General features: G+C 66.7%; 56 protein-coding genes (2 of these 56 cut by a window edge). 34 read left to right on the top strand and 22 right to left on the bottom strand.

Features of this window, described 5'->3' with window-relative positions; genetic code table 11:
* The 11 genes from AC0QC4_RS10090 to AC0QC4_RS10040 form a co-directional block, all read left to right on the top strand.
* Positions 1-1,240, top strand: the 3' portion of a protein-coding gene (locus tag AC0QC4_RS10090) for a pyridoxal-dependent decarboxylase, exosortase A system-associated (protein WP_483659766.1). It extends 8 nt beyond the left edge of the window; 1,240 of the gene's 1,248 nt are visible here — the last part of the coding sequence; the start codon falls outside the window, past its left edge; its stop codon occupies positions 1,238-1,240.
* 380 nt (positions 1,241-1,620) lie between these two features.
* On the top strand, positions 1,621-2,271 hold the full coding sequence (locus tag AC0QC4_RS10085) for an XrtA/PEP-CTERM system exopolysaccharide export protein (protein ID WP_483659765.1): 651 nt from the start codon (positions 1,621-1,623) through the stop codon (positions 2,269-2,271).
* Positions 2,272-2,274: 3 nt separating this feature from the next.
* On the top strand, positions 2,275-3,774 hold the full coding sequence (locus tag AC0QC4_RS10080; RefSeq protein ID WP_483659764.1) for a Wzz/FepE/Etk N-terminal domain-containing protein: 1,500 nt from the start codon (positions 2,275-2,277) through the stop codon (positions 3,772-3,774).
* A 7-nt stretch (positions 3,775-3,781) separates the two neighbouring features.
* On the top strand, positions 3,782-4,876 hold the full coding sequence (locus tag AC0QC4_RS10075) for a P-loop NTPase family protein (RefSeq protein ID WP_483659763.1): 1,095 nt from the start codon (positions 3,782-3,784) through the stop codon (positions 4,874-4,876).
* Between the two features lies 1 nt (position 4,877).
* Positions 4,878-6,608, top strand: a complete 1,731-nt coding sequence (locus AC0QC4_RS10070; RefSeq protein WP_483659762.1) for a hypothetical protein — start codon at positions 4,878-4,880, stop codon at positions 6,606-6,608.
* Positions 6,609-6,658: 50 nt separating this feature from the next.
* Positions 6,659-7,873, top strand: a complete 1,215-nt coding sequence (locus tag AC0QC4_RS10065) for an XrtA/PEP-CTERM system-associated ATPase (protein WP_483659761.1) — start codon at positions 6,659-6,661, stop codon at positions 7,871-7,873.
* A gap of 11 nt (positions 7,874-7,884) precedes the next feature.
* The gene (locus tag AC0QC4_RS10060) at positions 7,885-8,778 is read left to right on the top strand and encodes an XrtA system polysaccharide deacetylase (RefSeq protein ID WP_483659760.1); all 894 of its coding nucleotides are present in this window, start codon (positions 7,885-7,887) and stop codon (positions 8,776-8,778) included.
* On the top strand, positions 8,775-9,842 hold the full coding sequence (locus AC0QC4_RS10055) for a FemAB family XrtA/PEP-CTERM system-associated protein (RefSeq protein ID WP_483659759.1): 1,068 nt from the start codon (positions 8,775-8,777) through the stop codon (positions 9,840-9,842). Before AC0QC4_RS10060 ends, AC0QC4_RS10055 begins: the two co-directional genes overlap by 4 nt.
* A 6-nt stretch (positions 9,843-9,848) precedes the next feature.
* Positions 9,849-11,117 (top strand): TIGR03087 family PEP-CTERM/XrtA system glycosyltransferase, encoded by a 1,269-nt coding sequence (locus AC0QC4_RS10050; protein ID WP_483659758.1) that lies wholly within the window; start codon positions 9,849-9,851, stop codon positions 11,115-11,117.
* A gap of 61 nt (positions 11,118-11,178) precedes the next feature.
* Positions 11,179-12,651, top strand: a complete 1,473-nt coding sequence (gene xrtA, locus AC0QC4_RS10045) for an exosortase A (protein WP_483659757.1) — start codon at positions 11,179-11,181, stop codon at positions 12,649-12,651.
* Positions 12,652-12,668: 17 nt separating this feature from the next.
* Positions 12,669-14,564 (top strand): XrtA/PEP-CTERM system amidotransferase, encoded by a 1,896-nt coding sequence (locus tag AC0QC4_RS10040; protein WP_483659756.1) that lies wholly within the window; start codon positions 12,669-12,671, stop codon positions 14,562-14,564.
* A gap of 179 nt (positions 14,565-14,743) precedes the next feature.
* On the opposite strand, the gene truA is transcribed toward AC0QC4_RS10040, so the two are convergent.
* Together truA and fmt are read right to left on the bottom strand one after the other, a co-directional pair.
* On the bottom strand, positions 14,744-15,484 hold the full coding sequence (truA, locus tag AC0QC4_RS10035) for a tRNA pseudouridine(38-40) synthase TruA (protein ID WP_483659755.1): 741 nt from the start codon (positions 15,482-15,484) through the stop codon (positions 14,744-14,746).
* On the bottom strand, positions 15,484-16,398 hold the full coding sequence (gene fmt / locus AC0QC4_RS10030) for a methionyl-tRNA formyltransferase (protein ID WP_483659754.1): 915 nt from the start codon (positions 16,396-16,398) through the stop codon (positions 15,484-15,486). Before fmt ends, truA begins: the two co-directional genes overlap by 1 nt.
* 218 nt (positions 16,399-16,616) lie before the next feature.
* Between fmt and recR the strand changes: the two genes are divergently transcribed.
* Positions 16,617-17,213, top strand: a complete 597-nt coding sequence (gene recR, locus AC0QC4_RS10025) for a recombination mediator RecR (protein WP_483659753.1) — start codon at positions 16,617-16,619, stop codon at positions 17,211-17,213.
* A gap of 62 nt (positions 17,214-17,275) precedes the next feature.
* On the opposite strand, the gene AC0QC4_RS10020 is transcribed toward recR, so the two are convergent.
* Both AC0QC4_RS10020 and AC0QC4_RS10015 read right to left on the bottom strand, forming a co-directional pair.
* Entirely contained in the window at positions 17,276-17,671 is a 396-nt protein-coding gene (locus tag AC0QC4_RS10020; protein ID WP_483659752.1) for a VOC family protein, read from the bottom strand.
* A gap of 331 nt (positions 17,672-18,002) precedes the next feature.
* On the bottom strand, positions 18,003-18,191 hold the full coding sequence (locus AC0QC4_RS10015; RefSeq protein ID WP_483659751.1) for a hypothetical protein: 189 nt from the start codon (positions 18,189-18,191) through the stop codon (positions 18,003-18,005).
* 205 nt (positions 18,192-18,396) lie between these two features.
* Here AC0QC4_RS10015 and def point away from each other — a divergent pair, with 205 nt between their 5' ends.
* The 3 genes from def to AC0QC4_RS10000 all read left to right on the top strand — a co-directional run bounded on the left by def (position 18,397) and on the right by AC0QC4_RS10000 (position 21,882).
* Positions 18,397-18,930, top strand: coding sequence for a peptide deformylase (gene def, locus AC0QC4_RS10010; protein WP_483659750.1), 534 nt, complete (start codon positions 18,397-18,399; stop codon positions 18,928-18,930).
* A gap of 393 nt (positions 18,931-19,323) precedes the next feature.
* Positions 19,324-20,115, top strand: a complete 792-nt coding sequence (locus AC0QC4_RS10005) for a DUF1206 domain-containing protein (protein WP_483659749.1) — start codon at positions 19,324-19,326, stop codon at positions 20,113-20,115.
* A 348-nt stretch (positions 20,116-20,463) separates the two neighbouring features.
* Positions 20,464-21,882 (top strand): DNA recombination protein RmuC, encoded by a 1,419-nt coding sequence (locus AC0QC4_RS10000; protein WP_483659748.1) that lies wholly within the window; start codon positions 20,464-20,466, stop codon positions 21,880-21,882.
* Between the two features lie 105 nt (positions 21,883-21,987).
* Here the strand turns inward: AC0QC4_RS10000 and AC0QC4_RS09995 are convergent, their stop codons facing one another.
* The 8 genes from AC0QC4_RS09995 to AC0QC4_RS09960 all read right to left on the bottom strand — a co-directional run bounded on the left by AC0QC4_RS09995 (position 21,988) and on the right by AC0QC4_RS09960 (position 27,951).
* Positions 21,988-22,695 carry an META domain-containing protein gene (locus AC0QC4_RS09995; protein ID WP_483659747.1) on the bottom strand — a complete coding sequence of 236 codons (708 nt, stop codon included), beginning with the start codon at positions 22,693-22,695 and terminating at the stop codon, positions 21,988-21,990.
* Between the two features lie 61 nt (positions 22,696-22,756).
* Positions 22,757-23,578 (bottom strand): TrmH family RNA methyltransferase, encoded by an 822-nt coding sequence (locus AC0QC4_RS09990; RefSeq protein WP_483659746.1) that lies wholly within the window; start codon positions 23,576-23,578, stop codon positions 22,757-22,759.
* 8 nt (positions 23,579-23,586) lie between these two features.
* Positions 23,587-23,877 (bottom strand): HPr family phosphocarrier protein, encoded by a 291-nt coding sequence (locus AC0QC4_RS09985; RefSeq protein ID WP_483659745.1) that lies wholly within the window; start codon positions 23,875-23,877, stop codon positions 23,587-23,589.
* Entirely contained in the window at positions 23,874-24,299 is a 426-nt protein-coding gene (locus tag AC0QC4_RS09980) for a PTS sugar transporter subunit IIA (RefSeq protein ID WP_483659744.1), read from the bottom strand. Before AC0QC4_RS09980 ends, AC0QC4_RS09985 begins: the two co-directional genes overlap by 4 nt.
* Before the next feature lie 13 nt (positions 24,300-24,312).
* The gene (gene rapZ / locus AC0QC4_RS09975; protein ID WP_483659743.1) at positions 24,313-25,248 is read right to left on the bottom strand and encodes an RNase adapter RapZ; all 936 of its coding nucleotides are present in this window, start codon (positions 25,246-25,248) and stop codon (positions 24,313-24,315) included.
* Between the two features lie 9 nt (positions 25,249-25,257).
* A complete protein-coding gene (locus AC0QC4_RS09970) occupies positions 25,258-25,680 on the bottom strand; it encodes a phosphoenolpyruvate carboxykinase (ATP) (protein WP_483659742.1) in 423 nt (140 codons plus the stop codon).
* A gap of 5 nt (positions 25,681-25,685) precedes the next feature.
* Positions 25,686-27,251 (bottom strand): stimulus-sensing domain-containing protein, encoded by a 1,566-nt coding sequence (locus AC0QC4_RS09965; RefSeq protein ID WP_483659741.1) that lies wholly within the window; start codon positions 27,249-27,251, stop codon positions 25,686-25,688.
* Positions 27,244-27,951, bottom strand: a complete 708-nt coding sequence (locus AC0QC4_RS09960) for a response regulator (RefSeq protein WP_483659899.1) — start codon at positions 27,949-27,951, stop codon at positions 27,244-27,246. The genes AC0QC4_RS09965 and AC0QC4_RS09960 overlap by 8 nt, the downstream gene beginning before the upstream one ends.
* A 232-nt stretch (positions 27,952-28,183) precedes the next feature.
* Between AC0QC4_RS09960 and AC0QC4_RS09955 the strand changes: the two genes are divergently transcribed.
* The 3 genes from AC0QC4_RS09955 to AC0QC4_RS09945 all read left to right on the top strand — a co-directional run bounded on the left by AC0QC4_RS09955 (position 28,184) and on the right by AC0QC4_RS09945 (position 31,025).
* Positions 28,184-29,767 carry a phosphoenolpyruvate carboxykinase gene (locus AC0QC4_RS09955; RefSeq protein WP_483659740.1) on the top strand — a complete coding sequence of 528 codons (1,584 nt, stop codon included), beginning with the start codon at positions 28,184-28,186 and terminating at the stop codon, positions 29,765-29,767.
* A gap of 46 nt (positions 29,768-29,813) precedes the next feature.
* Positions 29,814-30,260: a hypothetical protein gene (locus tag AC0QC4_RS09950; protein WP_483659739.1), complete on the top strand. Its 447-nt coding sequence runs from the start codon at positions 29,814-29,816 to the stop codon at positions 30,258-30,260.
* 150 nt (positions 30,261-30,410) lie between these two features.
* Positions 30,411-31,025, top strand: a complete 615-nt coding sequence (locus AC0QC4_RS09945) for a DUF937 domain-containing protein (protein WP_483659738.1) — start codon at positions 30,411-30,413, stop codon at positions 31,023-31,025.
* Between the two features lie 27 nt (positions 31,026-31,052).
* Here the strand turns inward: AC0QC4_RS09945 and AC0QC4_RS09940 are convergent, their stop codons facing one another.
* Positions 31,053-31,493 carry an NfeD family protein gene (locus AC0QC4_RS09940; RefSeq protein ID WP_483659737.1) on the bottom strand — a complete coding sequence of 147 codons (441 nt, stop codon included), beginning with the start codon at positions 31,491-31,493 and terminating at the stop codon, positions 31,053-31,055.
* Between the two features lie 3 nt (positions 31,494-31,496).
* On the bottom strand, positions 31,497-32,402 hold the full coding sequence (locus tag AC0QC4_RS09935) for an SPFH domain-containing protein (protein WP_483659898.1): 906 nt from the start codon (positions 32,400-32,402) through the stop codon (positions 31,497-31,499).
* Positions 32,403-32,532: 130 nt separating this feature from the next.
* On the opposite strand from AC0QC4_RS09935, the gene AC0QC4_RS09930 reads away from it, so the two are divergent.
* From AC0QC4_RS09930 to AC0QC4_RS09910, 5 genes are all read left to right on the top strand, one after another.
* Entirely contained in the window at positions 32,533-33,387 is an 855-nt protein-coding gene (locus AC0QC4_RS09930) for an HpcH/HpaI aldolase/citrate lyase family protein (protein ID WP_483659736.1), read from the top strand.
* The gene (locus AC0QC4_RS09925; RefSeq protein ID WP_483659735.1) at positions 33,384-34,871 is read left to right on the top strand and encodes a M28 family peptidase; all 1,488 of its coding nucleotides are present in this window, start codon (positions 33,384-33,386) and stop codon (positions 34,869-34,871) included. The genes AC0QC4_RS09930 and AC0QC4_RS09925 overlap by 4 nt, the downstream gene beginning before the upstream one ends.
* Positions 34,868-35,620: an alpha/beta fold hydrolase gene (locus tag AC0QC4_RS09920; protein WP_483659734.1), complete on the top strand. Its 753-nt coding sequence runs from the start codon at positions 34,868-34,870 to the stop codon at positions 35,618-35,620. Before AC0QC4_RS09925 ends, AC0QC4_RS09920 begins: the two co-directional genes overlap by 4 nt.
* A 97-nt stretch (positions 35,621-35,717) precedes the next feature.
* Complete coding sequence (locus AC0QC4_RS09915) at positions 35,718-37,622, top strand: M2 family metallopeptidase (protein WP_483659733.1); 1,905 nt, start codon at positions 35,718-35,720, stop codon at positions 37,620-37,622.
* Positions 37,619-38,470, top strand: a complete 852-nt coding sequence (locus tag AC0QC4_RS09910) for a hypothetical protein (protein ID WP_483659732.1) — start codon at positions 37,619-37,621, stop codon at positions 38,468-38,470. The genes AC0QC4_RS09915 and AC0QC4_RS09910 overlap by 4 nt, the downstream gene beginning before the upstream one ends.
* A gap of 6 nt (positions 38,471-38,476) precedes the next feature.
* Here AC0QC4_RS09910 and AC0QC4_RS09905 read toward each other — a convergent pair whose 3' ends face one another.
* From AC0QC4_RS09905 to AC0QC4_RS09890, 4 genes are all read right to left on the bottom strand, one after another.
* Entirely contained in the window at positions 38,477-39,256 is a 780-nt protein-coding gene (locus AC0QC4_RS09905; protein ID WP_483659731.1) for an SDR family NAD(P)-dependent oxidoreductase, read from the bottom strand.
* Entirely contained in the window at positions 39,253-41,343 is a 2,091-nt protein-coding gene (locus tag AC0QC4_RS09900) for an amidohydrolase family protein (protein ID WP_483659730.1), read from the bottom strand. Before AC0QC4_RS09900 ends, AC0QC4_RS09905 begins: the two co-directional genes overlap by 4 nt.
* A gap of 85 nt (positions 41,344-41,428) precedes the next feature.
* Positions 41,429-41,968, bottom strand: coding sequence for a 16S rRNA (guanine(966)-N(2))-methyltransferase RsmD (gene rsmD, locus AC0QC4_RS09895; RefSeq protein ID WP_483659729.1), 540 nt, complete (start codon positions 41,966-41,968; stop codon positions 41,429-41,431).
* An 8-nt stretch (positions 41,969-41,976) separates the two neighbouring features.
* Positions 41,977-42,885, bottom strand: a complete 909-nt coding sequence (locus AC0QC4_RS09890; protein WP_483659728.1) for a pseudouridine synthase — start codon at positions 42,883-42,885, stop codon at positions 41,977-41,979.
* A gap of 135 nt (positions 42,886-43,020) precedes the next feature.
* Here AC0QC4_RS09890 and AC0QC4_RS09885 point away from each other — a divergent pair, with 135 nt between their 5' ends.
* The 6 genes from AC0QC4_RS09885 (at position 43,021) to AC0QC4_RS09860 (ending at position 47,634) form a co-directional block, all read left to right on the top strand.
* The gene (locus AC0QC4_RS09885; RefSeq protein WP_483659727.1) at positions 43,021-43,458 is read left to right on the top strand and encodes a response regulator; all 438 of its coding nucleotides are present in this window, start codon (positions 43,021-43,023) and stop codon (positions 43,456-43,458) included.
* A 51-nt stretch (positions 43,459-43,509) separates the two neighbouring features.
* Positions 43,510-44,304, top strand: a complete 795-nt coding sequence (locus AC0QC4_RS09880; protein ID WP_483659726.1) for a ferritin-like domain-containing protein — start codon at positions 43,510-43,512, stop codon at positions 44,302-44,304.
* Positions 44,305-44,426: 122 nt separating this feature from the next.
* Positions 44,427-45,185, top strand: a complete 759-nt coding sequence (locus tag AC0QC4_RS09875) for a M23 family metallopeptidase (protein WP_483659725.1) — start codon at positions 44,427-44,429, stop codon at positions 45,183-45,185.
* A gap of 42 nt (positions 45,186-45,227) precedes the next feature.
* Positions 45,228-45,572 (top strand): iron-sulfur cluster insertion protein ErpA, encoded by a 345-nt coding sequence (gene erpA / locus AC0QC4_RS09870; protein ID WP_483659724.1) that lies wholly within the window; start codon positions 45,228-45,230, stop codon positions 45,570-45,572.
* Positions 45,573-45,616: 44 nt separating this feature from the next.
* A complete protein-coding gene (gene xth / locus AC0QC4_RS09865) occupies positions 45,617-46,387 on the top strand; it encodes an exodeoxyribonuclease III (protein WP_483659723.1) in 771 nt (256 codons plus the stop codon).
* A gap of 275 nt (positions 46,388-46,662) precedes the next feature.
* Positions 46,663-47,634 carry a hypothetical protein gene (locus AC0QC4_RS09860; protein WP_483659722.1) on the top strand — a complete coding sequence of 324 codons (972 nt, stop codon included), beginning with the start codon at positions 46,663-46,665 and terminating at the stop codon, positions 47,632-47,634.
* Between the two features lie 48 nt (positions 47,635-47,682).
* Here AC0QC4_RS09860 and AC0QC4_RS09855 read toward each other — a convergent pair whose 3' ends face one another.
* Positions 47,683-48,063 (bottom strand): VOC family protein, encoded by a 381-nt coding sequence (locus tag AC0QC4_RS09855; RefSeq protein ID WP_483659721.1) that lies wholly within the window; start codon positions 48,061-48,063, stop codon positions 47,683-47,685.
* Between the two features lie 152 nt (positions 48,064-48,215).
* Between AC0QC4_RS09855 and soxR the strand changes: the two genes are divergently transcribed.
* The 4 genes from soxR (at position 48,216) to AC0QC4_RS09835 (ending at position 50,991) form a co-directional block, all read left to right on the top strand.
* The gene (soxR, locus tag AC0QC4_RS09850) at positions 48,216-48,683 is read left to right on the top strand and encodes a redox-sensitive transcriptional activator SoxR (RefSeq protein WP_483659720.1); all 468 of its coding nucleotides are present in this window, start codon (positions 48,216-48,218) and stop codon (positions 48,681-48,683) included.
* A 48-nt stretch (positions 48,684-48,731) separates the two neighbouring features.
* The gene (locus AC0QC4_RS09845; protein ID WP_483659719.1) at positions 48,732-49,274 is read left to right on the top strand and encodes a GbsR/MarR family transcriptional regulator; all 543 of its coding nucleotides are present in this window, start codon (positions 48,732-48,734) and stop codon (positions 49,272-49,274) included.
* 112 nt (positions 49,275-49,386) lie between these two features.
* The gene (locus AC0QC4_RS09840) at positions 49,387-49,824 is read left to right on the top strand and encodes a hypothetical protein (protein WP_483659718.1); all 438 of its coding nucleotides are present in this window, start codon (positions 49,387-49,389) and stop codon (positions 49,822-49,824) included.
* Positions 49,825-49,917: 93 nt separating this feature from the next.
* On the top strand, positions 49,918-50,991 hold the full coding sequence (locus AC0QC4_RS09835) for a calcium:cation antiporter (RefSeq protein WP_483659717.1): 1,074 nt from the start codon (positions 49,918-49,920) through the stop codon (positions 50,989-50,991).
* A gap of 15 nt (positions 50,992-51,006) precedes the next feature.
* On the opposite strand, the gene AC0QC4_RS09830 is transcribed toward AC0QC4_RS09835, so the two are convergent.
* Positions 51,007-52,164, bottom strand: a complete 1,158-nt coding sequence (locus AC0QC4_RS09830) for an N-acetyltransferase (protein ID WP_483659716.1) — start codon at positions 52,162-52,164, stop codon at positions 51,007-51,009.
* Positions 52,165-52,361: 197 nt separating this feature from the next.
* On the opposite strand from AC0QC4_RS09830, the gene AC0QC4_RS09825 reads away from it, so the two are divergent.
* Positions 52,362-53,462 carry a fatty acid desaturase family protein gene (locus AC0QC4_RS09825; protein WP_483659715.1) on the top strand — a complete coding sequence of 367 codons (1,101 nt, stop codon included), beginning with the start codon at positions 52,362-52,364 and terminating at the stop codon, positions 53,460-53,462.
* A 24-nt stretch (positions 53,463-53,486) separates the two neighbouring features.
* On the opposite strand, the gene lptG is transcribed toward AC0QC4_RS09825, so the two are convergent.
* Complete coding sequence (lptG, locus tag AC0QC4_RS09820; RefSeq protein ID WP_483659714.1) at positions 53,487-54,602, bottom strand: LPS export ABC transporter permease LptG; 1,116 nt, start codon at positions 54,600-54,602, stop codon at positions 53,487-53,489.
* Positions 54,599-55,254: the 3' portion of an LptF/LptG family permease gene (locus AC0QC4_RS09815; RefSeq protein WP_483659897.1), read on the bottom strand. 547 nt of this gene lie beyond the right edge of the window; the window shows 656 of its 1,203 coding nt (coding positions 548-1,203); its start codon lies off the right edge, out of view; its stop codon occupies positions 54,599-54,601. Before AC0QC4_RS09815 ends, lptG begins: the two co-directional genes overlap by 4 nt.

The raw sequence follows: 55,254 nt of genomic DNA, 5'->3' as shown, positions 1-55,254 counted from the left end.
GCGCAAGGCCAAGCCGCACGGCCCAATACCGCCCTATTTCGCTGCCGATGCCGATCACATGCTGCTGATCGGCGGAGAGCGCGCCGATGCGCTGGTGGCAAGGGCAGGGGATACGCCGCTGTTCGTCTACGATGTCGGCATCGTCCGCCAGCGCATCGCCGCGCTGCGCGCCGCCATGCCGCCGGCGCTCGGCATCCATTATGCGATCAAGGCCAACAGCCACCCCGCCTTTCTCGCCGCAATGAAGGCAGAGGTCGACGGGTTCGACATCGCCTCGGCAGGCGAACTCGCCAAGGCGCTCGATGCCGGGCTCGACCCCGATCACATCAGCTTCGCCGGCCCCGGCAAGCGGGACCGCGAACTTGAGGCTGCGATCCGCGCCGGTGTCACCCTCAACCTCGAGAGCGAGGGCGAGGCGCGCCGCGCCTTCGCCATCGGGGAGCGGCTGGGCGTCACCCCACGGTTGGCGGTGCGCGTCAATCCGGACTTCGATCTCAAGGGGTCGGGTATGCGCATGGGCGGCGGGGCCAAGGCGTTCGGCGTCGATGCCGAACGGGTGCCCGCGCTGGTGCGGGAAATCATCGATGCCGGTGCCGACTGGCGCGGCTTCCACATCTTCGCCGGCAGCCAGGCGCTCGACGCCGCCGCGATCGCCGACACCCAGGCGCAGACCGTCGCGCTCGCCGCGCAGCTTGCGCAGGCGGTTGGCGCCGCGCCGGCCAAGGTCAACATCGGCGGCGGCTTAGGCGTGCCTTACTTCCCCGGCGACGTGCCGGTGGACATCGCCCATGTTGGCGCGGAGCTCGCACAAGTGCTTGAGGGCAGGGACGAAATCCTCGCCGGCACGCGCTTCGTGATGGAACTGGGCCGCTATCTCGCCGCCGATTGCGGCGTCTATCTGTCGCGCATCGTCGACCGCAAGACCAGCCATGGCGAGACCTTCCTCGTCATCGACGGTGGCCTCCATCACCAGCTTGCCGCCTCGGGCAATTTCGGCACCGTCATCCGCCGCAACTACCCCATCGCCATCGCCAACGCCTTCGACAGCGAGCCTGCCGAGATCGTCCATGTCGTCGGCTGCCTGTGCACCCCGCTCGACCGGCTGGGCGATCAGGTGCTGCTGCCACGCGCCGATGTGGGCGATCTTGTCGCCATTTTCCTCGCCGGCGCCTATGGCGCCAGTGCCAGCCCCGCCGCCTTCCTGGGCCACCCGCCAGCGCTGGAGCTGGTGGTGGGCTGACCCTCGGCGTCGATGTGCAAGAGTTTCTCGCGGAGGCGCAGGGGAAGAAAAGGGGAGGCGCAGAGGGATCGTGATGGGTTGCGCCGCAGGTTCTTCCCTGTGGCGGCGCGGTTGACGCGGGGGTGCTCTAGATAAAGCGGCGGAACCGCATGGCGCGACATCTCCGCGTCCCTGCTTTCCTCTGCGTGCAAAGCTGCAGACGTCGAGGCTGGCGGTGGCATCGACAAGGACCAATTCTTGGCGTCCTCCCCCCTTTCCCGCATCCCTAACGAGTCAGTCAGCGTTCAATCCTAACGCTATATTCACCCTTCGCTGGCAATCGGGAGAGGCGGGACTGCGCCCGCTCGCGGTAGCGCAGCCCGTTGAAAGGAATGCCAAGCATGTCGAAGTCCGCATTGCGCAATGTTCTGGTGGCGGGTGTCAGCCTGACCGCCATGGTGATTACCGGTTGCGCGACCGGCCCGAGCGGCGGGCGGCAGCTGCCGCCGGCCTCCTTCGTCAGCGGCCAGGAAGGGCCGGGCGAGGAATATGTCATCGGCCCGCTGGACGAGCTGACCATCTTCGTCTGGCGCAATCCGGAACTGGGCGGAAAGGTGCAGGTGCGCCCCGACGGCCGCATCTCGACCCCGCTGATCTCCGACATGCCCGCCGTCGGCAAGACGCCGACGATGCTGGCACAGGACATCCGCCTGCAATTGTCGCGCTACATCAACGATCCGATTGTCAGCGTCATCGTCAACGAATTCTCCGGCACGTTCAGCCAGCAGGTCCGCGTCATCGGCGCGACCGAGCGGCCGGCCTCGCTGCCGTTCCGAGCCAACATGACCCTGCTCGATGCGATGATCGCGGTCGGCGGCCTTGGCGAATATGCCAGCGGAAACCGCGCCCGGCTGATCCGCTTCAACCGCGGCACCGGCCAGCAGCAGGAATATGCGCTGCGCATCAACGATCTCATCCGCCGCGGCGACACCAGCGCCAATGTCCGGCTGCAGCCGGGCGATGTCATCATCATCCCCGAAAGCGCTTTCTGACCGATGACCGCGCTGATCGACGAACTCAAGATCATCCTCCACGGCGTGTGGCAGCGCCGCTGGCTGGCCATGGCTGTCGCCTGGGGTGTCGCCCTGCTCGGCTGGCTTGTGGTCGCGCTGATTCCCAACAGCTATGAATCGAAGGCGCGCATCCAGGTCACCGTCAACGACATCATCCCTGATTCGACCAGCAACCCGCTCGACCAGCAGCGCCGCTTCGAACAGCTCAAGGATTCGGTCGCCTCGATCCGCAACCTCAGCCAGGTCGTGGTCGCCGCCGGACTGGTCGATCGTGCCGCCGACGATGCCACCCGCGTGCGCGCCGCCACCGGGCTGCAGACCAGTACCAAGGTAACCTCGACGCCCAACAACACCATCGAGATCATCGTGACGATGGGTGGCGGCGGCCGCTCCGAGGCGGAAAATGCCGCGCTCGCCACCCGTGTCGTCGAGGCGATGATCGCGCAGTTGCGCGATGCCCAGGTGCGCGACGGCGCCGCCGATGCGCAGCAGAGCGTGGCCTTCCTCGACCGGCAGATCGTCGAAAACCAGACCAAGCTTGCTGCTGCTGAATCGGCGCGTGCGGGCTTCGAATCGCGCAACCTTGGCATGCTGCCCGGCATCGGCAGCCCCAGCGCGCGCATCGATGCGGCGCGGGCAGAGCTCAACCAGATCGAATCGCAGCTGATTGCGGTCAACAGCCAGCTTGCGGCCACGCCGCCGACCATCGCGACCCCCGGCCTGCCATCGACCGGTATCGGCGTCGCACGCCAGCAGCTCGCCTCGGCCGAGGCCGAACTGGCGGGCATGCGCGCGCGCGGCCTGACCAGCGCGCACCCTGACGTGATTGCGCTCACCTCCCAGATTTCCGCCTTGCGTGCCCAGGCCGCGCGTGAGCCGAGCGGCGGCGGGGGCGGCGGATCGAGCCAGAACCCGGCCTATGCCGGCCTGGTCGCCCAGCGCGCTGCGCTGAGCGCGCGGCGTGGCCAGCTCTCGGGCGAAATCGCCCAGATCAACGCCAGCCGTATCCAGGAACCGGCGGTGGCCACCGAATATGACCGGCTGACCCGCGAATACAACACGCTCAAGGCACAGAACGACAGCCTCGTCGCCCGCCGCGAGCAACTGCGCCTGCGCGGCGCGGCGGAAAGCAATGCCGATGCCGTGCGCGTGGCAATCCTCGACGCGCCGAGCCGCCCGACCGCGCCGGCTGCTCCCAACAAGCCGTTGCTGATCGTCGCGGTGCTGGTCGCATCGCTCGGCGCTGGCATGGCCACCGCGTTCGCGCTCAGCCAGATGCAGACGACCTACGCCACCGCCTCCCGCCTGTCGCGCGCGTCCGGCCTGCCGGTGCTGGGGTCCGTCACCGAGATTTTGACCGAGGAACTGCGCAACGCGCGGGCGACGCGGTTGAAGCGGTTTGCGCTCGCCGGCAGCGGCCTCGCCGTCCTGTGCGTGGTGCTGCTGGTGGTGGAAATCGTCCAGCGCAGCACGGTGAGCTGAGCGTGGCATGGCACAAGACAATGGAAACGGCGGCAAGATGACCGAGATGAAGCCCGGAAAGCCGAAGCGCTCGCTGCTCGAACGCGCCGATGCCACGTTCGATTTCTCCGGCCAGTTGCGCCGGATCGAGCCGGGGCAGATCGGCGACGGACCGGTGGTCGATGCTGCCGCGCGCTCGCGTGCGGCCCGGCCGGGGCGCAAGCCGGCCCGCGTCGTCGACGAGGCGCCGCCGCCTGCCGCCGAGACACCGGAAGCCGCCGCCGCTGCGCCCGCACCGGCGCCTGCGCCCGCGTCCTCGCCGGCACCCACGGCCGGTTCGGCGCCAGCCCCGGCTCCTGCGCCGCGCGCGCGGATGCCGGTCGAGCATCGCCGGTTCGTGCCGCGCGCGCCGCGTCAGACCATCGATCGGGCGCTGCTGGCCGAGCATGCGCTGATCGATCCGGAAACCAACGCCGGCGCGGTCGCGGAGGAATTCCGCATCGTCAAACGTCAGTTGCTGCGCTCCGCGCCCAGCCTGCCGTTCGGGCGGCGCATCCTTGTCACGTCGGCCCAGCCCGATGAAGGCAAGAGCTTCTCGGTGCTCAATCTCGCGCTCAGTCTCGCCTCCGAACAGGATCTGTCGGTGATCCTGATCGACGGCGATTTCGCGCGCGGCGATGTGCCGCGCAAATTGGGGCTGAAACCGGGGCCGGGGCTCAGCGATGCGCTGCTCGATCCCGCCATCGCGCTTGCCGATTGCGTCATCCCGACCGATCTGCCGCGCCTCTCCATCCTGCCCTCCGGCCCCGCCACGCCGCGCGACACCGAATTGCTGGGCTCGGCGCGGATGGCCGAGCTGCTCGACGCGCTGGAGGCCGACGCGCCCGAGCGCATTATCCTGTTCGATTCGATGCCGCTGCTGGCGGCGTCGTCGCCGGGCGTCATCGCCCATCATTGCGGCCAGGTGCTCGTCGTCGTCCGCGCCGACGTCACCCGTGAAGCCGCGCTGCGCGATGCCATCGGCCTGATCGGCCAGCACAGTGGCATCTCCCTGCTGCTCAACCGCGTCCGTTTCACGCCCGAAGGGCGGCGGTTCGGCAGCTATTATGGCGAAGGCACCTGATATGACCCGCCGCACCACTCTCCTCATCGGCTCCGGCGTCGCTGCGGCCTTGCTGACCGCGCTGCCGGCCGCCGCACAGACGGTCAGCGACACGTCGGGGCCGCCGCCGGTCTCGGGCTTCAGCGGGCCCGAAGAGCCTGCGCCACTGGCCGAAGACAGCGCCGGGGACGAAGGCGCCCCAAGCGGCCGCCGCGGCACGCCGCGCCCGCGCGTCGAGGTCACGCCCTATATCGAGATCGGCCAGGTCCTCTCGGCGCAGCTTTCCAACGGCGGCGATGTCCTTACCTATTCGAGCGCCGCTGCCGGGGTCGAGGCCAGCGTCTCGACCCGGCGCGTCCAGCTCGCCGCCGACGTCCGCTACGAACGACGCTTCTCCTGGGATGACGAGCTGGGTGACAATGACGCGATCTCCGGCCTCGTGCGCGGGCGCATCGATGTTGCCCCCGGCCTCGCACTTGAAGCCGGTGCGCTCGCCAGCCGCGCCAGCGTCGATGGCCGCGCCGGATCGGGCCAGTTCACGGTCGGGGATCGCGGCAGCACCGCATCCATCTACAGCGTCTATGCCGGGCCAACCTTCGGCCGCCGCATCGGCGATCTCGATGTCGGCGCGGCCTACCGCTTCGGCTACAGCAAGGCCGATATCGAATTCGCGCCGGACCTGACCGGCGCGCCGACCACGCTCGGCACCTTCGACGAATCGACCAACCACGCCGCCATCGCCAGCATCGGCATGCGCCCGGGCCGCCTGCCGTTCGGCTGGCGGGCGTCGGGCGGATGGGAGCGGGAAGATGCCGGCCAGCTCGACCAGCGCTACCAGGGCCTGTTCGGCCGGCTGGACGTGACGGTGCCGGTCACCCCCACGCTCGCGCTGGTCGGTGGAGTCGGATACGAGGATATCGAGGTCAGCTATCGCCCGCCGCTGCTGACGCCTGCGGGCCAGCCGGTGGTGGACAGCAACGGCCGCCTGGTTGCCGATCCCGCCCAGTCGCGCCAGATCGCCTTCGATACCTCGGGGCTGATCTGGGATGCGGGCGTGCTCTATCGCCCCAACCGTCGTACCACGCTCGAGGCGCGGGTCGGCCGCCGCTACGACAGCTGGACCTACACCGGATCGTGGAGCATGCAGACCGGACGCAACAGCGCGCTACAGCTCAGCGTCTATGACGGCATCTCCACCTTCGGGCGCCAGCTCAGCACCGGGCTCGCCGCGCTGCCGACCGATTTCGACGCCGTGCGCAATCCGATCGACGGCAACCTCGGCACCTGCGCCTTCGGCCAGAGCGGCGGCAACTGCCTGACTCCCGCGCTCGCCAACGCCAACGGCCTCGCCTTCCGCAACCGTGGCGCGGTCTTCTCCGTGTCGAGCAATGTCCGGCCGTGGAGCCTCGGCTTCGCGCTCGGCTACGACCGGCGCAGCTATGTGCTCGACGGGATCAGCGGGCTTGCCGGGCTCGATGGCGTGGTAGACGAGACCTATTACGCCTTCCTCTCGGCCTCGCGCCCGGTCTCGGATCGCACCAGCTTCGGCAGCAGCCTGTATGCCACCTATTTCGACAGCGGGCTGGATGGCGGCAATGCCTTCTCGGGCGGGGCATCGGCGGCGCTCAGCCATGTCTTCGCACAACGCCTGACTGGCAACGCCGCCGTGTCGCTCAACACCATCGATCCCGAAGGGTTCGAAGCGCAAACCTTCGTGTCGGCCTTGCTGGGCCTGAGATACTCCTTCCGCTGAGGCGCGGGATAGGAGTCGCAACGGCCCGCAACAGGGGATAGACAGTCGCCATGTACGAACATTTTTACCGGTTCACCGCCCGCCCGTTTCAGCTGACGCCCGATCCGCGCTTCTGGTTCGAAAGCGCGACGCACCGCACCGCCATGTCCTATCTGGGCTATGGCCTCGCGCAGGGTGAGGGCTTCATCGTCATCACCGGGGAAGTCGGTTCGGGCAAGACGACGCTGGTCGGCCACGTCCTCCAGTCGATCGATCCGTCGCGGATGACCGCCGCCCGCCTGGTTTCGACCCAGATTGCCGATGCCGATCTGCTGCGGCTGGTGTGCGACGCATTCGGCATCGCCATCCCCAGCCCGGCCAAGTCCGACGCGCTGGCGGCGATCGAAACCTTCCTGCACGAGGAGGCGCGCGCCGGGCGGCGAGTGCTGCTGATCGTCGACGAGGCGCAGAATCTCGCGATCAGCGCGCTCGAAGAGCTGCGCATGCTTTCCAACTTCCAGCTCGGCGAAACCTCGCTGATGCAGATTTTCCTGCTCGGCCAGCCGGAATTCCGCGCGACACTCGCCTCGGCCCGGCTCGAGCAGCTTCGCCAGCGCGTCATTGCCACCCATCATCTTGAAGCGATGCTGCCCGAGGAGGTCGAGCCCTATCTGATCCACCGTCTGAGCCTGGTCGGCTGGAAGGAAGACCCGGCGCTTGCCCCTTCCGTCTATGATGCGCTGTGGCAGGCCTCGGCCGGCGTGCCGCGCCGCATCAACACCATCGCCAGCCGCCTGCTGCTACATGGTGCGGTCGAGGAATTGCACGAGCTCGATGGCGAGGATGTGCGCACCGTCGTCGCCGACATGGGCCTGTCGCGCGAAGATCTGACCGCGCCGGTACCCTCCTTCGGCACCGCACCTGCGCCTGCCGATGCACCTGCGGCCGTTTCCGCGCCCGAACCGGTGGTCGAATCTGCGCCCACCACGCCCGCGACCGCGGCGATGCCGCAGGGCCATGCCGCAGAGGCTGCGCCTGGCTTTTCGGTCGCCGATTTCGCCCGCCCGCCCGAGGTCGCGCCCCCGCCGCCTGCACCGCCGGTGGCGCTGGTGCCGCCCGCGCCGCGCCTGCCCGACGATGCCGAGATCAACGCGCTGCGCGCCCAGCTGGCCGCGCTCGAGGCGCGCTGCAGCGAGCAGGACGCGGCGATCCGCCGCATCCTCGGCCTGCTGATTCAGTGGGTCGAAGACGATGAGGCCCCGCGCATGACCGGCCGCGCCGCCTGAGGCGCCGATCCATGCCTGCGGCGCCCTCCTGCCAGCCGGTCAACGGCCTGTCGGTCGATATCGAAGACTGGTTCCAGGTCGGTGCGTTCGAACATGTCATCGACCGCGCCGATTGGGACGGCCTCGAATACCGGTTCGAGGCGAACACCGACCGCGTGCTGGCGCTGTTCGACCGAGCAGGCGTCAAGGGCACCTTCTTCACGCTCGGCTGGGTGGCGGAACGCATGCCCGCGACCGTCCGCCGCATCGTCGATGCGGGGCATGAACTCGCCAGCCACGGCTATGATCACAAGCGCGTGTTCCTGATGGATGCGACGGAATTCGCCGCTGATCTCGCCAAGGCACGCGCGATCCTCGAGGATCTCGGCGGCGCCGCGATCAGCGGCTATCGCGCGCCCAGCTTCTCGATCGACACCCGCACCCCCTGGGCGCACCGCGTGCTTGCCGATGCCGGCTATCTCTATTCATCCTCGGTCGCGCCGATCGGCCACGATCATTATGGCTGGCCGGAAAGCCCGCGCTTTGCCTGGCGGCCGCTCGGCGACAGCGCGCTCGTCGAACTGCCGGTGACCACCGCCGAGATCGCCGGACGGCGCTTCGCCGCAGGCGGTGGCGGGTTCTTCCGGCTGCTGCCCTACGCGCTGTCCGCCTTTGCGGTGCGCCAGGTCAATGCTGCGGGCCATCCGGCGATCACCTATTTCCACCCGTGGGAGATCGACCCCGATCAGCCACGCGTCGCCGACGCACCGCTACGCTCCAAGCTGCGTCATTACAGCCGACTCTCCGCAATGGAGGGCAAGCTTGAGCGGCTGCTCCGCGACTTCCGCTGGGATCGCATCGATGCGCTGGTCGCCGACCGCGCGGCCGCCCCCGCAGGTCAGCCGCAGCCAGCCCTGGCGGCATGAACATGCCCGTCCGCTTCGACACGGCGCCGCCCTCGGTCTCAGTGCGCGACGGCGCGAGCGATTCGGAGCTCGCAGCCTTCCTTGCCGCTACACCCGGCGCGACTCCTTTCCACAGCGCGGCCTGGGGCAGGGCGGTCGAGGCCGCAACCGGCCACCGCTGGCACCTGCTCGCCGCGCGCGACGGCACGGGCGCGCTCACCGGCATCCTGCCGCTGCATCACATCCGCTCGGCGCTGTTCGGCAGCGCGCTGGTCTCGACCGGCTTTGCGGTCGATGGCGGCATCCTTGCCCGCAACGACGCGGCCGCCGATGCGCTCGCCGCCGCCGCCATCGATCTCGCCCGCGATCTCGGGCTCGGCAGCATCGATCTGCGCGGCGGGCCGCATCCCGCCGGCTGGCACATCGATGCCGATACCTATCTCGGCTTTGCACGCCCGCTCGCCCCCGGCCGCGACGAAGAGCTGGCCGCCATCCCGCGCAAGCACCGCGCCGAGGTCCGCAAGGCGCTCGCCAACGATCTTGCCGTGCATGTCGGCCGGGGCAGGGCGGACCGCGACGCGCATTATCATGCCTATGCCACCAGCGTGCGCAACCTCGGCACCCCCGTTTTCCCCCGGCGCCTGTTCGATTGCATGCTCGATGGATTCGGCGACGACGCCGATATCCTCACCATCCGCCATCAGGGTGCACCGGTGGCAAGCGTGCTCAGCCTGTACTGGCAGGGCAGCGTCATGCCCTATTGGGGCGGCGGCACCGCGGCTGCGCGATCCTTGCGCGCCAACGAGCGCATGTATTTCGAGCTGATGGACCATGGCCGCACACGCGGCCAGACCCGCTTCGATTTCGGCCGGTCAAAGGCCGGCACCGGCCCCGCCGCATACAAGAAGAACTGGGGTTTCGACCCCGTCCCGCTCGCCTATGCCCGCTGGACTGCGGATGGCGCCGCCGCGCGCGACACCAACCCGACCAGCGCCAAATACCGGCTGATGGTCGAAGGCTGGCAACGCCTGCCGCTGTGGCTCGCCAACCGGCTGGGGCCGCTGATTTCGAGGCAGCTCGGCTAAGCTGGCATGACCGCCATTCTCTTCCTCGTCCATCGCGCGCCCTGGCCGCCGGACCGCGGCGACCGCATCCGCTCGTGGCACCTGTTCGAAGCGTTGCGGAAAATCGCCCCCGTCCATGTCGCCGCGCTCGCGGACAGCGAAGCGGAGGCGGAGGTCGCGCGCGCCAAGCTCGAGCCGCTGGCGGCGAGCGTCCACATCGTCGTGCGCCGCACCGGCCGTATCGCGGCGATGGCGTCGGCGGTGCTGCGCGGTTGCCCCGCGTCGTTGCCGCTGTTCGCCAGCGCCGAGCTCGCCCGCCATGTGGGTGGGCTGCTCGACCATGGGCCGATCACCCACATCGTCGCCTTTTCCAGCCAGATGGCGCAATATGTCCCCGCCGGTTGCGACCTCCCCTTCGTCATGGATTTCGTCGACGTCGATTCGGCCAAGTTCGAAGCTTATGCCGCTGCAGACCGCCCGGGCGTGATGCGCTGGGTGCATGCCCGCGAAGGCCGGCTGCTTGGCGCCTATGAGGCATCGGTGGCACGCACGGCCGACCGTTGCCTTTTCGTCAGCGAGGCAGAGGCCAGCCTGTTCCGCGCTCGTACCGGCCTTGATGCCTCGCGTGTCGGCGCGCTTGAGAACGGCATCGATCTCGACCGCTTCTCGCCCGACGGCGACTGGCAGCGGTTGGCAGAGGCTGATCGGGGCACCGGCCCGCTTGTCGTCTTCACCGGCCAGATGGATTACCGCCCCAATATCGAGGCGGTCAGCGATTTCGCGCACGCCACCCTGCCGCTGATCCGCGCCGCGCACCCCGGCGCCCGCTTCGCCATCGTCGGCCGGGCACCGACACCGGAAGTGCGTGCGCTGGCGGACCTGCCCGGCGTGCTCGTCACCGGCGAAGTGCCCGACACCCGACCGTGGCTGGCCGCTGCCAGCGCTGTTGTCGCGCCGCTTGCCGTCGCGCGCGGCGTGCAGAACAAGCTGCTAGAAGCGATGGCCATGGCCCGCCCCGTGGTCGCGTCGCCCAGCGCGGCGCAGGGTATCGATGCCACCGTCGGCACCCACCTGCTGGTCGCCGAAGGCCCGGCGGCCACGGCCGAAGCGGTCGGCACCCTGATCGCCGACCCCGCCCGCGCCGACGCCATGGGCCGCGCCGCCCGCGCCCGCATGCAGGCCCGCTTCGGCTGGGATGCGACGCTGGCCGATCTCACCCGGGTCCTCCCCGGTACGGGGCGGGGGACCAGCGAAGCTGGTGGAGGGGCAGTCGCCGCAATCGCCGATGTCGAGTAGTCCGGCCAAGCCTCTCCACCATCCTGCGGATGGTCCCCCTCCCCGTTCCGGGGAGGCCCGGATGCGCCGCCACCTCGCCGCGCTCACCCTCGCCGCACTTGCCATCCTTGCGCTGTTCCATGCCGATGCGCTGCACCTCGCGGCGCAGTGGAACAAGTCGACCTTCGCGCATTGCTGGCTGATCCCGCCGATCATAGGCTGGCTGGTGTGGAACCGCCGCAGCGCGCTTGCCCAACTTGCGCCGCAGGCCTGGGCGCCGGGACTGCTTTGGATAGCGGCGGGCGCGCTGGTGTGGCTGCTCGGGGATGCCGCCAGCATCGCGCTGTTCCGCCACGCCGGCCTCATACTGATGCTGCAGGGACTGGTGCCGACCTTGCTCGGGCCGCAGCTCACCCGCGGCCTCGCCTTCCCGATCTTCTACGCGCTGTTCCTGATTCCGTTCGGGGAGGAACTGGTGCCGCCGATGCAGTTGATCACCGCCGACATGGCGATGGCGTTGCTGCGGGTCACCGGCATTCCGGCGCATATCGACGGCATCTTCATCACCACGCCCGGCGGGCATTTCGCGGTGGCGGAGGCCTGTTCGGGGGTCAAATTCCTGGTCACGATGGCCGCGCTGTCGGTGCTTGCGGCGCATCTGTGCTTCCGTTCGTGGCAGCGGCGCGCCGTCTTCATCCTGTTCGCGCTGGCGGTGCCGGTGCTGGCCAATGGCTTTCGCGCCTATTCCACCATCTGGATGGCGGAAAACTGGGGCATGCGCTTTGCCGTCGGCGCCGATCACCTCATCTATGGCTGGATCTTCTTCGGCCTCGTCATGGCGCTGACCGGCTGGGCGGCATCGCCCTGGTTCGATCGTAATCCCGAAGACAATCCGGTCGATGCCGCGCGTATCGCTGCAATGCATGCCAGGCGCGCTGCACCGATGCTGCCGGTCGGCCTGGTCGCCCTGGCGCTCGCCAGCGCACCGCTTGCCTGGAGCCAATTCCAGAGCGCGCGGGCGGGCGAACTGCCGGCGCTTGCCGCACCCGCCATCCCCGGCTGGAGCGTGGCAGGAAATGGCGGCCCCGCCGACTGGCGCGCGCGCTTCGACGGGGCGGATCGCCGCATCGACCTGCTGCTCGATGACGGGCGCGGCGCCCCGGTCACGCTGACCCTGGTCGGCTATGCCGCGCAAGCGGAGGGGCGCGAGCTAGTCGGCTATGGACAGGGCGCGGTCGATCCCGACAGCGACTGGAAATGGGGGCAGGGGCTCGAACCGCTCGGGGCGGCGCGCGTCGACCGCATCGAAAATGCCGGGCGCGTGCGCGATGTGCTGTCCGTCTATGTCGTCGGTGGTGCGGTCACGTCCGACCCGCGCACAGTCAAGCTGCGCACCTTGCGCGCACGCCTGACCGGCAGCGACCAGCGCGCCTATGCGCTGCTGCTCTCGGCTTCGCCGGGCGAGGGGCAGGGCGGACGCGAGCGGATCGCCTCGCTGGTTCGCGCGGCGGGCGGCATCGAAATGCTCGCCCGTCGCTTGACGCCCATCCGCTAAGCAGCGAGGGCGAAACCATGTGCGGCATCGCCGGTCTTTATCACCCTGAACAGCCCCGCCCGCTGAACGAATCGCGTGTCGCGGCGATGCTGGCGGTGATGCGCCATCGCGGGCCGGACGGGGACGGGCTGTGGAGTGCGCCGGGCGTCGTCTTCGGCCATCTGCGCCTGTCGATCATCGACGTCGCAGGATCGCCGCAGCCGATGCATTCGGGCGACGGTCGATTCACCATCAGCTACAATGGCGAAGTCTATAATTATCGCGAGCTGCGCCATGAGCTGGCCGCGCTCGGCCATGTCTTCCGTACCGAAGGCGATACCGAGGTCATCCTCGCCGCCTTCGCGCAATGGGGGCCGGCCAGCCTCAGCCGCCTCGACGGCATGTTCGCCTTCGCCATCCACGATGCGCGCGACGGCAGCCTGTTCCTCGCGCGCGACCGGTTCGGCGTCAAACCGCTGCACTATGCCATGCTGCCCGATGGCAGCATCGCCTTTGCCAGCGAATTGAAGGGCCTGCTGACCCTGCCCACGCTCAGGGTGCAGGCGCAACTGACCGCGGTCGAGGATTTCATGGCCTTCGGCTATGTGCCCGATGACAATTGCATCGTCGCCGGGGTCGAGAAGCTGCCCGGCGGCCATTACCTCCACGTCACGCGCACTCGCCCGGTCCCGCGCCCGACCCGCTGGTGGGACCTCGATTTCACCCGCCGCATCACCGCCAGCGAGGGCGAGGCGGAGGAGCATCTGTTCGCGCTGCTGCGCGCCGCCGTGCGCAGCCGCATGGTTTCCGACGTGCCGCTCGGTGCCTTCCTCTCGGGCGGGGTCGACAGCAGCGCCGTCGTCGCGCTGATGGCCGAGGCGTCGCCGGCTGCGGTCAACACCTGTTCGATCGGCTTCGACGAGCAATTGCTCGACGAGACCACCTATGCCGATGTCATCGCCCGCCGTTACGCCACCGATCACCGCACCCGCATCGTCGCGTCAGACGATTTCGCGCTTGCCGATCTGGTTGCCGCGCATACCGACGAGCCGTTCGCCGATGCCTCCGCGCTGCCCACCTACCGCGTCAGCCAGCTCGCGCGGGAGGAGGTCACCGTCGCGCTCTCGGGCGACGGCGCGGATGAAGCCTTTGCCGGCTACCGCCGCCTCGTCTTCCAGCATCAGGAAGAGCGTATCCGTGGTTTCATTCCCTCGGGCCTGCGCCGCTCGCTGCTCGGCCCGCTGGCGCGGGCCTGGCCGCAGATGGACTGGGCACCGCGCCCGTTGCGCGCCAAGGCCACGCTGACCAGTCTCGCGCGCTCGGGCGAGGAGGCCTATGCGCTGGGTATCGGCATTTCGGGGCCGGACATGCGCGCCACCCTCTACAGCGACGCCACCCGCGCTGCGCTTGCCGGTTACGCGGCCGAGGAGCGCTGGTGGACGACCATGCGCAATGCCCCCGCCGCCGAACCGCTCGACCGCGCCCAATATGCCGACATGATGATCGCGCTGCCCGGCGACATCCTCACCAAGGTCGACCGGATGAGCATGGCGGTCAGCCTGGAGGCTCGCGAGCCGTTGCTCGACCATCATCTCGTCGAATTCGCCGCGACCCTGCCCGCCGCCATGCGCGTGCGTGGTGGCACCGGCAAATGGCTGATGAAGAAAAGCCTCGAACGCAGCCTGCCGCGCGACATCCTCTACCGCCCGAAAATGGGCTTCGTCACCCCCATCAGCCGCTGGTTCCGCGGGCCATTGGCCGCCGAAGCCCGCGCTCTCGCTGCCAGCCCGACGCTGGCCGCCACCGGCTGGTTCGACATGAAAGCCATCGACCGGCTGGTCGCTGCGCATCAATCGGGCAGACATGATTACGGCCGCCAGATCTGGCAGTTCTTCATGCTTGAGAAGAGCTTGAAGCGCGTGTTCGGACTCTAGCACCAGCACCTCTCCCCTTGCGGGAGAGGATAGCGAAGGTTGCCAGCTTGCTGGCTACCGAAGCTTGGAGAGGGGGGCGGTTTGCGCTGTCGTCGGGGGTCAACCGCTCCCCTCACCAAGACTTGCTAGGCGCTTCGCGCCAAGCCAAGTCTATCCTCTCCCGCAAGCGGGAGAGGTGCTTACGCGTACCGCGCCCCGACGAAATACAGCCCATCCGGCGGTGCATTGAAGCCCAGCGCCTGCCGGTCGCGCGCCTCCAGCGCTTGCCCCAAGTCCGCTGCCGTCCATTGCCCGCGCCCGACCATCGCCAGGCAGCCGACCATCGATCGCACCTGATGGTGCAGGAACGATCGTGCCTCCGCGCGCACCATCACCCGGTCGCCAGCGCGCTTCACGTCCAGCACGTCGAGTGTCTTCACCGGCGACGCCGACTGGCACTGCACCGAGCGGAAGGTGGTGAAATCGTGCAGGCCAACGAGGCTCTGCGCGGCATCGTGCATCGCACTCACATCCAGCTCCGCCGGTACCCGCCACGCCAGCCCCTTTTCCAGGGTGAGCGGGGCGCGGCGGTTGATGATCAGATAGTCGTAGACGCGGCCGACGCAGCTGTGCCGCGCGTGGAAATCCTCCCCCACCACGCTGCACGCGATCACTGCCACCGGATCGGGCAGAATCACTGCATTGATCGCCTCCATCAGCCGGAACGGCGGCAGCTCCTTGGCGATATCGACATGCACCGGCATCGCCCGCGCATGCACGCCCGCATCGGTGCGCCCGGCGGTGAAGGCGATCACTTCTTCTCCGGTGATCTGCTTGCACGCTCGCTCCAGCGCCTCCTGCACGCTCGGCCCATGCGCCTGCCGCTGCCAGCCCATGAACGGCCGCCCGTCCCACTCCAATGTCAGCCGGTAGCGGGGCATCAGCTCAGCCGCGTCCCCACGGGAACCGCAAAGCCGCGCAGCAAGTCCTCCGCGCGCATCGTGCCGCGCCCGGCCCGCTGCACCGTGACGCAACGCAGCGCCCCGGGATTGCAGGCGATGGTCAGCGCATCGTCGAGGACGGTGCCGGGGCGTTCGGGCGTGTCAGCGGGAGCCAGCACCTCCGCGCTCAACAGCTTCACCCGCTCCCCCGCCACATCGAACCACGCACCCGGAACCGGCGCAAATGCCCGAACCATCCGTTCGACCTGCACCGCCGACAAATTCCAGTCTATCCGTGCCTCGTCCTTCAAAATCTTGGGCGCATAGATCACGCCCTCCTCAGGCTGAGCCACCGCCGGATGCGCGGCCAAATCCGAAAGCACCTGCACCATCAGCTCTGCGCCCAGCGCCGCCAGCTCGTCGGTCAGCTCGCCGGCGGTCTTTCCCGCGATTGCCGTCCGCCCTTCCAGCCGCACCGGACCGGTGTCGAGCCCCGCTTCCATCTGCATGATGCCGACGCCGGTCTCCCGGTCCCCTGCCAGGATCGCGCGCTGCACCGGTGCCGCCCCGCGCCAGCGCGGCAGCAGCGAGCCATGCACGTTGAGACACCCGTGCCGCGGCGCATCGAGCACCGCCTGCGGCAGGATCAGCCCATAGGCGGCAACCACCGCGACATCTGCCGAGAGCGCGGCAAAATCCGCCTGTTCCTCCGCCGATTTCAGCCGCACCGGCGTGCGCACCGGCAAGCCCAGCGCCGCCGCCCGCGCATGCACCGCCGACAGCGTCTCCCGCTTGCCTCGATGCGCCGGACGCGGCGGCTGCGTGTAGACGCACGCAATTTCATGCCCCGCCGCTACCAGCGCGTCGAGCGTAGGCACGGCAAAGGCCGGCGTCCCCATGAAGATGATCCGCATGGCGCGCCTTTAGGGGAGGGGGGCGGGGGCGTGCAAGGTCCTCCCCGGAACGGGGAGGGGGACCAGCGTAGCTGGTGGAGGGGCCTTCTCCGGCAGGCACAATCGCACGACACTACGCCATGCGGCCTGTGCCCCTCCACCATCCTGCGGATGGTCCCCCTCCCCGTTCCGGGGAGGACCTTATTGCACTGCCCCCGCTCCCCCCCTATCCCCCCCGCATGGCCTCCGCCGATATCGAAGCCCTCGTCCAGCAACTCGCCCGCCTCCCCGGTCTCGGCCCGCGCAGCGCGCGGCGCGCGGTGCTCCACCTCATCAAGCGCCGGGAGACGGCAATGGCCCCGCTGCTGGCCGCGCTCACCCGCGTCAACGAAACGCTGGTCACCTGCAGCATCTGCGGCAATGTCGATACCGCCGATCCATGCGGCATCTGCGCCGATCCGCGCCGCGATCCGCGCGCGCTGTGCGTGGTGGAGGAAGTCGCCGACCTCTGGGCGCTGGATCGCTCGCGGCTTTTCCCTGGCAAATATCACGTCCTCGGCGGCAAACTCTCGGCGCTGGACGGCGTCACCCCGAACGACCTTGCCATCGAATCCCTCGTCCGCCGCGTCGCTGCGGGCGGCATCGACGAGGTGGTGCTGGCGATGAACGCGACGCTCGAAGGCCAGACCACCGCGCATTACATCACCGACCGGCTCGAAGGCCTGCCCATCCGGCTCACCCAGCTGGCGCACGGCCTGCCGGTAGGCGGAGAGCTGGACTATCTCGACGAGGGCACGCTGGCACAGGCGCTGCGCGCGCGGCGGCCGGTCGCCTGAAACGTCCTCCCGCCTGCGGGAGAAGGGGAGCGCGCTTCAAGGAAACAGGCCCAACCCGCCGGTCAGTCCACCGGGTCGACGCCGGGCGGCATATAGCCCACCTCGATGCGCAATCCGTCGGGGTCGCGGAAGAAGACGGCCTTGTGCTCGCCGAACGACTGCACTTCGGAGGCGAAATGCCCCGCCGCAAGCATTGTCTCGCGAATATGCTCGACCGTCGCCAGGTCGGGCGCGGCAAAGCCGGCATGGTTCAGCCCGGCACCATAGCGTTCATAGGCGCGCGTCTCGGGCTTGGCTTCGCCGAACTGGAAGAACAGCCCGGCATCGTTGGTCCACACATGCGCACGCGTGCGGCGCATGCCCAGCATCGGCAGCAGTGTCTCGTAAAAGGGCATGACCCGCTCGAAGCTGCTGACCAGCAGCGTGAGGTGATCGAGGGGGAAAGCGGCAATGGTCATCGGCCCGCTCCTGTGTACCATGCGCTACATGGTGCACCCCCGACCCGCACGCCGCAAACGAAGTTTTGCTTGGGAGCGTGAAGGCGCTGCTACAGCTTGCCCACGTTAGTGTCGGCGCACATGCAACTGAGCTCAATCGACGATTTTGTGGGCGGGCGACGGCGAGCGCACCCTGATTACCGATGATGATTTGCAGCGGATGTATTCTGGTTCGCTCGTCACTGGCGCCAAGCGGCATAGGCTGTGGGGCTGCAATCCGGCCCAAGATCCAGCGGGGCGCAACCGTCGGCTGACCCCGCTGGACGTTTCCAGACCTAGCCGGTTCTAGGCGTCACGGGTTTTCGCTCACCTCACGCGGGCAGGGGAACGGAATCAGGAAAGGGTAGCCGTTGCCGCCGATGTCGATGTAGCATTTGTCACCGATGCGGATGTATCCGGTCTCGGCATTTGCGGCAACTGGTGCAGAAAGCGCTGTCATCGCGACAGTCAACATAACAGGCAGAGCAAATCGCTTCTTCATCGTTCCGACTCCTATTTGGTGACCCGAGACATTTCGACGATAAGTATACACTGTGGCGAGTCAAGTTTATTTGGGAAATAAATGATTAACCATTACTCATTCGCTGAAAGTAAAATTTGTGCTGGCGAACCGGCCGGTATTTTGCTGGTGTCATCGCAAATCCTCCCCCCTTGACCCCCGCCCCCAGCCGCCATACCTCGCACCCATGGCCATTCTCCCGATCATAGAGACCCCGGACCCGCGTCTGCGCGTCATTTCCAAGCCGGTCGAGACGTTCGATGCCGCGCTGAAAACCCTCATCGCCGACATGTATGAGACGATGTACGACGCGCCCGGCATCGGCCTCGCTGCGATCCAGGTCGGCGTCGACAAGCGCATCCTCGTCATCGACTTGCAGGAGCCGGATCCTGAGGATCCGGAGGGCAAGCGCGTCATCCGCACCCCGCGCACCTTCATCAACCCGATCTTCTCGGAATTTTCGGAAGAGCATAGCGTCTATTCCGAAGGCTGCCTGTCGGTGCCCGAACAATATGCCGACGTCACCCGCCCAGCCGAGCTGACCGTCGACTGGCAGGACGAGGACGGCAAGCCGCACCGCGAGCGCATGAGCGGCCTGATGGCGACCTGCATCCAGCACGAGCATGACCATCTCGAAGGCATCCTCTTCATCGACCATCTGTCGAAGCTGAAACGCGACATGGTGCTGAAGAAACTCAGCAAAATGCGCCGCGCCGCCTGACCACCCCTCCCGCTTGCAGGAGGGACTTGGGGTGGGCATGCACGCGCAAATGCACCCAGGTGCCAGCGAAAAATCTCGAACCATCCCCAAACTGAAAAGAGTTCACGCAGAGGCGCTAAGGCGCAGAGGCGTTGTACCAACCCGCGAAGCGGCCTCATCGATCCGACGCAGCGGAACACACATCACTTTCATCGTGAAAGCGGCTGCGCCGCCGAGCGCCACATCCCTCCGCGCCTTTGCGCCTCTGCGTGAAATTCTTCTTCCTTCCCCTTCGCCGTGCTGTCTTGTGAGACGATAATCCAAACCCCTCAGTACACGCATCAATCGCCACACCCCAAGGCAACCAACCCCCACCCCCCACGTTCTCCCCCGCAGTCAAATGGGGGAGCGCAGATGCCCAATATTGCCACACTCGAAACCTTCGCCCGGCTCGGCTTTGCCGCGCGTGGGGTGATGTATTGCCTTATCGGCTGGATTGCGCTGCGCACCGGCACCAGTGCCGACGGGCAGGCGGCGCTCGACTGGCTGGCCTCCGGCACCGGCGGCATCGTTGTCGCGGCCATGGCGCTGGGCTTCGCCGGCTATGGCCTGTGGCGCATTGCCGAAGCCGCCATGGATAGCGAAGGCCATGGCAGCGATGCGAAAGGCTATTCGGTGCGGACCGGCGGCGTGGTCAGCGGTCTCGTCCATCTCACGCTCGCGCTTTACGCCATGCGCCTGTTCTGGACGAAAGATGGCGGCGCGTCGGGCGGCGCCAGTGCAGACATGGGCGCGCAGGCGGCGATGGATCTGCCCGGCGGCACCACGCTGATCCTGCTCGCGGCCATCGCCATCGTCGGCACCGGTCTCTACCAGTTCGCCAAGGCGATCCGGCTCGGCTTCCTCAAGCAGATGGACCCGGCGGTGGCGCGGCAGGGCTGGCTGCGTTGGGTCGGCCGGGCGGGTTATGCCGCGCGCGGCGCCACCTTCCTGATGATCGGCTGGTTGCTGCTGAGGGTGTGGCAGACCGAAAATGCCGGTGCCGCCGGTGGCATCGCCCAGGCGCTCGACGCGCTGCCGCGCGGCCTGTTCCTGCCCGTAGCGCTCGGCCTCGGTCTGTTCGGGCTCTTCAGCTTCGCCGAGGCACGCTATCGCCGCATCACCGACCCCAAAGTGATCGAACGCTTGAAGCGCGCGGTGGGTTAGCCTGCCAAAAGACCGATAAGAGGAAATTGGTTCACGCAGAGGCGCGGAGGCGCGGAGAGGCGTTGCGCTTGGCGGCGCAGCCGCTTCGTTATGCCAATGATGCGTTTGACGTGGCGGTGGATGGATGAAGCCGCTTCGCGGAAATGCGCAATCTCCTCCTCTGCGCCTCCGCGCCTCTGCGTGAACTAATTTCTTCTTCGCATCGCGCACGCGTGTTCGACCCCGATTTCCAACCCGCCACCGCAAAGCCACCACCCAAATCGAGCACCCCCTTCCACCCCAACCACGTTCCAGCTATGTTCCGAGGCTACGCGCCGCATCGCAGGCGGAGCAGGGAGCTAGCGCATAGTGGAAACCGGCCTCATCATCATCGGCGCCCTTCTCGCGCTCGCCGTCGGGGCCCTGGTGGGCTGGCTGGTCGGCGGGCGTGGCGCCGCCGCGTTCAAGGCCGAGCGGGACGGTGCGGCGGCCGAGCGCGACCAGCATCTTGCCAATTTCAAGAAGGCTGCACTCGATCTGGAAGCGGCCAGCCGCGAGCGGGAAGCGCATGCGCTGGAGCTCGCCGCGCTGCGCGCCACCCGCGATGCCGACAGTCGTGCCCATGCCGCGCAGGTCGCGGCGCTGACCGAGGCCCGCGACGCGCTCTCCGCCCAGTTTCAGGAGGTCGCCGCCAAGCTGCTCGATCGGGCCCAGAACCAGTTCATCGAGGTCGCCGGCAGCCAGTTCAAGCAATCGGAACAGGCGGCCAGCGCGCGGCTGGCGCAGTTGCTGGCGCCCGTCAACGAACGGCTGCAACGCTATGAAACCGCTGTTGAAAAGGTGGAGAGGGAGCGGCAGGCGGCGTTCGGCAACCTTTCCGGCCTGTTGGAATCGTTGCGCGTCTCGAACGAAGGGGTCAAGGCAGAGGCTGCGCGCCTCTCCAACTCGCTGCGCAATGCCCCCAAGGCGCGCGGCCGCTGGGGTGAACAGCAATTGCGCAACGTGCTCGAAAGCTGCGGGCTCAGCGAATATGCCGATTTCCAGACCGAGGTCAGCGTCGGGCTGGAGGATGGCGGGCGGCTGCGCCCCGATGTCATTGTCCGCGTGCCCGGCGGGCAGAGCCTGGTCATCGATGCCAAGGTTTCGCTCAACGCCTATCAGGATGCGTTCAATGCGGAGGATGAGGGCGCGCGCCAGTCGGGCCTGATCGCCCATGCCAACTCGTTGAAAACGCACATCAACAGCCTGGGTAACAAGGCCTATTGGACGCAGTTCGATACCGCGCCCGAATATGTCATCCTGTTCATTCCCGGTGAACATTTCCTCGCCGCCGCACTGGAAACCGATGCCAGCCTGTGGGACTTCGCGTTCGACAAGCGCGTGCTGCTGGCGACGCCGACCAACCTCATCGCCATCGCCCGCACCGTCGCGGCGGTGTGGCGGCAGGAACGGGTGGTCGAACAGGCCAGGGAAATCGCGGCGCTCGGCAAGGAACTGTACGCGCGCATCAGCGTGATGGGCGCGCATGTCTCGCGCGTCGGCAAGAATCTCGACACCGCAGTCAGCGCCTACAACAGCTTTGTCGGCAGCCTCGAATCGCAGGTGCTGACCTCCGCTCGCCGCTTCGACGCGCTCGACATCGACACCGCCGGCAAGACCATCGATCCGCCGCCGATGATCGACACCGCCATCCGTCAGCAGACCAAGCTGATCGCGGCGGCGGAAGCAGATGTCTCGCCAGAACCTCCCCGCAACGGGGAGGGGGACCGCAAAGCGGTGGAGGGGTAGCGAGCGCAGCGAGCGTGCGGGCTAGAGAGCAAGGGCAGGCGCTCGCGTTGCTCGCCCCCCTCCGTCTTGCCTGCGGCAAGCCACCTTCCCGTGCCGGGGAGGTCCTCAGACGCTCCGCTCCAGCACCATCGTCGCTCCGCCATTACCCGTCAGCACCATCCGCCCCCGCGCATCGAAGCTGAGCCCCAGCGACTGGCGGAACAGCTCCAGCACCCGCGCCTCCTGTGCCATCAGCTCGGGCGCGCACGCCATCCGCGTCGCCGCGACCTGCGCGACGGTCAGCCGCGTCCCGTCGCTGGTGAAGCTGCCGTTCAACCGGTTGCACCCGGCGCTGCCGCTGATCCGCCCGCCCTCGAACCGGAACCCCATGTCGCGACCCGCCACCGGTTCGCGCCCGTCGATGGAGAGGATGCGCCACGCCGTCCCGTCGAGTTCGGCCGGCGGCAAGACCCGCCCGCCGCATCCCCGGAGGTCGCGTCCGTCGACTTGCACCAGCACGGTGTCGGCATAACGCCGGTCGCTCATCCCGTCGCTGCAGGGCGTCGCGGTGATGTCCACGGTGATGCGCGGCGTCACATAGCGCCGCCCGTTGAAACTCGGCCGCGCGCCGGGATTGGCGACGCGCACCACCCGGTTCTGTGCATCATTATACGCAATCCGCGCATCGGTGATCTCCACCGACCAGAAGGGCTCGGTCCCCAGCGCCAGATAGGCGTCGCCGCTCGGCACTCCCGGCGGCGCATCGCCAGCGGGGATGGTGGCACACGCCGGCAGCAAGGCGAGGGCGGCGAGGGCAGGGAAGAGCTTGGTCATGTACCAGCATTATCAGCGCCCGGCTGTGCAGGGAATGAACGAGACCAGATCCGGATCTGAGCTACCGCCCCTGCTTGTCGAGCACCCGATAGGCCATCACTGCGGTGGCCACGGCTGCATTCAGGCTGTCGGCCTTGCCCAGCATCGCCATCTTGACCCGGATGTCGCACGCCGCCTCATAGTCCGCCGGCAGCCCGCGTGCTTCATTGCCCACCAGAATGAATGTGGGCGCGGGATAATCTGGCGCGCGATAATCGACCGTGCCGGGCGCCAGCGACGTGCCGACCAGCACGCCCGGGCCGTCGCGCAGCCAGGCCAGGAACTCCGGCCAGCGCGCCGTGGCGAGGGTCTGGGTGAATAGCGCGCCCATGCTCGCGCGCACCGTCTCGACCGAGAAGGGATCGACGCAATCGTCGATCAATATCACCCCGCCGGCGCCGACGGCATCGCCGGTGCGCAGGATGGTGCCCAGATTGCCGGGATCGCGCATCGCCTGCACCACCAGCCAGATCGGTGCTTTGTTCCGGTCGACATGCGCCAGCGGCACCAGCCGGTCCCGATAGAGGCCGATCACCGTCTGCGGATTGTCCTTGCCGGACAGGCGGGAAAGGATGTCGGCGCTGGTTGCCACCACCTCTCCGCCGGCCGCCAGCGTCGCGGCAAACAGGGCCTCGGCAAGCGGATGACTGTCCCGGTCCGCGGCGTAGAACAATTGTTCGGGCAGCACGCCAGCCTCTCGCGCCTCGGTCAGGATGCGCAGGCCTTCGGCCAGGAACAGGCCCTCGGCGCGGCGATGCTTCTTGTCGCGCAGGCTCTTTGCCCGCTTGATCGCCGGATTTGAGTGACTTTCGATCAGCCGGTGGCCGCGCGCGTTGCGCTCCATCGCCCGGCTCAATCCTCGCCGAAACTGTCTTTGACGAGGCCTGCGAGCTTGATCAGCGCCTGCTCGGCGCCTTCGCCGGAGGTGTGGATGGTGATCGAATCGCCCTTGGCCGCGCCGAGCATCATCAGCCCCATGATCGACAGGCCGTTGACGCGGTTGCCGTCCTTCTCGACCTCGACCTTCACCGTCTCGGGCAGGGCGGCGACAAAGTTGACGAACTTGGCGCTGGCGCGCGCATGCAGCCCGCGCTGGTTGGTGATGGCGACGGTCTCGCTGAGGCTGTTGAGCTGATGGCTCATGCCGTCGTCCCCAGCAGATCGGAGGCGACGGAGATATATTTTTGCCCGGCTTCGCGCGCCGCCTTCACCGCCTCGCGCACGCCCATCGTCCGTCGGGCGGACTCAAGCCGGATCAACATCGGCAGGTTGATGCCGGCGATCACTTCGACGCTGCCCGGTTCCATCAGCGAGATGGCGAGATTGGATGGAGTGCCGCCGAACAGATCAGTTAGCAGGATAACGCCCTGTCCGCCGCGCACCGACTCGATGGCGGCGCCAATTTCGGCGCGGCGCGCCTCCATATCGTCGTTGGGGCCGATGCAGACGGTGGCGATGGCGCGTTGCGGGCCGACGACATGTTCCATCGCCACCTTGAATTCCTCGGCGAGACGGCCGTGGGTGACGAGAACGAGGCCGATGGCCGGGGCGGGGGATGCTGGCATAAGGCGTGCCGCTTTAGGGCGAAGGACGCCGTCCCTCAAGCGACTCTTGAGGCTGGCTGCTCAGGTTTCTGTGAATTACGTTCGGATTGTGCCCGAGCGTGCGCAAAAAGCTGCCGATCCGCTCGGCGACATGCACCGATCGATGCCGCCCGCCGGTGCAGCCGATGGCGATGGTGACATAGCTTTTACCCTCCGCCCGATAGCGCGGGATCAGCGTTTCGAGCAGGCTTTCGATCTTGGCCAGCGCCTCGTCATAAGCCGGATCGGTGCGGATATGGTCCGCCACCGCCTGATCGAGCCCGGTGCCAGGCCGCAACGCCTCCACCCAATGCGGGTTTTTGAGGAAGCGCATGTCGAACACCAGATCGGCATTGCGCGGCAGGCCACGAGCGAAACCGAAGCTCATCACATTGACGATCGGGCCCGAGCGGTCACCCAGCGAAAAACGCGATCGTATTTCCTGCTGCAGATCGTTGCTGGTGCAGGTGGTGGTATCGATCAGATGGTCGGCCCAGCGGCGCAGAGGTTCCATCATCTCGCGTTCGCGTGCGATGCCATCGGCAGCGGGCCGGTCCTCGGCGAGCGGGTGGCGGCGGCGCGTTTCCGAATAGCGCCGGTCGAGTTCCGTGCCGGCACAGTCGAGATAGAGGGTGGCAATGCTAACGCCGTCGGTCTCGCGCAGCCGCTTGATTGATCGGACCACGGCTTCGGCGGAAAAGCCGCGGGTGCGACTGTCGATACCCAGCGCCAATGGCCGCTCACCGCCTTCGCCGCCATCCCCAGGCGTCGCCAGCAGAGGTCGCAACAGGCGGATCGGCAGATTGTCGACCGCTTCCCAGCCGAGATCCTGCAAGGCCCGCAGCGCCGTCGACATGCCCGCGCCGGACAGGCCGGTGACCAGCATGATGGTCTGGCGCGGCGACGACTCGGCGGGTGCGGGCGGAGACATGACGCTTGTTTAATGACCCCAGCGGTCGAGAGCCAGCAGCAGCATGTCGGTTGCGGCAGCGGTATCGAGCGGCAGCGCGACCTGCGGCAGCCACAGGCCGTCGATAGGGCCGAAGCGATCGACCGCCGCCTCCCGATCGCGGCGCCGCGCAGCCGGATCGCCCGTGACGACCAGCGACGCCGGCGTAGCGCCGGCCGTCTGCACTGGAACGCTGCCGATGCCGGACACGCGCAAGCGGCTGGCGGCTTGTGCAAGCGGTTCGGCAATCAGGCCCCCCCCCTGCGCGGTAAGGGTGATGCCGTCATCGCCGATCAGCGACGCGCCATGACGCAGCATGCGCAGCGCCAGTCCGGTCTTGCCGCAACCCGGCGGCCCGATCAGCAGGATTGCGCGGTCGGCGATGGCGATGGCGGTCGCCTGGACAAAGGCCATGGCGCTCAGCGATCCGAACCGGCGGCTGCCGGCAGCCGGATCTCGAAGCAGGCGCCTTGGCTTGCGCCCTCGCGATCCACGGCGCGGATTTGCCCGTCGTGCGCCTCGATGATGGCGCGGGCGATGGCGAGGCCAAGGCCGCTGTGCTGGGCAAAGCCTTCGCTTTCGGGCCTGACCGAGTGAAAGCGGCGGAAGATCAGTTCGCGCTGGTCATCGGGCACGCCCGGCCCGTCATCTTCGACGCGCACGATGATCGCCTCGTCCGCGCAGGTGGCGGAGATCCGGACCACGCCGCCCGGCGGGGAAAAGGATATCGCGTTGTCGAGCAGGTTTTCGAACACGCGGACCAGCCGTGATGGCTCGCCCATGATCCTGGCCGTGCCGGCTCGGGGCCGGGCGAAGGCAATTGCCGGTGCACCATCGCGCGCCCGCGCCCGCCGCGCCTCCAGTATCGGCTCGATAAGCTGCCCGATGTCTATGGGGACGAAGCGGGTGCGCGACAGCTCGGCATCGATCCGCGATGCCTCGGAGATATCGGTGATCAGTCGGTCGAGCCGGCGGACATCGTCCTGCGCGACATCCATCAACTGCCGCCGCAGCGCCGGGTCCTCGATCCGTTCCAGCCCTTCGAGCGCGGACCGCAGCGAGGCGAGGGGGTTTTTGAGTTCGTGGGCGATGTCCGCCGCCAGATGCTCGCCCGCATCGATGCGCTGCCGCAGTGCCTGGGTCATGTCGCTCAGTGCGCGCGCCAGCATGCCGATCTCGTCGAGCCGGTCAGGCAGGCGTGGCACGACCACCTCCCGCGCGCGGCCCTGTCGCACGCGCACCGCAGCGCTGGCCAGCCGGCGCAGCGGACGGACGATGGTCCGGGCGAGGAACAATGAGAGCAGCACCGACAAGGCGGTAACCGCCACCAGCACCAGCCCCAGGCGGAAGCGTTCGGCGCGCACGGTGCGCGTTATGTCACGGGCATTGACGGTCAGCAGCAGGCCGGCCTGCGCATCGGGATTGGCGATGGCGACGCTCAGCATCGGCGTGCGGTCCGGCGCGAAGCGATAGGCGGTCGCCGGTTGCCCGGGCTGCCGCATCGCCTCGCGCAGCTCCGGCCAGGCGCTCGCGCTATCGACCGCAGGTTCGGCATAATCGCCGGGGAAGCGCGCGCCGACGACAAAGTCGAGCGCGCGGTCGAGACTGCGGGCGAGCTGCCGCTCCCAGCCCTGCGTGGTCGGGTCGCGCAGCATGTAGGTGGGCGGGGCGAGCGCAAAGCTGTCGAGTTCCAGCCGACCGGTGGCATCGTAGCGACGGATGCGCGTCCCCGTTTCCTGCGCAACGCGGCGGACCACCTCTGCATCGGCGGCCGGCGGTGACAGGTCCAGCGCAACGATGGCGAGCTCGGCATCATGGCTCAGGCTCAACAACCGCGTTTCGACCAGCCGGGTGCGATAGCTGTCGAGATAGAGAAAGCCCCCGACCAGCAGCAGGATGACGAAGATGTTGATCGCCAGAATGCGGGTGGTCAAAGATGCAGCGCGCTTGAGCGGCTGCGGCTCGAGCTGGACGGGCTCATTCATCTGTGAAGCGATAGCCTGCGCCATACAGCGTTTCGATGGCATCGAACGTCGCATCGACGCTGCGGAACTTGCGCCGGATGCGCTTGATATGGCTGTCGATGGTGCGGTCATCGACATAGACGTCGTCCTGATAGGCGACGTCCATCAGCTGGTTGCGGCTCTTCACCACACCGGGGCGGACGCACAATGTCTCCAGGATCATGAATTCGGTGACGGTCAGCGTGACCGGCTTGCCATCCCATTCCACCCGGTGCCGCGGCGGATCGAGCAGCAAGCGCCCGCGTACCATCGGTTCGGCGACATCCTCCTGCACCGTTTCCGGCCCGGCCCGGACCAGCTCCGCGCGGCGCAGGATGGCGCGTATGCGGGCGATCAGCAGCCGCTGCGAAAAGGGCTTGGCGATATAATCGTCGGCACCCATCGCCAGACCCAGCGCCTCGTCGAGTTCGTCGTCCTTCGATGTCAGGAAGATGACGGGGATCTGGGACCTTTCGCGCAGCCGCCGCAGCAGCTCCAGCCCGTCCATCTGCGGCATCTTGATGTCGAAGATGGCCAGGTCCGGCGGGGTGTCGAGCAGCGCCTTCAATGCCGATTCGCCATTGGTGTAGACGCGGGTGGCAAACCCCTCCGACTGCAGGGCGATCGAGACCGAGGTGAGGATGTTGCGATCGTCGTCGACGAGCGCGATGGTTGCTGTCATGCCGCGCAGATAGCCGATGCGCCACGTCATGGGCAACAGCGGCCTCGCCGTAGGCGCTTTATGGTAACCCGCCCGTTTCTGTCCTGCGGAAGACAGAAAATCCCAGTTCTCCGCCGCGCAATATTCATTTTGACCTCGCGGCCACGGCTGACTAACGGAACGGCTGACTCGCCACGCATACGAATGCGGAGCAGGTCGATTCAACCCTGAGCGGGGTGTGAGGAGAGAGAGAATGGCGCTGACGATCGGTGGAACATCATTGGCAACCAAGGCCGTGCTGTTCGAAAATCTGACGACGGCGCCGCTGGTGGAGCACGCCATCCGCAACGGCGAGGGGGTCCTGTCGAAGGACGGGCCGCTCGTCGTTGCCACAGGCCAGCACACCGGCCGCAGCGCCAACGACAAGTTCATCGTGCGCGACGCCGAGACCGAATCGACGATCTGGTGGGGCAAGACCAACAAGGGCATGGAGCCTGCCCATTTCGCCGCGCTCAAGGCCGACTTCTTCGCCGCGCTGACCGATATGGACAAGCTCTACGTCCAGCATCTGTTCGGCGGCTCGCAGCCCGAGCACCGCGTCTCGGTGCAGGTCATCACCCAGTTCGCGTGGCACAGCCAGTTCATCCGCACCATGCTGTGCCGGCCGACGGCGGCTGAGCTCGCTGCGTTCGAAACGGAATATACCATCATCGACCTGCCCGGCTTCCGCGCCGACCCCGCGCGTCACGGCACGCGCAGCGAGACGGTGATTGCGGTCAACTTCTCCGAAAAGCTGATCCTGATCGGCGGCACGGCCTATGCCGGCGAAATGAAGAAGTCGGTGTTCGGTCTGCTCAATTATCTGCTGCCGGCCAAGGGCATCATGCCGATGCACTGCTCGGCCAATATCGGTGCCGATGGCGACACGGCGGTGTTCTTCGGCCTCTCCGGCACCGGCAAGACCACGCTCAGCGCCGATGCCTCGCGGACCTTGATCGGCGATGACGAGCATGGCTGGTCGGACACCGCGGTGTTCAATTTCGAAGGCGGCTGCTACGCTAAGATGATCCGCCTTTCTGCCGAAGCCGAGCCGGAAATCTACGCCACCACCAAGCGCTTCGGCACCGTGCTGGAAAATGTAGTGATCGATCCGGCGACCCGCACCATCGACCTCGATGACGACAGCCTCGCGGAGAACAGCCGCGGCTCCTATCCGATCGATTTCATCCCGAACGCGTCGGAAAAGAATATGGGCCCGGTGCCCCGCACCATCATCATGCTGACGGCCGATGCCTATGGCGTGTTGCCCCCGATCGCGCAGTTGACCCCCGATCAGGCGATGTATCACTTCCTGTCGGGCTACACCGCGCGCGTGGCCGGTACCGAAATCGGCGTCACGGAACCCACCGCAACCTTCTCGACCTGTTTCGGCGCGCCATTCATGCCGCGCCATCCCAGCGTCTATGGCAATCTGCTCAAGGAGCGGATCGCCAAGGGCGGCGTGACATGCTGGCTGGTCAACACCGGATGGACAGGCGGCCAATATGGCGTCGGCAACCGCATGCCGATCAAGGCGACCCGCGCCTTGCTCAATGCGGCGCTCGATGGCAGCCTCGCCCAGGTCGATTTCCGCACCGATCCGAACTTCGGATTCAAGGTGCCGGTGGCGGTACCGGGCGTGGACAGCGCCATCCTCGACCCGCGCAGCACCTGGGCCGACAAGGCAGCCTATGACGCGACCGCGCAAAAGCTGGTCAGCCAGTTCATCGACAATTTCGAACAATTCGAAAGCCATGTCGATGAAGGCGTGAGACAGGCAGCGCCGAAAGCCGCTTGATCGCCCGGACCATGCAGCCGGGCACCCCATTCAGGAAGTCCCGGACATGACCGACCACCCCATCCGCCCCTTTGCCGACGACGCTGCCGTGCGCCGCGTCGGCAGCGGCTTGCTCGACCATAGCCTGCCACGCCCCGAATGGACGCATGAGGCGCATCTCGCCGCTTGCTGCTGGTTGCTGACCGAGCGTACCGACATCGATGTGCCGCGCGCGTTGCCGGACATAATTCGCAGCTACAACGTCGCGGTCGGCGGCGTGAACGACGACCGGCAGGGCTATCACGAGACGATCACCCAGCTGTACATCGCGGCGGTGCGCGCCTGGCTGGCGCGGGCGACTGAGCGGAGCCTGCTCGCGCGGGTCAATGCTTTGCTGGCGTCGGAGATCGGTCGGCGCGATTGGCCGCTGACCCTCTATTCACGCGAGCGGCTATTCTCGGTCGACGCGCGGCGGAGTCTGGTCATGCCCGATCTGGGAGACTGGCCTGCATAGGAAGCGGCAGGACTGGACCCTATGGTCCCCACGGCAACGGCGGCCTTGGTGAGAGTCGTTGCCAAGCCGCACCATGCTGGTAACAATCGGTTGCCGTTGCAGGCGTGTGCCGGACAGGCCCGGCCGCCGCGGCTTGGGGAGAGGGACGACATGGATATTGCAGGCATGCTGGCGCAGTCGGGCGCGCTGGAATCAGCGGCGCGCGAATTGGGCATCGACCCTGCAACTGCTTCGGCCGGGGCCGCCGCGCTGTTGCCCTCGATCCTCGGCGGTTTCAAATCGCAGGCGCAGGCTGCGCCAGGCGGGCTCGATGGCTTCGGCGCGATCCTTGGACAGATGGGCGGCGGCGGCCTGCTCGACGCGGTGGTCGGGGCGCAGCCGACGCCGGTCGATCAGGGCAACTCGATCCTTGGCACCATCTTCGGCAGCAAGGATGTCAGCCGTCAGGTCGCGGCTGCCGCGTCCGCACAATCGGGAATCAGTGCCGATACGCTCAAGAAGCTGCTGCCCGTCGTGGCGATGCTGGTTGCCGGCTATATGGCGACCCAGCGCGGCGGTGAGAGCGGTGGTGGTGCGCCGGCCGCGGCCGGGCCGATGGGCGGCATGCTCGGCCAGGTGCTGGGATCGGTGCTTGGCGGCGGCAGCGCGGCGGCGCCAGCGACGGGCGGGCAGCGCGCCGGTGGTCTTGCCGGCATGCTCGACATGGATGGCGACGGCAATCCGCTCAACGACCTGATCGGCATGGCCGGCCGGCTGACCCGCTGAAGCCTGCGGCCCGTTCAGGGCGCGGTGTCAGGGGCCGACGGTCAGCACGCCATTGGCTGCACCGGTGACGGTCAGCCGTGTACCGGCAGCGGCGTCCGCGCCGGTTGCGGGCCAGACCCCGTCGCCGACGCGCACCCGTCCGCGACCGCCGACAATCGCTTCCTCGACCACCACCGGTTCGCCCACCAGCCGCGCCAGCCGGTCATTGAGCAGCGGATCGTCGCTCGGAATTTCCCGACTGCCCGACCAGCGCCGCCCGGCATAGACGGTCGCCACGGATAGCACCGCGAACAACAGCAGTTGCGCGGCGAGCGGAATGGGGAGGATGAACACCACCACCCCGGTCAGCAATGCGGCGATGCCCAGCCACATCAGGAACACACCCGGCACGATCATCTCGGCGATGCACAGTACGATGCCGATGCTGAGCCAGGCGGTTGGGTGGTTCTGCAGAAACTCGGGGAGCATGGCTTATGCTCCCTCGAACGGACCAGGTCGGCGCGGCGCAGGGCGCGGGGCCGGCGGCGGGGTGGAAGGGCCGCCCAGCGCATCCTTCGCCAGCTCGCCGATGCCGCCCAGGGTGCCGATCAGCTGGGTGGCCTCTACCGGGAACAGGATGGTCTTGGCGTTGGGCGAGGTGGCGAACTGGCCGACAGCCTCGACATATTTCTGCGCAATGAAATAATTGATGGCCTGGGCGTTGCCGCTGGCGATGGCGTCCGACACCATCTGCGTTGCCTTGGCCTCGGCCTCCGCCTCGCGTTCGCGGGCCTCGGCGTCGCGGAAGGCGGCTTCGCGCCGGCCCTCGGCCTGCAGGATCTGCGCCTGCTTCTCGCCCTCCGCGCGCAGGATTTCCGACGCGCGCAGGCCTTCGGCTTCCAGGATCGAGGCGCGCTTCTCGCGCTCGGCCTTCATCTGGCGGGCCATGGCGTTGGAAATATCCTGCGGCGGGCGGATGTCCTTGATCTCGACGCGCGTGATCTTGACGCCCCATGGAGTGGTTGCATGATCGACCACCGAGAGCAGCCGTGCGTTGATGTCGTCACGCTTCGACAGCGTCTCGTCGAGGTCCATCGAGCCCATCACCGTACGCAGGTTGGTGGTGGTGATCTGCATGATCGCGAGATAGACGTCGCTCACCTCATAGGCTGCTTTGGCCGCGTCGAGCACCTGGAAGAACACCACCGCGTCGACCCCTACCATGGCGTTGTCGCGGGTGATGATTTCCTGTCCCGGAATGTCCAGAACCTGCTCCATCATGTTGACCTTGCGGCCGACCCTTTCGAAGAACGGCACGATGATGGTGAGCCCCGGCGCGGCGGTCTTGGTGTAGCGGCCGAACCGTTCGATCGTGTAATTATACCCCTGCCGGACCATCTTGACCGACGAAAAGAGGAAGACGATGGCCAGCACTACGATAAGCCAGAAGAATTCCACGGTTTGCCTCCCTGTGATCCCGTTCCGACCGGCAGTTTAGGCGCGCCGCGCCGTGCTGCAAGCCGAAAGCATGTCCATGCCCGATGCCTTCCTGCCGCCACCCGTGTCGTTGCTCTATGTCCCAGGTCACAAGGCCCGGGCGCTGGAAAAGGCGCATGGTCTGGCCGCCGACATGCTGATCATCGATCTTGAGGATGCCGTGCCTGCCGCGCTGAAGGCGGAAGCGAGGGCAGGCGCGAAAGCGGCGGTCGCGGCGGGCTATCCCGGCAAGCTGGTCGCCATCCGCATCAACACGGCCGGCAGCTCGCATCACGCCGAGGACATCGCGCTGCTGGACGACATCGCGCCCGATTCTGTCGTGCTGCCCAAGGTCGACAGCCCGGCAGAGCTCGATGCGCTCGCCGTGCCTGCCTCGCTGCCACTGCTCGCCATGATCGAGACGCCGGCGGCCATTTTCGATTGTCGCGCAATCGCCGCCCATCCGCGCGTCACCGGCCTGATTGCCGGCCTCAACGATCTGGCCCATGCCTTGCGCCTGCCAGACGGGCGCGATCGCAGCGCCATGAGCCATGCGATCCAGACCATCGTCCTTGCCGCACGCGCGACGGGCAAGCTGGCCTATGACGGCGTCTGCAACCTGATCGACCAACCGGAGACCTTTGCCGCAGAGGCGGCGGACGGCCATCGTCTCGGGTTCGATGGCAAGACGCTCATCCACCCGTCTCAGGTCGATCTTTGCAACAGCGCCTTTGCGCCGTCGCCGGCGGCGCTTGCGGCAGCCCGCGCGCTGGTCGCTGCGTCGACCAGCGGGGCCGAGCGGCACGACGGTGCGATGGTCGAGGACATGCATGTTGCAGCAGCGCGCGCGCTGATCGAGCGAGAGGCATTGCGTGCGGCGCGGCGCAGCGGCATGACGCGGCCATGATCAAGCACATCCTCTTCGCTGCCACTGCAGCGCTCGCCCTGTCGTCCACCAGCTTTGCCCAGACTGCCCCCGGCCCGGTGACCGAGGCGGAACTGCGCGCCCATATCGCCGTGCTCGCCGACGACGGGTTCGGCGGGCGTTACCCCGGAACGGCCGGCGAGACGCTGACCGCCCACTATATCGCCACGAAGCTGGCCAGCTACGGCTTTGTCGGCGGGGCAGCGGATGGCAGCTTCTATCAGGCGGTGCCGCTGGTGGAACTGCACAACAGCACCGGCCGGGCCGCGTTTGCCGATGCGCGTGGCCGTGCCGTCGCCATTGCCGACATCCGCCTGCGCAGCCCGCAGGGCGGCGAAGCGCGACTGGCCGATCAGCCGCTGGTCTTCGTCGGCCATGGTGTCGATGGGGAGGGGCGCGTCACTGCCGACGTGCGCGGCAAGATCGCATTGGTGCTGCTGCGCGATCGCAGCGGTGAGCGCCAACTCAACCTGCGCGAACGCCAGGCCGCGCTGATCGCGGCCGGGGCCAGCGCGACGCTGATCGTACCCGAAACGACCGTCCCCTTCGCGGCATTGTCGGGCAGCTTCACCACCCCGCGCATGCAGCTGCAAAGCCGGGCCAGCCGCGCCGCAATCGAAGGCGTGCTGTCCGGCGAGGCCGCCGACACGCTGCTGCGCGCCGGCGGACTCGATCCGGCGGCGGTCCGCGCCGCCGCCGCTGCCGCCGATTACGCCGGCCAGCCGCTCGGCGTCACCGGCACGCTCTCGGCAAGCAGCGTTCGCCGGGCCTTCAACAGCTACAATGTCGTCGCCAGGCTGCCGGGCACCCGCAACGGCAGCGGCGCGGTCTCGGTGATGGGCCATTGGGACCATGTCGGCCTGTGCCGTCCGGAGGGCGCCGAAGACCGCATCTGCAATGGCGCAGTGGATAATGCCAGCGGCATTGCCGTCATCCTCGAGGCCGCCCGTCGCATCGGCGCGGGCCCGCGCCCCGATCGCGACACCGTCATCATCGCCACCACGGCGGAAGAACAGGGCTTGCTCGGCGCCTATCATTTTGTCGCGCAGCCGACGCTGCCGCTCACCGACATCATCGTCAATCTCAACATCGATACGGTCGCCATCGCCCCGCGCGGCGCGCCGATGGCGATGGTCGGGCGCGGCACCACGCCGCTTGAAGCCGGCGTCGATGCGGTGGCCGGCCAGCTCGGCCGCGCCATCGACAGCGATCTGGAAGCCAACGCCTTCATCCAGCGACAGGACGGCTGGGCGCTGACCCAGGCCGGGGTCCCTTCGATCATGGCCGGAGGCAGCTTTGCCGATATGCCGCTGCTGCAGACATTCCTCGGCGGCAGCTACCACGGCCCGGACGACGAGCTGACCGACGCGCTGCCGCTCGGCGGCGCGGCTGACGATGCCGATCTCCACGTCGCGCTGGTCCGCCACTTCGGCAGCGTAACGGCGTGGCCGGGCGCACGCCCTTGAACACCGCGCCGCAGTTTTTCACTGCCTCCGACGGCACCCGCCTCGCCTATCGCGCGATGGGGCAGGGCAGGCCGGTGGTGATGCTGCACGGGCTGTTTTCCAACGGCACGGTCAACTGGATCAAGTTCGGCCATGCGCAAAAGCTGGTCGATGCCGGTTTTTGCGCAATCGTGGCCGACTTGCGCGCGCACGGGGATAGCGATGCCCCGCACGATCCCGCTGCCTATCCCGATGACGTCCTCGCCCGCGATGCGGCGGAGCTGGTCGCGCATCTCGGGCTTGCCACGTTCGATCTGGTCGGCTTTTCACTGGGCTCGCGCACCAGTGTCCGCGCCGTCATCGGCGGGCTGCAGCCGCGCCGGCTGGTGCTGGGCGGCATGGGGCTGGAGGGGCTGGCTGGCTGGACCAGGCGCAGCGCCTTTTTCCAGCGCGCCATCGCCGAGTTCGAGACGGCGCGGCGCGGCGACGATAGCTGGATGGCGATCCAGTTCATGAAGACGATGAAGGTCGATCGTGTCGCCGCCGGCCATCTGCTGCGCACCTTCACCGACACGCCGCCCGAGGCATTGTCGGCGGTGACGATGCCGACCTTGCTGGTCTGCGGAGAGGCAGACCAGGATAATGGCTCCGCTGCCCGCCTGCGCGACGCCTTGCCGGACGCCCGTCTGGCCGAAGTGCCGGGAACGCACATGTCCAGTGTCACCGAAGCGGCGATGGGGCAGGCGATCGCGGAATTCTTGAGCGGCTGACCCCTGTCCCGCAGTCGCGACGGGGAATCCGGCTTGACCCGCACTCGCCTGCGTTCCACTCTCCTGCGCAAGAATCTTGCTTGAGAGAGGGTATGTCATGATTGCCACCCGTCTGTCCCGCGCGGTTGCGGCGCTGGCCTTCGCTGTCTCCCCGCTGGCGCTGGCCACAGCCGCGCATGCCGAGGAGGAGGCTGCGCCCGCTGCCCTCGCGCCCATGGTCGCCGCTGCTGCACAGGCCTCCGGTTCTGCGCGCGCCGCCCCGCAACCGACCATCGCCGAGGTCGAACGCTTTGTGGCCGATGCCGAAGCGCAGCTGCTCGCTTATTCGAACCGCGCCCAGCGGGTTGCCTGGGTGTATGAGACCTACATCACGCCGGATACCGAGGCGCTGAACGCTGCGGCCGGGGCAGAGGGCACCGAGCTTTCCGTGCGCCTCGCGCTCGAAGCCGCTCGTTATGCCGAGGTTCCCGGCCTCAGCGACGAGGTGCGGCGCAAGCTCACCATCCTGCGCACCGGCATCGTCTTGCCCGCGCCGACCACCGAGGGCGCGGCCGATCAGCTGGCGACGCTGGTTACCGGCATGCAGTCGCGCTACGGCGCCGGTCGCGGTACGTTGCGAGGGGCGCCCATCTCCGGCTCGGACATCGAGGAAGCGATGGGTACCAACCGCAACCCCGACGAGCTTGAGGAGATGTGGACGAGCTGGCACAACAATGTCGGTGGCGGCATGGGCACCGACTATGCGCAGATGGTCGAGATCGCCAATCGTGGTGCCCGCGAGCTGGGCTTTGCCGATGTCGGCGCGCTGTGGCGCTCGAACTACGACATGCCGCCCGAGGAATTCGCCCGCCTGACCGATCGCCTGTGGGCAGAGGTGAAGCCGCTTTATGACGAGCTGCATTGCTTCGTCCGCGCCGGCCTCAACGCCCGCTATGGTGACGAGGTGCAGCCCGCCACCGGCCCGATCCGCGCCGACCTGCTCGGCAACATGTGGGCGCAGGAATGGGGCAATATCTACGATATCGTAGCGCCTCCCGGCACGGGCGAGATCGGCTATGACGTCACCGAGCTGCTCGTCGCGCAAAATTACGACGCGCAGCGCATGGTCCGTGCGGGCGAGGGCTTCTTCTCCTCGCTCGGCTTCGCGCCGCTGCCCGACACTTTCTGGCAGCGCTCGCAATTCACCAAGCCGGCTGACCGCGAGGTGATCTGCCACGCGTCCGCCTGGGATGTCGACAATGTCGACGATCTCAGGATCAAAATGTGCATCAAGATCAATGGCGACGATTTCGTCACCATCCACCATGAGCTTGGCCACAATTATTATCAGCGCGCCTACAACCGGCAGAGCTACCTCCACCTCAACGGCGCGAACGATGGCTTCCATGAAGCCATCGGCGACATGATCGCGCTCTCCATCACGCCCGATTATCTGGTCGAGATCGGCCTGCTCGATCGCGCCAATGTGCCCGGTCCGGATCGCGACATCGGTCTGCTGCTGCGTCAGGCGATGGACAAGGTCGCCTTCCTGCCCTTCGGCCTGATGATGGACCGCTGGCGCTGGGGCGTGTTCTCTGGCCAGATCCGCCCCGCCGGATACAATCAGGCATGGAATGCGCTGCGCCTGCAGTATCAGGGCATCACCCCGCCGGGCGAGCGGCCGGCCGATGCGTTCGACCCCGGCGCGAAATACCACATTCCTGCGAGCGTGCCCTACAACCGCTACTTCCTCGCCCGCATCCTCCAGTTCCAATTCTATGAAGCAGCCTGCAAGGCCGCGGGCTGGGAAGGGCCGCTGCACCGCTGCTCCTTCTACGGTAACGAGGAAGTAGGCACCCGCCTCAACGCGATGCTCGAAATGGGCGCGAGCCGCCCCTGGCCCGACGCACTCGAAGCCTTCACCGGCAGCCGCGAGATGAGCGGGCAGGCGATGGTCAATTATTTTCAGCCGCTGCTGACCTGGCTGCGCGAGCAGAACCGGGGACGGAGCTGCGGGTGGTGAGATGGGCAGCGGCGCTGCTGGCGCTCTGCGCGACCAGCGCCGCGTCCGCTCCGCCGCCTCCCCCACCGCCATGGTTTTTCGACTTTTTGCCGGAGCAAATTGACGGATATGATGTCCGTTTACTGTTCCGAATGTATTTCAATTGGCTGAATTACCGTCGCGCCGACATAATTAGAGAGAAAGTTGCGCAGCCGGAGGAGCGCGCCGGTCTCCGTCGGGAGCATGTGGCTTTTCATCGCTTCGAGAAATACAGCTTGGGCGGGTTGGAATTGGTCGGAGAGATTGCGACCTGGTGCCCCCAACCGAGCAGTGGTGAATTTGAACCCAACGAGCACAATGGCTGCATTTACGTCCTGCAGAATGCGTTCATGCAGCCTGCCGTTCTGGGGAACGAAGACGTCATCGGTCGATTTGCAAGGCAGTCTTTTGATGCCCGCAGGGTCATAGATGGCCTCAAAGCGGCAGGAATCTCGCCTGACCAATTATCAGAATTTGACTTGGTAAGCCCGGCTGATGACGCCTTTGCCTTGCTAGCCGATCCGTTGCCCATGTTACGACAGCATGTCTCGACGCGGACGGTGTCTTCGGCCGACTGCCCAACCATGCGCCGCCACATCCGCGACCTCGAAGGCAGGCGCATTTCTCTCACGATCGATCTTCCATCTGTCGGTCGAGATCAAGAGCAAACGCGGTACTTCAGCGAGTCGGATCGACGCGATACGCTCACAATCCAAACGCGTGATGGAACCGTCGAGTTAAGCGGCAACCAGTTTGCGATGTTGCGCTATGTCGGGCCTATTCTTGACGCAGCCGATGCATGTTTAGCGCGTCGCCCTTTGCAGAATTGACTTGGCTCACGCATTGCGCGCCATCAACCCCCCATCCACCGGGATCACCGCGCCGGTGATGTAGCTCGCTGCCGGCAGGCACAGGCTCAGCGTCACATGCGCCACCTCCTCCGGCTCGCCATAGCGGCGCAGCGCGGTGCGGCGCTTGGCGAAGATGGTCTTGTGCTCGTCCGCCACCGTATCGGTCATCGCGGTGTTGATCGGGCCGGGGCAGATGCAGTTGACGGTGATCCCCTCCGGCCCCAGATCGACCGCCAGCCCGCGCGTCAGGCCGGTGACGCCAGTCTTGGCCGCGACATAGGGCGTGTCCCCCGGCGTCGCGCCCAGCCCTTCGGTCGAGGCGATGTTGACGATGCGGGCGGCATCGCTTTGCCGGAGCAGGGGCAGGGCGGCCCGGACGATCCGCTGGTGCGCGGTCAGCATCACCGCCAGCGCCCGGTCCCAGATCGCATCATATTCGTCTCCGGCATCGAGCGGCGCGAAGCTCGATACCCCGGCATTGTTGACGATGATGTCGATTGCTCCGAAGTCCGCCCCGATTGCAGCGACGGTGGCGCGGATCGCCGCATGGTCGGCGACATCGAGCGCATAGGCTCGGCATCCCTCGTGCCCCGCCGCCGCGATCTCCGCCGCAACCGCGTCGCACGCCGCGCCATCCCGGTCGACCAGCGCCACGCGCGCGCCCTCGCTGGCAAACAGCCGCGCCGTCGCCCGCCCCATGCCGGATGCCCCACCGGTGACGATGGCGACGCGTCCGGCGATAGAGCGGCTGAGCGTGCTGCTCACCGTGGCCGTCCGCTGAACCCGACCGCCTCACGCAGCGCATCGGCATCGATCAGCCGGCCGTCGGTCATCACCCAGACGGTGCGGCGCAGCGCGCCGATCTCGGTCGAGACGTCACCATCGACCAGCACCATGTCCGCTTCCTTGCCGACATGGATCGATCCGGTCTGCTGGTCCGCGCCGACCAGACGGGCCGGGCGCAATGTCGCGGTCTGCAGCGCCTGCGCCGTGCTCATGCCAGCCTCGACATAAAGCTCCAATTCCCGCACCAGCTCGAGGCCAGAGCCATCGGTGCCGGCGACGAGCAACACGCCCGCCTGGTTCATCCGGCCGACCAGATCGACCAGCTTGCGGAAGCTCGCGCGATAATCGGCGCGGGTCAGGTCCGGCGGGGGGGCGAATCCGCCCGACAGGAAACCGCGCTCGACACTCGGCGGCATCGTCCCGCTGAACGGCGCATAGGCGGGAGAGACCACGCCCGCTTCGCCGGCCAGCATGCCTTCGAACACCACCAGCGTCGGATCGCTGACGATGCGGTCGTTGACCATCCGTGCGATCAATGTCGTCATCGGCGGGGCATCGAGGTCGATGCTGCGCGCATAGCGGCCGGGGCCGGAGAAGCGGGCAAAGCCGTTGGACACATTGACGACCTCGTCGGGCATCGCCTGCATCGCCAGCATGTTGATGTGGGTGATTTCGTCATAGCCCGCATCGATCGCGTCGAGCGCGCGCATTGTCGCGGGCACATGGCCATGAACATGCATGCCCAGCCGGTGCGCCTCGATTATGCCGGCCCGCAGCCAGTCGGGCCGCATCGAGGTATAGAATTTGATCGCCCTGAACCCGCCCTCATGCGCCTGCTGCACCGCGGCCACTGTTTCTTCGGCAGAATTGACGGTCACGCCGCCCTGCGCCGCCAGCGGTCCGGCGCCGTCGATCAGCACCGACGTGAACAGGGTCGGCGCGAGCAACTGGCCGGTGGCGATACGGTTGAGCCGCGCGCGCGCCGGCTCGACATCGGCACCGGGATCGCGGGCCGAGGTGACGCCCAGCGAGAGCAGCATCGGCCCCGATGCATCGTCGCCGAAATGCATGTGCGCGTCCCACAGGCCGGGCACCAGCGTCTTGCCGCGTCCGTCGATGCGGCGGGCATTGGCGGGCACCGCCGTGGTGGCGCTAGGCCCGACAGCGGAGATCAGGCGCCCGTCGCTGACCACGGTCATGTCGTCGCGGAACACCGCTTCCTCGCTGTCGTACAGGCGGACATGCTCGAATGCGACGGGGACGCCCGGCAGCTGGCCGAAGCGGTCGACGAACATCGGGTTGCGCCGCGCCAGCGCCTCGTCCTGGATCTGCTGCAGACGGGTCATGTCGCCGGTTGCGCCCTCCGGCATGATCGAGACCCACGAGACGAAGGCGTAGAATTTGCCGCCGTCCATCCACACCGGAAAGGGGGAAAGGCCGAGCCCGCCGATCGTCCAGAGCTGGATCTCGCGCGCGGCTGCGCCTTCGCCGATGGTGGCGGTGGCAATCTGCTCCATCCGCGCTTCGCCCGAAGGGTAGAGGGGCATGCGGTGGCCGGGCTCTGCCATGACCCGCTCGGCAAAATCGGCGCTGAGCAGGAACGGCCCGCCGAAATTGGCGTAAGCGCGCCGCTGCTCGGCTGCGGTTTCGCCACGGTCGACCGGGCTCTGCCAGCGCGCCATGCCGTCTGCCACGGTGAAGCTTTCCGCCGCATTGCCGCTGGGGGTAAAGCCGCGCACGACGATCGACTGGGTCAGTCCGCTCGGCGCATTGGCGACAACCGCATCCTGTTCGAAAATCTGGCCGCGCAGGTTCATCGATTCGCGAAACCAGGTACGGCCGTCGGCATCCTGCCAGCGCGCGGAGCGGCCATGTTCGCCGGCTGTCGACACCAGCACATAGCGCTGCGCCGTGGCCGGAACCGGGGCCAGTTGGTCGACCGGGGTTGCGCCATCGGGTGCTGCCGGTGCAGCGGCGGCCGCCGGCGCATCGCCATGGTTGTCATGGGCTGCCGCGGACAGCGATGTGCTGGCCAGAAGCAGGGCGGCAAGACAGGTCAGACGCATGATAACTTCCCCCTCGGTATTGGTACCGACGGGGAGAGTGACAGCGATGGCGAGGCGTTGGCAAGTACCAACGGAATATGCCGGCTCAATCGACGGTCAGCAGGTGCAGTTCTGCCTTACCGACCTTGCGGCTGACCAGCGGCCTCATGCCATCGCAGGATATCTGCGCACCGGCGGCCGTCTCGACGCTGATCATGCAACCCGGGATCGCCCAGCCCTGATCGATCAGTCGCATCAGGACCGGCCCCAGGTCGATGGCGCCATAGGGCGGGTCGAGGAACAGCAGATCGAACGGGGCAGGGGCCTGGCCAAGCGTCTGCACCGACTGCTGGCGCACATCGACATCGATGGCATGCAAAGCGGCGGCATTGGCGCGGATCGCCGCAATGGCCGCCCGGTCCTGCTCCACGAACACGCAACTCGCCGCACCGCGCGACAGCGCCTCGAAACCCAGGGCTCCGGATCCGGCGAACAGGTCGGCGACCCGCAGCCCGCTGAAACCGCCCAGCCGGCTGGTCAGCATGGAAAACAGCGTCTCGCGGGCCCGGTCTGCCGTCGGTCGCGTCGCCTGGCCCTCTGGCGCAGTCAGCCGCCGCCCGCGCCATCCTCCCGATATGATCCGCATGGCGCCGCTCAGCCGTCCAGATTGAGGCCGCGCTTGAGCTTGGCCACCTCGCCGCCGCGCACCTCCTCGATCGCCCGCACCGGCGCGTTGCCGAGGACGAACGGCCCGTAACGGGTCCGGATCAGGCGGGATACCTGCAGGCCCAGATGCTCGAGCACGCGCCGGACCTCGCGATTCTTGCCTTCGGTCAGCGTCAGCTCGATCCAGACGTTGCGCCCGGTGCTGCGCTCCAGATTGGCGTCGATCCGCCCATAGCGCACCCCGTCGATGGTGATGCCCTCGGCCAGATCCTCGAGCATCGCCTGGGTGACGTTGCCGAAGGTGCGCGCGCGATATGTCCGCTCGACGCCGCTGGCGGGCAATTCGAGCGCGCGCTTCAGCGCGCCATCGTTGGTCAGCAGCAGCAGCCCCTCTGTATTGAGGTCGAGCCGCCCGACCGGCACGAGACGAGGCAACCCCTCCGGCAGCACCGAATAGACTGTCGGCCGGCCTGAAAAATCGCGCTCTGCGGTCAGCACCCCCGTCGGCTTGTGGAACAGGAACAGCCGGGTCGGTTCCGGTGCGGCGACCGGCTTGTCGTCCACCGTCACGCCGGCGAGGTCGGCTAGAAGCGTTGCCGGCGTCTCGACCAGCACGCCATTGAGCTTGACCCGGCGATCGTCGATCATCCGCTCGATTTCACGCCGTGATGCCACCCCGGCGCGCGCGAGGAGCTTGGCGATACGGTGCAGCCCGTCATCGCGGGCGGTCGCGACGCGGCTCGCTGTGGTGGCCGGTTTGCGCTGTGGCGCGGATTTGATGGCTGGTGCACGCGCAGGCCGCGCTGGCGCGCCCGCAGCAGGCGCGCGACGCGGGGTGCGGGCTCTGAGTTTGCCTGACCCGGTTTCGCCGCCTGTATCCTTGCCAGCTCTGCTCACGCGTTTGCCATCCTGTATCGTATCCGCCTTGCCGCAAAAATGCCGGGCTTGGGCGCTATGCCGGAACCCGATGCGCGATGCGAGCGTATTGAGCGAAACGATCGATCGGCCCGCACCAACACAAGCGAGAGAAACTTGGCCCTGTTCAGGAAAAACCGGAGGGCAATCAAGCGGTTGCTGATCGTCGAAGATGAGCCGCTGGTAGCCTTCGACAATGAATATCTGTTGGGGCAGGCCGGGTATCAGGTCGTCGCGACGGTCGACCGCGGCGAAGCGGCATTGCCGCACGTCATGCCCGAGCGGGTCGACGCCATCGTTCTCGATGTCGGTCTGGCCGGGGAGATCAACGGAATAGAGGTGGCGCGGCTCGCGTCCGAGCGCGCGATTCCGGTGCTGTTCGTGACCGGGGAATGCCCGGCCGATGCGCGCGCCTTCGCCTACGCCTGTCTCGCCAAACCCTATTCGGCGGCGAGCCTGGTCGGCGCACTCGCGGCCATGGATGCCATGGTTCAGGGCAAGACCCCGGTCGATCTGCCGTCGGGGCTGACCTTGTTCCGGCAAGTGGACGCCTGACCAACGCGATTTGCGCTTGCATCGTGGATGCGGCTGGACAAACGGCCTGCCATGGAGCCCAGGTCCCTCGCACATGCCATCCGCACCGTGCTCGCCGTCGATGCGCCGGCGCGCCATGTCATGGCGACGCGTGCGCTGGTGCGCGATTGGCGGCAGGGGCGGCTCGCGTGGAGCTTCGATGAAGCGATGCCGGACACGCCGGCGCGCCCCGCGGAGCCTGAGCTGCGCGGTCCTGGACAGATGCCGAAGCGTGGCAAAATCGGCTCCGAGCGCAACCGCATCGCCATGCTGCACGCCCTTGCCCATATCGAATATGTAGCGATCGCGCTGGCGCTCGACATGGCCGGCCGCTTCGGCGCGCACTTCCCGCGTGGCTTCGTCGACGACTGGCTGAGTGTAGCAGCGGATGAGGCGATGCATTTCGCGCTCCTGGACCGCAGGCTGCGGCAACTCGGCAGCCATTATGGCGCGCTGCCGGCGCATGACGGCCTTTGGCAATCTGCGCGCGCAACCGCCCACGATCCACTCGCCCGGCTCGCGGTCGTGCCGATGGTGCTGGAAGCTCGCGGGCTGGACGTGACGCCGGCCACTGTGGAGCGGTTCGTCGCCGCAGGGGATGCGACAAGCGCGCGCATCCTGACCCGCATCTATACCGATGAGATCCGGCACGTGGCGGTGGGTACGCGCTGGTTCGAACATGGCTGCGCCGAGGCCGGCCTCGAATCGCACGCACATTGGAAAATGCTCGTTTCCCAAGGCTTTCGTGGGGCCGTTAATCCACCGTTCAACGACTCGGCGCGTCAGGCAGCCGGTTTAACGCACTTATATTATGCCGCTGTTGCGTGATTAATCTCACACCCGCATGAAAGTTCCCGAGCGGGGACCGGAAAAGTTCGGCCCATAGGAAGATAAACTTGCGATGCGCTGCCGGTACCGGATCGGGCGCATCGAACCAGTCTCGGGGTCGCATGTTTCTCACCTCTTTCCGCACCGTATCGCGTAGTGTTCTTCTCGTCGCCGCCGTAGCCGGTCTCAGCGCCGCCTCTGCCAACAGCAGCACAGAAACCCCGGTCGACCTCGACTCGCCCGACACCGAAATTGAATCGGCTGACGCTCTTGCCGCGGTCGAAGCGGCCGATGCCAGTGCGGCGGCGCTGGTGCGGTTCAACCCCGCGCTGCAGCGTCGCAACGAGACCGGCGCGTCGAACGATACCCGCTTCCGTTCGCTGTTCAGTGCCTGGCGCCAAATGGATGGGCCGGATGCGCAGGCCATCAACTTGCCGTCGCGCCGCCCGGTCGATGCGATGAGCCTGACTTCTTCGTTCGGCAACCGCAGCGATCCGTTCACCGGCCGTCGTGCCCGCCACAATGGTATCGATATCCCCGGTCCGGTCGGCACCCCGATCTATGCGACCGCTGACGGTCAGGTTGGCCGCGCCCAGCGTCTCGGCGGCTATGGCAATTACATCGAAATCGAGCATGGCCACGCGCTGCAGACCCGCTACGGGCATCTTTCGCAGATTCTGGTCGAGCCCGGCCAGCGCGTTCGTCGCGGCGATCTGATCGGTCTGATGGGGTCCACCGGCCGTTCGACCGGCCCGCACCTCCACTATGAAGTCCGCATCGCCGGTGCTCCGGTCAATCCGATTCCGTTCATTGCCGAAGACGGCGTGATGGTGGCAGCGGCCGGCCATGGCAATGTCGCGCTCGGCGGCCCGCGCGAGTAGGCATCGCTTGTTGCCGGGCTCGCGGCCCACTATCTTGGGCACATGAGCGAAATTCAGCTTTCCGAATCCGTTGTTCTCACGCCCTCGGCCGCGGCGCGCGTCCGTGCGATAGGCGTGAAGCTCGACAAGGCGCCACGCTTGCGCCTGTCGGTCGAAGGCGGCGGCTGTTCCGGCTTTACCTACAAATTCGGCATGGCCGATGCGGTCGAGGCCGATGACCATGTCAGCACCACCGATGGCGTGGAACTGGTCATCGACGAGATCAGCCTCGATCTGCTGCGTGGCGCGCAGGTCGATTTTGTCGAATCGCTCGGCGGCACCCGTTTCGAAGTGACCAATCCCAACGCGGCGTCGGGCTGCGGCTGCGGCTCGAGCTTCTCGATCTGAGTTAGCCGCTGGCATGCGGGGGCATTTCTGCTAGCCAGCAAACCATGAAAATCGCGACCTACAACGTCAACGGCATCAAGGCCCGCCTGCCGCGCCTTATCGAGTGGCTGACCGAAACCCAGCCCGATGTGGTCTGCCTGCAGGAACTGAAATCGTCCGACGAGACGCTGCCGATCGCGGATGTCGAGGCTGCCGGCTATCGCGGTGTGTGGCACGGCCAGAAGGGGTTCAACGGCGTCGCCATTCTTGCGCGGGGCGAGCAGCCCGTCGAGGTGCAGCGCGGTCTCGCGGGCGATCCGGAGGATGTGCAGAGCCGCTACATCGAGGCGGACGTGTTCGGCTTGCGCATCGCGGGCATTTATCTGCCGAACGGCAATCCTCAGCCGGGCCCGAAATTCGATTACAAGCTGGCGTGGATGGAACGGCTGAGGGCGCGTGGACAGGCCATGCTGGCCGAGGAAGTGCCGGCAATCATCGCGGGCGATTATAATGTCATTCCGCATGACGACGATATTTTCAAACCCGCAGCCATGGCCGACGACGCCTTGATGCAACCCGAGAGCCGTGCCGCCTATCGCCGGATGCTGGGCGACAGCTGGACCGATGCGCTGCGCTCGCGCTGCCCCGCCGGTGGCGTCTGGACCTACTGGGACTATCAGGCCGGCGCCTGGCAGCGCGATGCCGGGTTCCGGATCGACCACCTGCTGTTGTCACCGCAGGCCGCCGACCGCATGATCGATGCAGGTGTCGACAGGGACCATCGCGGCCGCGAAAAGGCCAGCGACCATGCGGCGACCTGGGTGGAACTGCGCTAAAGGGGCGCGGGCGCTCTGCCGACGACTGGCTGGTACCCGTCGACTATCAAAAAATTGCGGTTTTGTATTGTCGCAAGCCTTGACCCGGCGACCACATCCATAGTCATGACTACGTGTGTAGTCGCACCGTGGAGTGAAGTATGTACGTCTGGACCCTTCTGTTTCCTCTGACCTCCCTCTCGCTTACAGCCGCACCGAATGCTGCGGCATGTGCGGATGCGCTCGCGGCAGTGGGCGAAGGATACCGCTGCGCAGCCTCGGCCAACGGGGTCGCCTTGTCGACCGATCAAGCGCAGGCGAATGCCCTGCTTGGCTTCGCCGAGGCAGGCGAAGCCGCGTTCCGCGACTCGATGGGGAGGGAAGCCCCGCGCTATGCGGTGGTCGAGATCGAGGGCACCGTGCTCGATGAGACCAAGCAAGATGCCTTGAAATCCGCCGGCTTTACCATCGTGCTGCCCTGGTTCTCCCCTGCGGCCTATCGGGCGCAGGTCGAGGCGTCGGTGCGACGCTCCATCGAGCAGCAGGCGGCCGCAGCCAATCTGCCGGTGGAGCAGATCGACGCCCTTGTGCAAAGTCAGGTAAGCCGGATTCCGGACGTCGGCAGCCCTGAGAGCCTGGCAGCGCGCGCCGCCGTGGTGATCCCGCACGAGCTCGGCCATATCTGGTATCGGCAAAGTTTCTGGCCCGGTGCGGAATCGTCGCGGGGTCATTATGGCAGCCCGGGACCTGACTGGCTGGACGAGGCAGCAGCGGTGCGTATGGAACCGGCATCATCCTACGCGACCCGACTCACTGGTTTCTGGGCGCGCTATCGACGCGATCCGGTCGCGGCGACGACATCGACCGACACGGCCGTCGGTGTCGCCAATCTGCGGCTTTACTTCGATTCGGCGCACCCGCTGGCCGAGCTGGCGCGGGCGGTGGTCGATGCAGACCAGTTGCCGGGCGGGCGTGGCAGTTCCGGTACCCGCATCGTACTGCGCACTGGCGCCGAAGCCGAGCGGATCGCTGGCGACGGTGTGCGCTATTATGAACAGGGCGCTATTGTCGCTCGCTATCTTGCCGAGCGTAGCGGCGATCCGGCAATATTGGGACGGATCGGTGCGGCATTCGGCCGAGGTGAAACTATCGATCAGTGGCTGGCCAATGCCGAAGACAAGGGGGGGCTGCCCCGCAGCGTCAGTGCGATGCAGCCTGACTGGGAAGCGTGGCTGGCCGCCAACCTTCCCCCGCTCCCCGGAAGCTGAGCAAGCTACCGAGGGCTGCGGGGAAGGCGGGACAGGCCTGCTCACCGATCAGGCATAGCTCACGATTTCATATTCGATGCCATCCCAGTCGAAGAAGTAGAAGCGCTCGCCGGGCTCGTAGCGTTCATGGTTGAACGGCTCCAACCCGGCGGCGGCCACCGCTGCTTTCACGGCCGTGATGTCATCGACCAACAGCCCGACATGGTTGAGCGGCGCGCCCTTGGCGAAATCCTTGGGGCATCCGCAATCACCGGGCGGGGTGTAGAGCGCGAGGTAGAATCGCGAATCGCCGACATGGATCGAATGGCCGCCGTCTCGCGCCGGGCCTTCCCAGCGAACGTGCCAGCCGAACAGGCTGGAAAACAGTGCCGCGGCCCTGCGGTTGTCGGATACGGTGAGATTGACGTGCTCGATGATCGGTGCGGCCATCGCGTGCCTCCTGTGGTTGCGGGCTGCGGGGTTGCGGCCCGATTCGGTTGCGATGACGGGCTTATGCAAGCTCAAGTCAGCTTGAGGTCAAGCCTCTTGTATGAGATGCAGTCCACCGCTGCGCATGCGCGTGGCGAGGAGGGCTATGTGTCATGAAAGCCAGCGATCTTCTCCCTATCGGAGATCTCTCCCGGCGGACCGGATGCGCGGTTTCGGCGATCCGCTTTTATGAGGAGAAGGGGTTGGTTTCCGCGCTGCGTACCTCCGGCAACCAGCGGCGCTATCCGCGTAGCGAAATCCGGCGTCTGTCCTTCATCCTGATCGCGCAGCGGCTGGGCCTTAGCTTGGACGCGATCGCGACCGAACTGGCTCGATTGCCGCAGGGCCGCACACCGAACCGCGCGGACTGGTCGGCGATCAGCGGCAGGCTGCGGACAGAACTTGACCGGCAGATTGCCACGCTGGAGCAGACTCGCGACAATCTCGACGGATGCATAGGCTGCGGCTGCCTCAGCCTCGATCGCTGTTCGCTGTACAATCCCGCGGACAGGGCCGCGCTGCGTGGCTCCGGGCCGCGCTACACCATGGGCGACCGGGCAGGGGAGACCTGTGGCAATTGACAGAGGCGAAGATTTCTGAAATAACAGAAATAAAGAAAGGATGAGTCGATGGATGTCGAGCGCTATCCTGAAGCGATGGAATTCATCCTCCACTGGGGGGAGATGGGCACGCATTGGGGCGCCAACCGATCGGTCGCGCAGGTGCATGCGCTGCTTTACCTCAGCGATGTGCCACTCGACGCCGAGGCGATCTGCGATGCCTTGGGGTTGGCGCGGTCTAACGTGTCGACCGCGCTCAAGGAATTGCAGGGCTATGGCATTGTCCGCCGGACTCACGTTCCCGGCGACCGGCGCGACCATTTCGTGGCAGAGACCGACCTGTGGACATTGTTCATGGCGATCACCGCCGAACGCAAGCGCCGCGAGATCGACCCGACAATCGCCAAGCTGGCTGAATTGCAGGCGCGAATGGATGCGAACGCAGCCTTGCCCGCGCATGTGCGTGAACGCATCGGCGCGATGCACCAGTTCATCGCCACGCTGACCGACTGGTACAGCCAGGTTCGCGGACTGAAGAAATCGACATTGGTATCGCTGATGAAGCTGGGGGCAAAGGTCGCCCGCTTTGTTCCCGGTTCGGGCAAGGACTGACCGGCCGCCACACTTGGCCACAACCGGGGCACGCCCATCGCCCAGCGGCCCGAGCACGCCAAACAATTTCGACATTTACCGAAACAACCGAATTAACGAAAGGAGACAGCCTATGACGATCACCACCATCGCCTACATGCTCTATCTCGCTATCGCGATTGGCATGACCATCTGGGTGGCCTGGACGCTGTCCACCAACGGCAAAGTCTATCTGGTGCGCTGTTTCGGGCATGATGAGGAACTGGCGACATCGGTCAACCATCTGCTGGTGGTCGGCTTCTATCTGGTCAATCTGGGCTTCATCGCGCTGGCGTTGAGCACAGCGGGCACTGTAGCCAGCGTCGAGGGGCTGATGCGTTTCCTCGGCTGGTATGTGGGTATCGCCATCCTCCTGCTAGGCTTCATGCACTTTTTCAACATGGGCGCGGTCACGCGTCATGGGAAGAAGGTCGCGGATTGGATCCACGGTCAAAGCGGCGGCGCGCCGGACGTGTTTGCGGGCGATGCGGCGAAGGCGCGGCCGACTCCTGCGACCAGCTTCCACGGTTGAGCGTCCTGCCGCCGACATGCCAAGCCCCTGTCCGCGACACGCAGGCAGGGGATCCGCGTTGATCTGCGGTCTTCGGCGCCCCATATCCGGGCTATGCCCACACGATTATTGCACTGGTCCATCCTGTTTCCGATCGGCGGGCTCGTGCTGCTGGCATTGTCTGCCTTTGTCGCCATCCCGGTGTTCCTATCCGCACTGGTGCTGATCGCCGTCGTGGGAGCGGCAGTGCATCACGCCGAGCTGATTGCGCATCGTGTGGGGGAACCTTTCGGCACCTTGATCCTCGCAGTGGCCGTGACGATCATCGAAGTCGGGCTGATTGTGTCGTTGATGCTGTCTTCGGCCGATGGCGCACCGGCCTTGGCGCGCGACACGGTGTTTGCTGCGGTGATGATCATTCTCAACGGCATACTGGGTATCTGCCTGCTGATCGGCGGGCTCAACCATCGCGAGCAGAGTTTCCAGCAGACCGGGGTAAGCGCCACCCTGGCCGCGCTATCCGCATTGACGGTGCTGGTGCTGGTGCTGCCCAACTACACCATCAGCGCTGCGGGCCCGGTCTATTCCGGGCTGCAGCTCGGCTTCGTCGGGGTCGTTTCGTTGATCCTCTACGGTACTTTCGTGATGGTGCAGACGGTGCGCCACCGCGACTATTTCCTGCCCGACGGCCCCGAGGTTACCGATGCGGATGCGCACGCGCCCTTGCCGTCCGATCGGGTCACGGCAGCGTCCTTCGCCATGCTGCTGATTGCACTGTTCGGCGTCGTGCTGCTGGCCAAGGGTATTTCACCGGCAATAGAGGCGCAGGTCGCGGCGGCGGGTCTGCCGCACGCCATCGTCGGCGTGGTGATCGCGGCGGTGGTCCTGTTGCCCGAAAGTGTTGCGGCCGTCCGAGCGGCGGTTGCCAACCGCTTGCAAACCAGCCTCAACCTCGCGCTCGGCTCGGCGATGGCGACGATCGGTCTGACCATTCCGGTGGTTGCGGCAATCTCCATCCTGTTCGCCCTGCCGGTGGCTTTGGGCCTGTCCGCAAAGTCGATCGTGCTGCTGGTTCTGACCCTGCTGGTATCGTCCCTGTCGCTGGCAACAGGCCGCACGACCGTGATCCAGGGCATGATCCACCTGCTGATCTTCGCGGTATTCCTGTTCCTTACCGTCGTACCCTGACCGGCAGCAGGCCAGCTAAAGGGCCTTTTCGTAGATGCGATAGGTCTTGTTGATCTTCCCGCCCACCGCTTCGCCGACCGATTTCATCGGCTCGTTGCTGGCCAGCACCCAGCCGAAATCGCCGTGGGTGGCGCCATATTTTTCCACCGAGGCGCGGCGGATATATTCGATCAGCATGAAGGCGAGCTGGCTGGCCATGCGCGTGCCCTGCAGCTTGCTGGCCACGCCCATCAGCGGCACGCGCATCAGCCGGACCTTGGGCTTGCGCAGCCACCATAGCAGCTTGGCCCAGTTGAACGGCAGCAGCGTGCCGTCATAGTCGGCGAGCTGTTCGTTGAGGTTGGGCACGGTCATCATGAAGGCCACCGGTTCGCCATCGACTTCGGCGATGCGGATGAGATCCTCGAACACGATCGGCTTCAGTTTCTTGCCGCCATAGGCGATTTCGGCGTCGGTCCAAGGGGTGAAGCCCCAGTTGCCGGCCCAGGCATCGTTGAGGATGTCGATGATCAGCCGCGCTTCGGCATCGAACCGGCTCTTGTCGACGTTGCGGATGCGGATGCGGCCGCTCTTTTCGCCCAGCGCGACGATGCGGTTGACCAGCTCGGGAAAGCCCTTGTCGATGGGCAGGCGGTAGTTGATCAGGTCCTGCGCGGTGGCGTGGCCGAGTGCCTCGATCCAGCTTTGGTAGACCGAGCAATTGTGGCCCATCATCACTGACGGAGCCTGCGAAAAACCGTCGATCAGCAACCCGGGCTCGTCCCACATGGCGAGACTGACCGGACCCAGCATGCGGGTCATTTGCTGCGTGCGCAGCCACTCCTCGGCGGTGGCGAGGAGCAAGGCGGTGACCTCCTCATCTTCGGCTTCGAACAGGCCCCAGAAGCCGGTACCGGGGCCGAAACCCTGTTCGGGCGGCTGCTCCAATGCCAGCCGGTCGATATGCGCGCTGATCCGGCCGACGGTGCGTTCATCCCGGCGTGCGAGGAACAGCTGCGCCTTGCCATGCTCGAACCAGGGATTTTTTCCCGGCGTGATCAGGCTCAGCACCTCGCCACGCAGCGGCGGCACCCACGCCGGGTCGCCGGCGTTGAGGCGGTAGGCCAGTTCGACGAACTCGCGGCGCTGGACCTTGGTCTTTACCGGTACGATCTGGATTTTGGAGGATGGCACACCATATTCCCGTCTGGAAGTTTGACCCGCGTCAATGTCGCGTTGGCCATAGCAAAGCAGGACAGGGCGGCAAATATGGGGCGCGGCAATGCATGCGGCGCCCCGTCACTGCCATGTTGGTGCCATGACCGCTGCATAGACGAGCTATGAGAGGTGCGGGTTTTGCGTGCGGAGGCTGCACGCGGTAAGGAATGACGATGACGGTTTCGACATTGACGCCCGACCTGGCCTTTGCGCCCGCCGATGCTCCGGCGGCGGCGCCGAAGACACGGATCGAAGACGACCGGGCGATGATCCGGGCGGCGGCCGAGCTGACGCGCGACCTCAACGCGCCGCGCCCGCTGACTTACTGGACGGATTTTCTGGCCTCGGCCGCGATCGGCTATGGCGCGATGACGGTGGCTGTGACCGCGAGCGGCTGGCCGCTGCTGCTCGCCGCTGCTGTTGTTTCGATACTCGCGCTGTATCGCGCCGGCAGCTTCATCCACGAAATCACCCATATCAAGCGCGCCGCACTGCCCGGTTTCTGGGCAGGCTGGAACGCGCTGGTTGGCGTGCCACTGCTGATCCCGTCTTTCATGTATGAAGGCATTCACAACCTCCACCATGCGCGTACGCGCTATGGGACGGTGGAAGACCCAGAATATCTGCCGCTGGCGTTGATGAAGCCGTGGACCGTGCCGTTGTTCGTCGCGGTTTCGGCGCTCGGGCCGATCGGCCTGATCCTGCGCTATGGCGTGCTGGCACCGCTGTCTGCCTTGATCCCGCCGCTGCGGCGGCTGGTGGTCGCGCGCTATTCGGGCCTGGTCATCAACCCGGCCTTCCGCCGCCGCGCGCCCGAGGGCGAAGCGCGGCGCGAATGGCTGATCCTGGAGACGGCGTGCGCGCTGTGGGCGATCGCATTGATTGCCGGTGTCGCAAGCGGTGTCATTCCCCTCGTGCCCTTCCTGATCGCGCTTGCGATCGTCTCCGGCACGCTGGTGCTCAACCAGGTGCGCACGCTGGTTGCGCATCTGTGGGAGAATGAGGGCGAGGTGATGACGGTGACCGCGCAGTATCTGGACAGCGTCAACGTGCCCCCGCCGGCGCTGCTGCCCGCGCTATGGGCGCCGGTTGGCCTGCGCTACCACGCGCTGCACCATCTGCTTCCGGGTCTGCCCTATCATTCGCTGGGTGAGGCGCACCGTCGCATTTCCGCGCAGCTGGGACCGCAATCGACCTTTGCGCGCGGAGACTATGGCGGACTGCCCGGGCTGGTCAGCCAGCTGGTCGGCAGTACCTTCGCGCGCGGGAGCTGAGCGCCGTCATTCCTCGCTGCGCCCTCATTCCTCGCTGCGGATGAGCACCAGTTCGCCGATCAGCAGGAACAGGAAGAAGGGCCCCCACGCCGCGAGGAACGGCGGATAGGCGCCGAGGCTGCCCATCGCGAGGCCGAAATTATCGGCGACGAAATAGGCGAAGCCAAGCGCCATGCCGATCACGGCACGCACGAACAATTGACCGGACCGCGCGAGGCCAAAGCCGGCGACGGCGCCGAGGATTGGCATCAGCACCGCGGACAATGGCCCGGAGATCTTGTGCCAAGCCATCGCCTTCAGCTCGTTGGTCGGCCGACCCGCCGCATCGAGTTCGGCAATGGCCGCGCGCAGGGAAGGCAGATCGAGTTCGTCGCCATCGACATTGGCGAGCGTGAAGCGGTCGGGCGTCAGGCCGAGATCATAATTCCTGTCGCCGAGCACGGTGTTGCGCGCGCTGCGCACCTCGAACCGCCGGACGTTGGTGAGGGTCCACATCGTCCCCGAGGCGGCGACGCGCGCGGTATCGGCACGAACGATGACCGACAACCGGCCCGCCTCGCGGCCGTAGATCGCGACATTGCGCAGCAGCACGTCGCGCCCGCGGCCCTGCACCGTCTGCGCGTTGATCAGATTGTCGCCACTGCGCACCCAGACATTGCTGCGCACACCGCTGTCGGGCGGGATGGCTGCATATTCGACCTTCTGCCAAGCATTGAGGCTGGCTGTCGCACGCGTGACGATGCGTTCGTTGAATGTGAAACTGACCAGTGCAACGAACAGCGCGGCAAGCAGCAGCGGCGCCAGAATCTGGTGCGCGGACATGCCGCCGGCCTTCATCGAGACGATTTCACTGTTCTGGTTGAGCGTGACCAGCGTCAGCAAGGTGCCCAGCAAAACCGAGAAGGGCAGGAACGTCTCTATGATCTGCGGTAGCCGCAGCGAGACATAGCGCCAGATCTGCGCGTCGCCATCGACCGCCGCAGCGGCAATCTTGCCGCTTTCGCCGAGCAGGTCGAGCGTCTGCAGCACGACCACCAGCATGGCCAGGATCGCGAAGCTGCGGACCAGGAACAGGCGCGCGACGTACCAGCCGAGCTGGCGCGACGGGAAAAAGGAGGGCGCGGCGACGAGCCTGCTCATGCGGCTTGCCTTTTCCACAGGCGGCCGATCCAGACCGCCAGTTTGGCGAACAGCCGCTCCAGCGCCCCGATCGGCTGCCCGCCCGGCACGAAGGCAACGGTGCGGAACATCCAGATGCTCAGCCCGGCAAACAGCAGATAGGGTATCCACAGCGCGAGCACCGGGTCGACGCGGCCGAGCGCGCCGAAATCCTCCGCATATTCGTTGATCTTGTGTTGCGTAACCAGCAGCACGATGGCGAGAAACACACCCAGCGCCGAGGTCGACCGTTTGGGGGGCACAGCTAGCGCGATGGCCAGCAAGGGCAGCACCAGCATTGCTGCCACCTCGACCAGCCGGAAGTGGAAGTTGGCGCGGCTTTCCAGCCGGGTGATCAATGGCGCGTCCTCATCCTGTCCGACGATGGCAAGCTCAGGGATGGTCAGCTCGCGGTCGGCACCGCCGCGCTGCCGGAATTCCGCAATTTTAGGCAAATCGATCGGCAGGTCGTGCGACGAGAATGTCAGCACGCGGGGGGTGGGGAAGGCCGGGCCCTCATGGATCAGCATCCCGTCGGTCAGCCGGAGCACGATCGTGTCGCGGTCACCTGTCGCCAGAAACTGGCCCTGCGCCGCGCTGGCCGCGATGGTCTGTGTCTGGTTGACGCGGGCGC

The sequence above is a fragment of the Sphingomonas sp. jy18 genome (assembly GCF_056931895.1).
Note: the sequence above shows the minus strand (reverse complement) of the source record. Positions and strands in the feature narration are given on the sequence as shown.

Excerpts from the sequence above, each read along its gene's own strand:
- AC0QC4_RS09950 (WP_483659739.1), top strand. The coding sequence starts at position 29,814 with ATGACCGACCACCCCATCCGCCCCTTTGCCGACGACGCTGCCGTGCGC.
- rapZ (WP_483659743.1), bottom strand. The coding sequence starts at position 25,248 with ATGTCTCCGCCCGCACCCGCCGAGTCGTCGCCGCGCCAGACCATCATG.
- lptG (WP_483659714.1), bottom strand. The coding sequence starts at position 54,602 with ATGAGCAGGCTCGTCGCCGCGCCCTCCTTTTTCCCGTCGCGCCAGCTC.
- AC0QC4_RS09990 (WP_483659746.1), bottom strand. The coding sequence starts at position 23,578 with ATGGAGCGCAACGCGCGCGGCCACCGGCTGATCGAAAGTCACTCAAAT.
- AC0QC4_RS09940 (WP_483659737.1), bottom strand. The coding sequence starts at position 31,493 with ATGCTCCCCGAGTTTCTGCAGAACCACCCAACCGCCTGGCTCAGCATC.
- AC0QC4_RS10005 (WP_483659749.1), top strand. The coding sequence starts at position 19,324 with ATGCCCAATATTGCCACACTCGAAACCTTCGCCCGGCTCGGCTTTGCC.
- AC0QC4_RS10070 (WP_483659762.1), top strand. The coding sequence starts at position 4,878 with ATGACCCGCCGCACCACTCTCCTCATCGGCTCCGGCGTCGCTGCGGCC.
- AC0QC4_RS09995 (WP_483659747.1), bottom strand. The coding sequence starts at position 22,695 with ATGACCAAGCTCTTCCCTGCCCTCGCCGCCCTCGCCTTGCTGCCGGCG.
- fmt (WP_483659754.1), bottom strand. The coding sequence starts at position 16,398 with ATGCGGATCATCTTCATGGGGACGCCGGCCTTTGCCGTGCCTACGCTC.
- recR (WP_483659753.1), top strand. The coding sequence starts at position 16,617 with ATGGCCTCCGCCGATATCGAAGCCCTCGTCCAGCAACTCGCCCGCCTC.
- AC0QC4_RS09930 (WP_483659736.1), top strand. The coding sequence starts at position 32,533 with ATGTCCATGCCCGATGCCTTCCTGCCGCCACCCGTGTCGTTGCTCTAT.
- def (WP_483659750.1), top strand. The coding sequence starts at position 18,397 with ATGGCCATTCTCCCGATCATAGAGACCCCGGACCCGCGTCTGCGCGTC.
- AC0QC4_RS09855 (WP_483659721.1), bottom strand. The coding sequence starts at position 48,063 with ATGGCCGCACCGATCATCGAGCACGTCAATCTCACCGTATCCGACAAC.
- AC0QC4_RS09955 (WP_483659740.1), top strand. The coding sequence starts at position 28,184 with ATGGCGCTGACGATCGGTGGAACATCATTGGCAACCAAGGCCGTGCTG.
- AC0QC4_RS09965 (WP_483659741.1), bottom strand. The coding sequence starts at position 27,251 with ATGAATGAGCCCGTCCAGCTCGAGCCGCAGCCGCTCAAGCGCGCTGCA.
- AC0QC4_RS09875 (WP_483659725.1), top strand. The coding sequence starts at position 44,427 with ATGTTTCTCACCTCTTTCCGCACCGTATCGCGTAGTGTTCTTCTCGTC.
- AC0QC4_RS09845 (WP_483659719.1), top strand. The coding sequence starts at position 48,732 with ATGGATGTCGAGCGCTATCCTGAAGCGATGGAATTCATCCTCCACTGG.
- AC0QC4_RS10080 (WP_483659764.1), top strand. The coding sequence starts at position 2,275 with ATGACCGCGCTGATCGACGAACTCAAGATCATCCTCCACGGCGTGTGG.
- AC0QC4_RS09980 (WP_483659744.1), bottom strand. The coding sequence starts at position 24,299 with ATGCCAGCATCCCCCGCCCCGGCCATCGGCCTCGTTCTCGTCACCCAC.
- AC0QC4_RS09835 (WP_483659717.1), top strand. The coding sequence starts at position 49,918 with ATGCCCACACGATTATTGCACTGGTCCATCCTGTTTCCGATCGGCGGG.
- AC0QC4_RS10085 (WP_483659765.1), top strand. The coding sequence starts at position 1,621 with ATGTCGAAGTCCGCATTGCGCAATGTTCTGGTGGCGGGTGTCAGCCTG.
- AC0QC4_RS10050 (WP_483659758.1), top strand. The coding sequence starts at position 9,849 with ATGACCGCCATTCTCTTCCTCGTCCATCGCGCGCCCTGGCCGCCGGAC.
- AC0QC4_RS09880 (WP_483659726.1), top strand. The coding sequence starts at position 43,510 with ATGGAGCCCAGGTCCCTCGCACATGCCATCCGCACCGTGCTCGCCGTC.
- truA (WP_483659755.1), bottom strand. The coding sequence starts at position 15,484 with ATGCCCCGCTACCGGCTGACATTGGAGTGGGACGGGCGGCCGTTCATG.
- AC0QC4_RS09960 (WP_483659899.1), bottom strand. The coding sequence starts at position 27,951 with ATGACAGCAACCATCGCGCTCGTCGACGACGATCGCAACATCCTCACC.
- AC0QC4_RS09840 (WP_483659718.1), top strand. The coding sequence starts at position 49,387 with ATGACGATCACCACCATCGCCTACATGCTCTATCTCGCTATCGCGATT.
- erpA (WP_483659724.1), top strand. The coding sequence starts at position 45,228 with ATGAGCGAAATTCAGCTTTCCGAATCCGTTGTTCTCACGCCCTCGGCC.
- AC0QC4_RS10065 (WP_483659761.1), top strand. The coding sequence starts at position 6,659 with ATGTACGAACATTTTTACCGGTTCACCGCCCGCCCGTTTCAGCTGACG.
- AC0QC4_RS09900 (WP_483659730.1), bottom strand. The coding sequence starts at position 41,343 with ATGCGTCTGACCTGTCTTGCCGCCCTGCTTCTGGCCAGCACATCGCTG.
- AC0QC4_RS09915 (WP_483659733.1), top strand. The coding sequence starts at position 35,718 with ATGATTGCCACCCGTCTGTCCCGCGCGGTTGCGGCGCTGGCCTTCGCT.
- xth (WP_483659723.1), top strand. The coding sequence starts at position 45,617 with ATGAAAATCGCGACCTACAACGTCAACGGCATCAAGGCCCGCCTGCCG.
- rsmD (WP_483659729.1), bottom strand. The coding sequence starts at position 41,968 with ATGCGGATCATATCGGGAGGATGGCGCGGGCGGCGGCTGACTGCGCCA.
- AC0QC4_RS10055 (WP_483659759.1), top strand. The coding sequence starts at position 8,775 with ATGAACATGCCCGTCCGCTTCGACACGGCGCCGCCCTCGGTCTCAGTG.
- AC0QC4_RS09945 (WP_483659738.1), top strand. The coding sequence starts at position 30,411 with ATGGATATTGCAGGCATGCTGGCGCAGTCGGGCGCGCTGGAATCAGCG.
- AC0QC4_RS10015 (WP_483659751.1), bottom strand. The coding sequence starts at position 18,191 with ATGAAGAAGCGATTTGCTCTGCCTGTTATGTTGACTGTCGCGATGACA.
- AC0QC4_RS09925 (WP_483659735.1), top strand. The coding sequence starts at position 33,384 with ATGATCAAGCACATCCTCTTCGCTGCCACTGCAGCGCTCGCCCTGTCG.
- AC0QC4_RS10075 (WP_483659763.1), top strand. The coding sequence starts at position 3,782 with ATGGCACAAGACAATGGAAACGGCGGCAAGATGACCGAGATGAAGCCC.
- AC0QC4_RS09935 (WP_483659898.1), bottom strand. The coding sequence starts at position 32,402 with ATGGTCCGGCAGGGGTATAATTACACGATCGAACGGTTCGGCCGCTAC.
- AC0QC4_RS09985 (WP_483659745.1), bottom strand. The coding sequence starts at position 23,877 with ATGAGCCATCAGCTCAACAGCCTCAGCGAGACCGTCGCCATCACCAAC.
- AC0QC4_RS09970 (WP_483659742.1), bottom strand. The coding sequence starts at position 25,680 with ATGGCCTTTGTCCAGGCGACCGCCATCGCCATCGCCGACCGCGCAATC.
- AC0QC4_RS10040 (WP_483659756.1), top strand. The coding sequence starts at position 12,669 with ATGTGCGGCATCGCCGGTCTTTATCACCCTGAACAGCCCCGCCCGCTG.
- AC0QC4_RS10060 (WP_483659760.1), top strand. The coding sequence starts at position 7,885 with ATGCCTGCGGCGCCCTCCTGCCAGCCGGTCAACGGCCTGTCGGTCGAT.
- xrtA (WP_483659757.1), top strand. The coding sequence starts at position 11,179 with ATGCGCCGCCACCTCGCCGCGCTCACCCTCGCCGCACTTGCCATCCTT.
- AC0QC4_RS10020 (WP_483659752.1), bottom strand. The coding sequence starts at position 17,671 with ATGACCATTGCCGCTTTCCCCCTCGATCACCTCACGCTGCTGGTCAGC.
- soxR (WP_483659720.1), top strand. The coding sequence starts at position 48,216 with ATGAAAGCCAGCGATCTTCTCCCTATCGGAGATCTCTCCCGGCGGACC.
- AC0QC4_RS09825 (WP_483659715.1), top strand. The coding sequence starts at position 52,362 with ATGACGGTTTCGACATTGACGCCCGACCTGGCCTTTGCGCCCGCCGAT.